Genomic DNA, 54937 nt, shown 5'->3' with positions numbered 1-54937 from the left:
TCAGCAAGCTTCACGATCAGCTCTTTCATGTCGTAAGGCGTGTTGGCATTGTCGGGTATCAGCGTATCAAGGCTTTCCTCGATCCGTCCCACATCGTCGAAAAACGGGCGCACAGGCGGCTTTTCGCGATTGTTGAGCGGCAGGAAATCGACCAAGCGGCGCACTTCGGTCAGGGCCTCGATGTCGTTTTCAAAGGCGCCATCCGCGACCGACGATTTGCGCGTGTGGGTAGAGGCGCCGCCCAGTTCCTCGGCGCTCACCACTTCGTTGGTCACGGTTTTCACCACGTCAGGGCCGGTGACAAACATGTAGGAGGTGTCTTTGACCATGAAAATAAAGTCGGTCATCGCAGGGCTATAGACCGCGCCGCCCGCACAGGGCCCCATGATGACGGAAATCTGCGGCACGACGCCGCTTGCCATCACATTGCGCTGGAACACTTCGGCATAGCCTGCAAGCGAGGCAACGCCCTCCTGGATGCGCGCACCGCCCGAGTCGTTCAGCCCGATCACCGGCGCACCGTTTTGCATCGCCATGTCCATGATCTTGCAAATCTTTTTCGCGTGGGTTTCGGACAGGGAACCGCCGAACACGGTGAAATCCTGGCTGAACACATACACCATGCGCCCGTTGATCGTGCCCCAGCCCGTGACCACGCCATCGCCTGCGGGGCGGGATTTTTCCATACCGAAATCCGTGCAGCGATGGGCCACGAACATGTCGAATTCTTCGAAACTGTCGTCATCCAGCAGCAGGTCGATCCGCTCGCGCGCGGTCAGCTTGCCCTTGGCGTGCTGCGCGTCGATGCGCTTTTGCCCGCCCCCGAGACGAGCCTCATCGCGGCGCGCCAAAAGTTCTGCATTGATGTCTTTCACGCTCGATCCCCTCAGTGCTTGCGTCGGTGCTTGGGATCAACTTATCTGCACTGCAGAAAAACACACAGAAGTTTCTAGTGTATTTGCAAATCAGTTACTTCAATGCAATTGCAAACTGAATAATTGAATATTATCCCAGACAACGCGCTGAAAAATAACAGATATACGCAGCGCACGCCGACAGTCCGGTGCCCGCCTCACCTCCCGATGCCGCGCGGGCCCAAAAAATAGGCCGTCCGCCATGCCCCCTTCTTTCGTCGCGGCCTCCCCCGTGCTCCACACACCCAAGCCAGAATTCGTCGCCGCTCGACACAGAGGCAAGGCTTGCCCGACGCGCCTGCGCAGGCTATGCCAGTCAAACTTATATGCCCCTGTCACAGATCGAACCCCGTGAGCTTCACCCCACACGCCCCTGCGCGCTATCTGAACCGCCAGACTGCCCCACATCTCAGCACATTGGTGCTGATGATGGGCCTACAGGCGATGGCGATGAATATTTTCCTGCCCGCCCTGCCCCAGATGGCCGAGTATTTCGGCACGAGCTATGCGGTGATGCAGCTCGCCGTGCCAATGTTCATGGGGGTGAATGCGGTGATGCAGCTGTTTATCGGCCCGACCAGCGACCGCTACGGGCGCCGTCCGCTGGTTCTGTGGGGGCTGGCGATTTTCATGTTCTTCACCGTTGCCGCGATCTACGCGCCTTCGGTGGAGTTTTTCCTGTTCTGTCGCGCGGGGCAAGCCACGATCGTGACCTCTCTGGTGCTCAGCCGCGCCATCGTGCGCGACATCACCCAAGGCCCGCGTGCCGCAGAAATGCTGGCCTATGTGACGATGGCCATGGCGCTGATCCCGATGGTCAGCCCGACCGTGGGCGGCCTTTTGGGCGCGGCTTTCGGGTGGCAGGCGATTTTCTGGGCGCTGCTGGGCTGCGCGGCAGTGGTGTCCGTCCTCGCGTGGTGCGACCTTGGCGAAACCGCGCCGCGCACGGGCGGCTCGATCCTTGCCCATTTCGCAAACTACCCTGTCTTGTTGAAATCGCAGCGGTTTTGGGGATATGCCCTGTGCTCGGGCTTTGCCTCGGGCGGGTATTTCGCCTTCTTGGGGGGCGCGCCCTTTGTCGGCGGCACGCTGCTTGACCTCGACCAAGGCGCGCTTGGCATCCACCTTGGGGCACCCGCCATCGGCTATGTCATCGGCAATTACATGTCAGGCCGCCTATCGGCGCGCGTCGGCATCAACCGCATGATCCTGATCGGCGGCATCGTGTCAATTTCCGGCCTGATCGCGGCTTTGGGGATCTTTTTGCTGCACATCGAAACACCGCTGTGGTTCTTCGGGCTGCTGATCCCCCTTGGCCTTGGCAACGGGATGCAGATCCCCAACTCAACCGTCGGCGCGCTTTCTGTGCGTCCTGAAATGGCAGGCACGGCATCGGGATTGAGCGGCGCGATCATGATCGCGGCTGGCGCGGTTTTGGCCGGGCTGGCAGGCTCGATGCTGTCGATCGAAAGCGGTGCATTTCCGCTGCTTTACATCATGATCATCGTTCAGGGCTCTGGCATCCTCTGCGTGTTCTGGGTGATGCGCCGCGAGAAAGTCCTCGGACTGCGCTGACACCGACAGCGCCGCGCAACGACTTTGCTTTGGCGATTTCAATTTGGCGGCTTGCTCTGATGGCTTGCTCTGGCAACTTTGCAAATGTAGCGTAGGCAGAACGCAAAACTGCAAACGAGCGCCCCGATGGCCCAACAAAAACTCTACGCTGGCGCAAAACTGCGCGAGACCCGCACACGACTGGGCCTGACCCAGCGCGCCTTTGCCGCCAAGCTGGGGGTATCCTTGCCCTATCTCAACCAGATGGAAAACAACAACCGCCCCGTCTCGACAGGGGTGGTCCTGGCACTGGCGCAGGAATTCGGCTTTGATGTCACAGAGTTAAACACCGGCGACGCCGAACGGATGGTGTCGGACATGCGCGAAGCGCTGGCGGACCCCGTTTTTCCGGACGCCGCGCCGCCCGTGGCCGACCTGCGCCTTGCCGCCTCGAACGCACCCGCCCTCGCACGCGCCTTTCTTGAACTGCACCGCGCCTACAAACAGACCTCCGAGCGCCTTGCCTCCCTCGACGAAGCGCTCGGCGGCCAGGACATGCCCACCCGCGCCTCACCTTGGGAAGAGGTGCGCGATTTCTTCCATTATTGCGACAATTACATCGACGCGGTGGATCGCGCCGCAGAACAGTTTGCCGAACCCAACGGCACGCCGCGCGATGTTCTCGAGGCCGCGCATGCCGCGCTTGCGCAGCGCGGCATTGCCCTGACCACGACAACACAGGCGTTGCGACACTACGATGCCAAAGCCCGCGAATTGCAAATTTCCAGCCGCGCCACCAGCGCCACGCAGCGCTTTCAATTGCTCCATCAGGTCGCTCTTTTGACCCAAGCTCCCCTGCTGGAGGCCACGCTGGATCTGGGGCGCTTCCAGACCAGCGAGGCCCGCGATATTGCCCGCATCGGTCTGGCCAATTATTTCGCCGGTGCCGCCCTTTTGCCCTACAAGACCTTCCTTGCTGCCGCTCAAGACTGCCGCCACGATCTGGAACAGCTGGCCGAACGTTTTGGCGCGTCGATCGAACAGATCGCACACCGGCTGTCGACCCTGCAGCGCCCGACCGCGAAGGGCATTCCGTTCTTTTTCGTGCGCGTCGATCAGGCCGGAACCATCACCAAACGCCACTCGGCCACGCGGCTGCAATTTGCGCGCTTTGGCGGGGCCTGTCCGCTGTGGAACGTGCACCAGGCTTTCGAGACGCCGGGGCGTTTTCTGCGCCAGCTGGCCGAAACGCCTGACGGGGTCCGCTATCTGTCGGTCGCGCGCGATATTTCCAAATCCGGCGGGGCCTTTCATGCGCCGGTGCGCCGCTATGCCATCGCTTTGGGGTGCGATGTGCAACATGCCGCCGATCTGGTCTATGCCGATGACCTTGATGTCACCAAGCCATCAGCCTTTGAACCCATCGGAATTTCCTGTCGGATTTGCGAACGCCGTGACTGCCATCAGCGCTCCGTACCGCCGCTCGAAAGCCGGTTGACGATTGATGCAAATGCGCGCGGGGTGCTTCCCTACAGTATCAACTGAGGCCTAGCCTTTGGCACGCCGCCATCCGGCGGCAACCGCCTGCGCCTCCGAACAAAACCAATGTTCGCCGCGCGACAGGGTGATGGTTGTGCCCTCATACCAGCGCGTTCCGGGCATGTGGTAAAGCTTGCCGTTGGCCGAAATATTGCCCTTGATGGCGCAGTCCTGGGGCGGGGTCTGCGCCACAACGGGCGTTTTCTGCTCGGCGCGATACTGCGCGGGCGCGGCATTGTCCCCCTGCCAGATGCCACGCTGCGCTGCGCGGGCCTGTGCCTCGGCGCCGAGGTAATCGGCGGAATATTTTGCATAGGCCCGCGCTGCGCCACGCGTCACCATCATCGCATTCACATCGTTATTTCCGACGAAACAGCGCGCCACTACCCGCCCGTAGCGATCCACATCGGTCTCGGAACATCGCACACGGTTGGGGGTCAGATCGGCAAGTTGGTCGCGCGACCACGCGCCACAGGCCCAAGTCACGCCTCCGGCATCCTTGCACGTTTGCGACAATTCCGGTGCATCCACCCCATGCAGGCGCACCCGCGTGCCGCCCACATCCAGCGTGTCACCATCCACGACCCGCACAGCGCCCCGCAGGACGCGCCCCGCCTGGGCTTCGGCCGCCGTCATCACGCCGCTGACAGACGCAACAAGCACCCCGACAGCCAGCATAACCGGCGCAACATATGGTATTTTTCCCAACCTCACGCCGCCATAAGTGGCCGTTTCGCGTGATAAACGCAAGCTGCTCCGCAAGAAGTCGGTAAATTTCCGCTCTCCCCCTGACAGGCGGAGCCCGCCCGCGCAGAGCCCGAAATTGCGCCGTTCTCGCGCGGCCTTACAGGTCACTCCCCATCGCGTATTGGGCGAAAAAGTCCACCCTTTGGCGTTAACCAACCTGCAGAATGACAACATTTTTGCAAAATGCAAATTTGGAATGCCTAGAGTTTGGTTTGCTCGGGACTTGGCGTGCGACCGCGTTTCAAACGGGCCTCGCGCAGGGTGATAAAGCTCACCGACCCAAGGATCAGCGCGCCGCCCAGCAAAACGAACGGGTCAAGCGCTTCGCCAAACAACACCACACCAAACAGCATTGCCCAAACGAGTTGCAAAAACGTCACCGGCTGCACCACAGCCATGGGTGCCACGGCAAAAGCGCGGGTCATGCAATAATGGGCGATGGTCGCAAAAAACGCCGTCGCAAACAGCAAGCCGATTTGGGGCAGGCTTGGGGTGACCCAATGCGCCAGTGCCAGCGGTGCCAGACAGATCGGCACAATCAGCGACATCATCGCCACGACAACCGACGCGGGCACCTCTTTGGACAGACGGTTGGCGGTCAGATAGCCGATGGCAAAAAAGATCGCGGTAAAGATCATCGCCACATGGCCCGCGTCGATTTCCCGAAAACCGGGGCGCAAAATCACCAAGCCGCCCAGAAAAGCGACAAAAAGCGCGCTGGCGCGGTACAGCCCCAATTTCTCACCGAAAAACAGCGCCGCCCCCAAGGTGACATAGACCGGATTCATGAAGTTCATCGCCGTGACATCGCCCAGCGGGATGCGCGTCATCGAAAAAAACCAAAAGCACACGCCAATCGCATGCGCCACTGCGCGCAGCACAAACAGGCCCGTCAGCCGGCGCGTGAAACGGACCGCGCGGATGGCCGGAATGGCGGGGATCAGGAACACCAGCCCCAAAACAAAGCGCAAGAATGCTGATTCAAATGGCGGCAACCCTTCACCGACAAATTTGACCAGGACGTTTACAGTGACCAGACAAAATCCGGTCGCAAGCATCCAAAGAATGCCCGCAACAGGGCGTGAAGCAGAAGGGGAAACGCGCGTCGTCATAGCCGCGACTTGAGACCTTGCAACGCGTCTTGGCAAGCGTAAAGGAGCGCAGGGGCGAGGTTGCGCGTCATGCCAACAGCAGGTTCACGCACCGCGCAACAGGCCAAAGGCGATGGCGGCCATCGTGATGCCGATCACCACGTCCAGCACCTGCCAGGCGCGGGGCTTGCGAAACACGGGGCGCAAGAACTGCGCGCCAAAACCAAGCGCAAAGAAAAAGACGAAAGACGCACAGATAGCGCCAAGCCCGAACAGCGCCGCATGCGGGGCAAATCCGGTCGCAAGCGAGCCGACCAGCACCAGCGTGTCGAGGTAGACATGCGGATTGCCCCAGGTCAGCGCAAGGCAGGTCGCCACCGTGCGCCACAGCGGTTTTGCACCTGATTGTGCAGGGTCCAAATGCCCGCTCGCCCGCCAAGCGGCGCGAAAATGCAGCGCCGCATAGACCAACAAAAACGCAGCTCCCCCGTAGCGCATAAGCGGCAGAAAGGCCGGAAATGCCTGCGCGATCTGGGTGATCCCCGCCACGCCCAGCGCGATCAAAAGCGCATCCGACAGGGCGCAGGTCAACACCACAGCAAGGCGATGATGCCCCAACAGCCCTTGGCGCAACACAAAGGCATTCTGCGCCCCGATGGCCAGGATCAGGGACAGGCCGGTCAGAAAACCGGAGAGGGTAGCGCTCAGGGCAAGGGGCATAGGGTCTCCGATCACTTTTGTAAGGCGGTTTAGCCTCTGCGCGCCCGGCGATGCAATCCCTTGCGCCGATGTCGGTGTGGCGCGCATACACGCGATCTTAAGGATGCGCCATTAGGCTGGCCAAAGTTCCAAAAGGACGAACCGCATGGCCGCCTATAACCTGAACTTCTTTTCGCTCAGCGATATCAGTACGAATGACCCCGACGGGTTTTCGGACAATGGCGGCTATCAAATGGACATTGGTACCTCAACAGTCACCGTCGCGCCCGCAAGTCAGTCCTCGGTCATCGATATCAACGACACGAATGACGCATTTTTTGACGACGATGTGGGGGCGCAACAGACGCTTAACAGCGATCAAACCCTGAATGGCACCTTTTACAGCGCTGGAACCATCATCCAGTCCGAATATGAATTGATCGTTCAGGACAGCCTTGGCAATACCTACACGCTTCAGTTCATTTCGCTGACCGCCGACGCCTATAATATCGAAGGGTTCGCCATCCAAGGCCCCGTGCCCCCCTTTGGCGAGGCGCTGACGGTTGTCGGGCGCCAAGACATGACATCGGGCACCTATAGCTACGCCAGCGCCTCGCCCAATTGCTTTGCCGCACACACCCGCATTGCCACACCGCACGGGGAGGTTGCCGCAGGCAGGCTCAAGCCCGGAGATTGGGTCGTTCTGGCGCAGGGCGGGACAGCGCGGATCGACATGATCCTGACCACGCCCCTGCCCCCCGATGCCCCTGCGCGCCAACGCCCTGTCCGCATCGCTGCGGGCGCGCTTGACGGGCAAGTGCCCCGCCATGACCTGTTGCTCTCTCCCCAACATCGCCTGCTTTTGCGTACAAGCGCCGGAGAGGTCCTTGCCCCCGCCCGCGCCCTGTCGGGCCAAAACGGTATCGGCACGCGCAAATCCGGCGCGCGCCTGATCTATGTTCACCTGGTTTTACGCGCGCATTCGCTGCTGCTTGCCGAAGGTGTGCCTTGCGAAAGTTTCTGGCCCGGACCCCATGCCATGTCGACCCTGCCCGGCATCCTTGCGCTGCGTATCCGCAAACTGATGGGCCCGTCCCCCGCCCCTGTCCGCCCGATCCTGACTGTCGCGGAGGCGCGCCGCGAATTAACCCGCCTGGATCTGCGACTGGGCACCGAGCAGGCGTTTTAGCCCGCCAAATACGCAGGCCTCAATCAACCCGGTTGATTCCACAGGATTTATTCGACGGCCGCATAAAAAGACCCGTCCCCCGAAAGGCGACGGGCCGAAATTGCGAAAACGGGCCTGCAGGCGCGACAGGCCTGACAAAGCGACCTTAAAGCTGCGCGGCAACATCCTCGGGCACATCAAAATTGGCCGTCACGTTTTGCACGTCATCGTCATCTTCGAGCGTCTCGATCAGGCGCATCAGCTTTTGCGCGGTTTCCAGATCCACCTCGGTGCGATTTTGCGGCTTCCAGATCAGCTTGGCCTCTTTGGCCTCGCCAAGCTCCTTTTCCAGAGCGTCAGACACTTCGGACAAGGCGGTATCCGCGCAGTAGATCCAATGGCCGTCGTCTTCGGTTTCGACATCATCGGCACCGGCTTCGATCGCCGCCATCATGACCGTATCCGCATCCCCGACCCCGGCGTCATAGGTGATTTCACCCACGCGATCGAACATGAAGGACACAGAGCCGGTCGTGCCCAGATTGCCGCCGGATTTGGCAAAATAGGACCGCACGTTGGAGGCGGTGCGGTTGACGTTATCGGTCATGGTTTCCACGATCACCGCGATACCGTTGGGGCCATAGCCCTCATAGCGGATTTCGTCGTAATTCTCCGCATCGCCACCGATGGCCTTTTTGATCGCGCGATCGATCACATCCTTGGGGCAGGACACGGATTTGGCGGCCTTGACCGCCAGACGCAGACGCGGGTTCTTTTCAGGGTCAGGATCGCCCATCTTCGCCGCAACTGTGATCTCTTTTGCGAGCTTGGAAAACATCTTGGAGCGAACAGCATCCTGGCGACCTTTGCGGTGCTGGATGTTCGCCCATTTGGAATGGCCTGCCATGTGCCTTCTCCGGTCGTTACAGGATTGATTAGGCGCCTCTATAGTGCAGGCGGGCGTCCCTGTGCAAGGGTCGCCCGCCCCGATGCCCTAGAGCGTCAAAGGCCACAGGAAGGGAATAACCGCCGAGCACAGCAGGCCCATGGTCAGGTTCAGCGGAATGCCGACCTTCATGTAATCGGTGAACTTATAGCCCCCCGGCCCGTAGACCATCGTGTTGGTCTGATAGCCGATCGGCGTCGCAAACGAGGCCGAGGCCGCCACCATCACCGCCACGACAAGCCCGCGCGGATCAAGCCCGAGATGGTGCGCAAGGCCAATCGCGATCGGCGTCACCACAACCGCCACCGCGTTGTTGGACACAAGTTCGGTGAGAATGGAGGTCAGCAGGTAGATCGACCAGACGATGAAGAACACCGGCATCTGTTCCAGCGCGGGGGCCACGGCGGTCACGATCAACTGCACCGCCCCCGAGGTTTCCAGCGCCGCCCCCACGGCAAGCATCGAAAAGATCAGCGCCAGCAGGCGTCCTTCGACAAAGCCAAAGGCCTCATCCGCCTCGATGCAGCGGGTCACAAGCACCAGCGCCACCGCGACTACAGACAGCAGGAAGATCGGGGCAACACCGAGGCCCGCCAGCACCACAATGCCGATCACAGCCGCAAGGGCGATGGGCGCATGACGGCGGTTGTAGGCGCGTTCGGTCGGTTTGGACACATCGCCCATGTCCATATCGAGCGCCAGCTTCTGGATGTCTTCGGGCGAGCCTTCGATCAAAAGCGTATCACCGACACGCACCACAAGGTCCTGGATTTTCTGCCCGATGTTCTGGTTGCGCCGGTGAACGGCGAGCACGTAAATGCCGTAGCGACGCCGCAGGCGCAGCCCCCCCAACGCGCGACCGACCATTTTACAGCCCGGGGTGATCAGCACTTCGACCGTGGAGGTTTCCACCGCCGACACCTGATCGACGCGCTTGAGTTCCTTGTTGCGCTGCAGCGACAAAAGCTCGGTCATCTGGGTGCGCAGGATCACCCGATCCCCCACCTGCAATTCCACGCCCTCGAGGTTGTGGCGCAGGGATTGATCGCCGCGCACCACATCGACCAGCCGCACGCCTTCGCGTTTGAACAACTGCACGCTGAGGACTTCGCGCCCGATAAGGTTGCTATCGGGGGGCACGATGGCTTCGGTAAAGAACTTGCGCCGTGACGAGCCCGACAGCATCGTCGCCATCGACACGCGCTCGGGCAAAAGGTGACGCCCGACGAAATAGAGGTAGATCATCCCCCACGCACAGACCAGAAGGCCCAGCGGGGTGACTTCGAAAATCGTAAAGGGTTCAAGGCCCTGACTGCGTGCCACCCCATCCACAAGAAGGTTGGTCGAGGTGCCGATCAGCGTCACCGTCCCACCCATGATCGCCGCATAGCTCAGCGGGATCAGCATTTTGGACGCGGCAATATTGAGCCGCTGCGACAGTTGGATAAACACGGGGATCATCACGACGACGACCGGCGTGTTGGCCACGAACGCCGAGAGCAACAACACAATCGCCATCAACAAGGCAATGGCAAGTGCGGGTCGGCCATCGGCATAGCGGCCCGCCTGGCGCGTGAACCATTCCAGCCCGCCCGTGCGCACCAATGCCCCCATGACGATGAACATCGCGCCAATCGTCCAGGGCGCGGGGTTGGACAGCACATCCAGCGCCTTGTCATAGGGCAGAATGCCCAGCACCAGCATGAGGGTCGCGCCGGTGATCGCGACCACTTCCGTGGGGTAAACCTCGCGCACAAACAGAACGAACATGAAGCCGACAACGACCAGCGCGATGATGGCCTGTGTCAGCGGATCAAAGGAAAACAACGTCATGATAAGGGGTAATCCCGCGAAGAGTTTCGCATTATAATTGACCTGAGTCAGAGACTTGGACAAGGGCCAAGCGTGGGGGCAGCGCCTGCCTGGCACAAACAAGACGCAATCGCCGCCTTTCGCGTCACTCGGGCGTACTTTGTTCCAAACGACCGCCAAAGCGGATCATTTTGACCCGCAAGGCAAGCCCCGTGCGGTCATCTGTTTCGACGTAGAGCCCGGACAGGGTCGCCTCTCCGTCCGCCGGCTGGAAACGGGTCTTGCCCATGCCGGTGACAAAGCGGCGCAAAGGTTCGGCCTTATCCATGCCGATCACTGAATTATAGTCACCGCACATGCCCGCATCAGACTGAAAGGCGGTTCCGGCGGGCAGGATCTGCGCATCTGCGGTGCAGACATGGGTGTGCGTGCCGACGACCACGCTGGCGCGCCCGTCGCAGAAATGGCCGATGCCCATTTTTTCGGAGGTCGCCTCGCAGTGAACGTCAACCAGCAGCGCCTGCACCGACCCGCCCAATGTATGGGTGCGCATCACCGTGTCGAGTTCGGAAAACGGGTCATCAAAGGGGCGCTTCATGAACACTTGGCCCAGCACCTGCGCCACGGCGATCTTGCGCCCGCGCGCATCCGAAAACACGCGCACGCCCCGCCCCGGAGCCGATTTGGCAAAGTTGAGCGGGCGCACGATCCGGCTTTCGCCCTCGATGAATTGCATCATGTCGCGCTGATCAAACGCATGATCGCCCAGCGTCAGACAATCGGCCCCCGCCGCCAGCAATTCCTTGGCGTGATCGCCCGAAAGCCCCATGCCATTGGTCGCGTTTTCGCCATTCACCACAACGAAATCCAGCCGCCAGTCTTTGCGCAATTGCGGCAGGTGTTTGATGATCGCGTCGCGTCCGGACCGGCCGACGACATCTCCGAGGAACATGATTTTCATAGGATAATTCTTAAGCGCCGAGCGGAAATTTAGCAAGCAATGCCTGTGCTTGGCGCGGCGTCAAAACAGGCGCGCGCCCGCTTGCGTGACCACCGCATCCAGGCGCTGATCGGTGCCTTCGGTGGCAAAGCTGTCAACCTCTTGCACCCCGTAGGCCAGCCCGACCGCGAAAACCGCCCCCTGAGCACGCAAGCGTGCCAGCGTGCGATCATAAAATCCGCCGCCATAGCCCAGACGATGCCCCGCCCGTGAAAAGGCAACCAGCGGGACGATGACGACTTGCGGCGTGATCGGCTGCGCGTGAATGGGAATCATCGCGCCGAACTGGCCGGTTTCCATCGGGGTTTTATGGTCCCACCGGTGGAAATTCAGTGGCAGGTTTTCCCCCTCGATCACCGGCACCGCGACAGGCCCATGCGGCACCAAAGCCGCCATCGCCGCCAGCGGATCAATTTCCGAGCGGATCGGCATATAGCCTGCAATCGCCTTGCCCTGATGGGGGGCCAAAAGCTCCAAAAGATGCCCGCAGGCCGCTTTCGTCGCCGCCTGTGCCGCCGCGCTATCGTGAAAATCGCGTCGTGCCTTGAGAATATCGCGCCGCACGCTTTGTTTTTGTGCCATCAATGTCATGTCAGGACCCTGTCACAACAGCACGATTCCAGCCAATCCCAAAAATGCGAAAAATCCGACGATATCCGTCACGGTGGTCACGAAAGCCCCCGAGGCAAGCGCCGGATCGACGCCGATCTTTTCCAACACCACCGGCACGCCGATCCCCGCAAGCCCTGCAACCACAAGGTTGATGACCATAGCGGTCGCGATGACAAATCCGAGCGCGGGTGAGCCGAACCACACGATGCCCACCGTCCCCATGATCGCCGCGAACACAAGGCCGTTGGCCAGCCCGACCATCACCTCGCGCCGGATCACCCGCCAGACGTTGTTGCCGGTCAAATCGCGCGTCGCGATCGAACGCACCGCCACCGTCAGCGCCTGCGTGCCCGCATTGCCGCCCATGGACGCGACGATGGGCATCAAGACCGCCAGCGCAACCATCGCCGAAATCGTGTCTTCGAACTGTGCGATGACCATCGAGGCCATGATCGCCGTCACAAGGTTGACCGCGAGCCATGGCAGGCGCTGTTTGACGGTATCAAGCACGCGGTCGGCCAGCGAACCGTCGCCAACCCCCGCCAGGCGCATGATGTCTTCCTCATGTTCCTCATCCAGCACCCGGATGGCGTCATCGATTGTGATCACACCGACAAGCCGTTCGGCCTCATCGACAACGGGCGCCGAAATCAGGTGGTACTGGTTGAAGGCATAGGCCACATCGCCTTCTTCCTCGGTCACCTCGAAGGTACGAAACCCCTCTTCGGCGATCTCGATCAACGGGCGCGAGCGCGGCGCCCCGAGCATCTTGCCCAGCGTCACCTGAGCAACGGGTTTCATGCGCGGATCGACGAGGATGATGTGGTAGAAATCTTCCGGCAGGTCCTCTTGCGAGCGCATGTAGTCGATCGCCTGCCCCACCGTCCAATGCTGCGGCCCCATCACCACTTCGCGCTGCATCAAACGACCGGCGGAATATTCGGGGTAGCTGAGCGACTGGACGACCGCGACCCGATCGCTCAGCGTCAGCGCGTCCAGAATGGCGTCTTGTTGCGGCTCGTCGAGGGTCTCGATCAGATCGACCACATCGTCGGAATCAAGTTCGCGCACAGCATCCTGCAGAACCTGCGGCGACAAAAGCGGGATGACTTCCTCGCGGATGCTTTCGTCAAGTTCCGACAGGATTTCCCCGTCGAATTCGCCGCCATACAATTCGATCAGGCGGCGGCGGTCGTAGGAATTGATCTGTTCCAGAAGGTCGGCGATATCCGCCGCGTGCAGCGGTTCCATCTGCTCGCGCAGCGCCTCGGCGTCCTGCGTTTCCACCGTATACATGATCGCGGCAATTTTGCGCGGATTCAGCGCGTAGCTGTCATCCTCCTGATCGTCATGCGCGACGTGGTCGATCCGTTCTTCTTCGCTCATACCCTGCCTCTCGAAACTGACGTGGCGCTGTTTTGCCAACCTTAGTTGAGGACCCGCACAAGCAACAGGGGGCTGTAACGCAATTCTCGCTGCGGCTGCATTGTTGATTTACCTCGCTGCGCGCTTTGCCTACTCCTGTTCAAAGAGAGATGGCAGGAGCGCGACATGAGTGGCACGAAATTGATCCTCGGACAGGTGCTTGATCTGGTGGCCGACCCCTTCAAGGCGCCTCTGGGCGAGGCCCATGTGCTGCACGAAGCGCTGGTGGTGGCGCAGGGCAAGATCGCCGCCCTTGGCACCAAAGCGAACCTGCGCGCCGCCTATCCCGAGGCCGAGATCCTAGACCACGGGCACGCCCTCATCCTCCCCGGCTTTGTCGATGCCCATGTCCATTTCCCCCAGACAGGCATAATCGCAAGCTGGGGAAAGCGGTTGATCGACTGGCTCAACAGCTACACGTTTCCCGAAGAGATGCGCTTTGGCGATCCTGCCTATGGCGCTGAAATTGCAGCGCTGTACCTCGATCTTGTGCTGTGTCACGGCACCACCAGCGTCACAAGTTTCTGCACCATTCACCCGGCCTCCGTCGACGCGCTGTTCACGGCAGCCCAGGAACGCGGCATGGCCGTGGTCGCGGGCAAAACCTGCATGGACCGCGACACGGCCCCGCCGGGGCTGCGCGACACGGCCCAATCGGCCTATGACGACAGCCGCGCGCTGATCGAACGCTGGCATGGCAAAGGCCGCGCGACCTACGCCATCACGCCGCGCTTTTCGCCCACCTCCACGCCCGATCAATTGGCCGCCCTGGGCGCGCTATGGGCCGAGCACCCGAGTTGCCTCATGCAGACACACCTGAGCGAGCAAACCGATGAAATCGCTTGGGTGCGCGGGCTTTACCCGCAGGCGCGCGACTATCTTGATACCTATGAGGCGCATGGGTTGCTGGGCGCAGGCGGGCTTTATGGCCACGCGATCCATCTGGTAGCGCGCGAAATCGACCGGCTGGCCGAAGTGGATGCGAGCGTGATCCATTGCCCGACCTCCAACACATTTATCGGTTCGGGCCTTTTCGATATGGCGGGCCTTCAGGCGCGGGGCCTGCGCATCGGACTGGCCACGGATACCGGCGGCGGCTCGTCCTTTTCGATGCTGCGCACAATGGCGGCGGCCTATGAAATCGGCCAGTTGCGCCACGCGCCACTGCACGCCGCGCAGCTTTTGTGGCTTGCCACCGCAGGATCGGCCCAAGCCCAGCACCAAAGCGGCGACATCGGCACGCTTGCGGTTGGATCGGTGGCGGATCTTTGCGTGCTCGACCTTGCCTCGACCCCCGCCATCGCCCAGCGCGCCCAGCGCGCGAACGACATTTGGGAAGCGGTGTTTCCAACGCTCATGATGGGCGACGACCGCGCCCTGATCGAAACCTATGTGGGCGGTGTCGCGCGCCTTAGCGCTGCGCGCGCACGGCTCGCGCGGCCCCGTTCCAGCCCCCGATCCGCTCCCCTGTCCTAACAGGGCGCCGCAAAGACCATCACCCAATACCCGCCGTCGGTTTTCGCAGCCCCAACAGCCTGCCCGCGCGGGTCGAGAATATTCGTGCGGTGCCCCGCAGAGGCCATCCAAGAGGCGGTCACCGCCGCCACGCTGGGCTGGCCTTGTGCAATATTTTCAGCAGCGTAGCAGGCCGAATACCCCGCCGCTGCGATCCGTTTGACATGGGTGCTGCCCGAGGGTGATTTATGCGCAAAATAGCTGTTGGCCTGCATGTCTTGCGCGTGGCGCACCGCGGCTGTCGTCAGCGCGGGATCCGCGACCAAAGGGGCAATGCCGCGGGCGCTGCGCTCGGCGTTTATGGCGCGGACCATCGCAGCACCCTCGCTGCTCAGCGCCTCTTGTGCTGTGGGGGTCGTGCTGGCGCGCACTGTCGGCTGCGCCGGAATAACGATGGGAATACAGGCCGATAGGGCCAAAGCCACCCCGAAAACCAAACCCGAACGGGTGAGACCGGAAATGTTAAGCGCCATGGGATGCCTCCTTTTTCAAACCAGATGAGCCTTTGTAAATGTCAGCCCTGCTCTGCAAGACTGCGCGCCAAGCGACGCTGGTCTTCCAGCACAAGCGGCAAATCCACCGTCGCAAGCCAGCCGTTCTTGACAATATGATTGCCCTCGACAAACAGATCACGCACCGAGGTCGGCCCCGCCAAAAGCAGCGCAGCGGGATCCCAGCTTCCGGCGCTTTCGATATCGCTCACGTCCCAGATCGCCAAATCCGCGCGTTTGCCCACAGCGATCTGACCGATATCGGTGCGCCCCAAAACCTGCGCGCCCCCGCGGGTGGCAATTTCCAGAGCCTCGCGGGCGCTCATTTTATCCGCCCCGAAGGCCACACGTTGCAACAACATGGCCATCCGCGCTTCGGCCATCAGATTTCCGGCATCATTGGAGGCCGAGCCATCCACCCCGAGGCCCACAGATACCCCCGCATCGCGCATCTTGCGAACCGGCGCGATACCCGACCCGAGGCGGCAGTTGGAACAGGGGCAATGCGCCACACCGGTGCCGGTTTTGGCAAAAAGCTCGATCTCGCTGACATCCAGTTTGACACAATGCGCGTGCCACACATCGGGACCAACCCAGCCAAGGCTTTCGGCGTATTGCCCCGGGCGACAACCGAATTTTTCCAGAGAATAGGCGATATCCTCGTCGTTTTCCGCCAGATGGGTGTGCATCATCACCCCCTTGTCGCGCGCCAGAAGCGCCGCGTCGCGCATCAATTCGCGGCTGACGGAAAACGGCGAACAGGGCGCGGCGGCGACGCGCACCATCGCGCCCTCGCTGGCATCGTGGAAGCGGTCGATCACGCGAATCGTGTCGGCAAGGATGGCCTCTTCGCGTTCCACCAGACGATCCGGCGGCAAGCCGCCAGCGCTTTCCCCGATCGACATCGCGCCGCGCGTCGCGTGCAACCGCACCCCGATTTCACCCGCCGCATGAATGGTGTCATCCAGCGTTGACCCGTTGGGAAAAAGGTACAGGTGGTCAGAGGTGGTCGTGCAGCCCGAAAGCGCGAGTTCCGCAAGCCCCGTGAGCGCCGACACCCGCATATGTTCGGGCGTAAAGCGCGCCCAGATCGGGTAGAGCCGCTGCAACCAGCCAAAAAGCAGCGCATCCTGTGCGCCCGGCACCGCGCGCGTCAGGGTTTGGTACAGATGGTGGTGCGTGTTCACCAGGCCCGGCGTCACCACGCAGCCGCGCGCGTCGATGATCTGCGCGTTATCATCATAAAGCTGCGCTCCGACTGCCTCGATCCGGCCGTCACGGATCAACACATCGGCGCCGTGCAATTCGCGCCGTGCGTCGTCCATTGTGATCACAGTCTGCGCGCCGCGCACCAAATAGCAGCGTTTCATCGGGTTCTCCGTCAAATGCGTCCCGCGAAAACCGACCGCGGGATCAGAAGGTCGACAACACAGCAAGCGCCTGCGCATGAAGGGCCTTGTTTGCACAGGCCAGAACGCGCCCGCCATCATGGGCAGGATTTCCTTGCCAATCCGTTACGATTCCCCCCGCCGCTTCGATCACCGCAATCGGGGCCAGAATATCGTAGCTTTGCAGCCCCGCCTCGATCACCAAATCCACCTGCCCCGCCGCGACAAGCGCATAGGCGTAGCAATCCATCCCGAAACGGGTGAGTTTGACGCGTTGCGACACCGCCTCGAAACCGGCCCGCTCCTGCGCCGTGCCAACCTCGGGAAAGGTCGAAAACAGGAATGCCTCGGAGAGATCGCTGACCTGGCGCGTTTCAAGAGCCTGCGTGCCGCGCGGACCGGCCAGCGTCGCGCGGCCCAAACCGCCCTCGAAGCGCTCGCCGATATAGGGCTGATCAACGATGCCATAGATCGGCCCGGCCGCATCGCGCAGCCCGATCAAAACGCCCCATGTCGGTGTGCCCGAAATAAAGCCCCGCGTGCCATCCACCGGATCAAGCACCCACGTATAGCCCGATGTACCGGCTTCGAACCCTGCTTCTTCCCCCAAAATCGCATCCTCGGGGCGCATGTCGTGGATAAGCGCGCGCATCGCGGCCTCTGCCCCCTTGTCGGCTTGGGTGACGGGGTCGAAATCCGCGCGTTTGGACTCTGTGGCCAACCGGTCGGTGCGAAAATACTGCAAGGTGATGTCGCGCGCGATGTCAGCGGCAGCATGGGCCGTAGCAATCAGCGCGGCGCGGGTTTGCGGATCGGGCAGGTTGCTTGGCATGTCGGTCGCCCTTTTCAGCGCTGTCAGTTGCTTTGGGGGTAAAGAAGCCCGCCTAAAGCGTCAAGTCCGCAGCAAGGCGCCCCCCTGAAACGGCAATGCCCTGCGCGACACAGGCTCTACAAACGACAAAGGGGACAGCCTGCGCCATCCCCTTGATCACGTTGAACTGTGGTCGAGAAGCCTATGCAACGTCCGACAACACGCGGGCCAGTTCGAACAAACGGCGGCGCTGGTTTTCGGGAATCGAATAGTAGGAGCGCACCAATTCCAGCGCTTCTTTATCGGCAAGGATATCTGCGGGCGCGCTGTCGAGCTGCGCGGAAGGTTCGCGTGCGGCGTTTTCAACGCCTTCAAAAAAGAAGGCCACCTGAACACCGAGCGCCTCAGCAATATCCCAAAGACGCGACGCCGACACGCGATTCATGCCCGTTTCGTATTTCTGGATTTGCTGAAATTTAATGCCGACTTTTTCCGCAAGCTGCTGTTGCGTCATTCCGACCATCCAGCGACGATGCCGCACACGTTTTCCGACATGAACGTCTACAGGATGTTTCATTGGCGGCTCCTTATTAATTTCGAACACATTACCTTATGCGTGTGTAGCAGAAATCCCGAAAAAAGGTCAGTCCCTCAACCTGTCTTTTTGGACAGGACTCCTGACCCCTTTCGAAGGAGCCTGTTATCATTGAATAATTTGCCAAATTTTCCTGAAAATTGACCGCACAAAAAAATATCACCTTGCAGGATGCGCTAAACTTAGACGTGTTTCGCAAATAGCTTCGCAAAATGCGAATACAACCTGGCCGCGATTTACCCCGCAAAAACTGCCCGCTGCGGCGCCAAAATGCCGCAAAGCAGCATTTTGACCCGGTCCCAGCGACAATCCCAGAGTCAATCGTGGTCCCTGTCGAAATTTTGGGCGCGGCCTGCGTTTGCTATTTCAAATTCTGTCGTGACTGTCACCATAGGCACACCACAGCGGTACGGAGGCCCCATGACCCACTATGTAGAACGCGCAGGCTTGCAGGTCGCGCAAGAGCTCGCGACCCTCGTCGAAGAGCAGATCCTGATCGACATTACTCCAACCGCCTTTTGGGCGGGATATGCCGCGCTTCTCGCCGATCTTGCCCCCGTCAACGCCGCGCTCCTCGCGCAACGCGACCATTTGCAACGCCAGATCGACGATTGGCACATCGCCCATCGCAGCGCCCCCTTCGATGCACAGGCCTATCGCGCCTTTCTGGGCGAAATCGGCTATCTTGTGGCCGAGCCCGCGCCCTTCACCCTCGAAACCCGCAATGTCGATGCGGAAATCGCCCAGATCGCCGGACCGCAACTGGTGGTGCCGGTGATGAACGCGCGCTTTGCCCTGAACGCGGCGAATGCCCGCTGGGGGTCGCTCTATGATGCGCTTTATGGCACCGATGCCATCGCGGGCACGCCGCAGGGCAGCGGCTTTGACGCGGCGCGCGGTGCGAAAGTGATCGCCTGGGCGCGCGCGCATCTCGATGTGGTGGTGCCTCTTGCCCAAGGCTCCTGGGCCGATGTGCGCGCGATGGAAGCGGGCGAAACGCTGACGCTGACAACGCCCGCGGGGGCAACCCCGCTCAGAGACCCCGCGCAATTTGCCGGTTCGACCGCTGCGGGCCATGTGTTTTTGCGCGCCAACGGCCTGCTGATCGAAGTGGTCGTGGACCGCGACAGCCCCATTGGCAAAGCCGACCCCGCAGGCATCAGCGATCTGCGCCTCGAAAGTGCCCTGACCGCGATTCAGGACTGCGAAGATTCGGTGGCCGCCGTGGACGCCGCGGACAAATGCGTCGCCTATGCCAATTGGCTGGGCCTGATGCGCGGTGACCTGAGCGAACGGTTCGAGAAGGGCGGCAAGATGCTGACCCGCCGCCTCAACCCCGATGTCACCTTCACCGCCCCCGATGGCACAAGCGTCACCCACCCCGGGCGGGCGCTGTTGCTCGTGCGCAATGTCGGCCATCTCATGACGACCGATGCGGTGCTGATGGCGGGCAAGGAAACGCCCGAAGGCATGCTCGACGCCGCTGTGACCGTGGCCGCCGCCCTGCATGATCTGGCCAAACCTGCCAATAAAAACTCGCGCGCCGGGTCGATTTACGTCGTCAAACCCAAGATGCATGGCCCCGAGGAGGTTGCCTTTGCCAATACGCTTTATGCGCGGGTCGAAGCCCTGCTGGGCCTGCCCGAAAACACCGTGAAACTGGGCGTGATGGATGAGGAACGGCGCACCTCAGCCAACCTTGCGGCCTGTATCGAGGCGGTCAAAACCCGCTGCGTCTTTATCAACACGGGCTTTCTGGATCGCACGGGCGATGAAATCCACACCTCGATGCAGGCCGGTGCCGTCATTCCCAAGGGTGAAATGGCAACATCCGACTGGTTGCCCGCGTATGAGGCGGGCAATGTCGACACGGGGCTTGCTGTTGGCATGCAGGGCCGCGGGCAGATCGGTAAAGGCATGTGGGCCAAACCCGACATGATGGCCGAAATGCTCGAGGTGAAAATCGGCCACCCCCAAGCGGGGGCAAACACCGCCTGGGTTCCCTCGCCCACCGCGGCCACGCTGCATGCCACGCATTACCACAGGATTGATGTCGCCGCCGTCCAGGACGGGTTGAAAACGCGCGCCAAAGCCAGCCGCGCGGCGTTGCTGACCCCGCCCCTGCTTTTGGGCCGCAACCTGTCGCCCGAGGAGATCACGCGCGAGCTGGACAATGCCTGCCAGTCCATTTTGGGCTATGTCGTGCGCTGGGTCGATCAGGGCGTGGGATGTTCGAAAGTGCCTGATATCAACGATGTCGGACTGATGGAGGACCGCGCCACCCTGCGCATTTCCTCCCAGTACCTCGCCAACTGGTTGACCCATGGCATCACGACCCGGGACGCGGTCGAAGCCGCTTTCCGCCGTATGGCCCCCAAAGTGGACGCCCAGAACGCCGCCGATCCGGCCTATGTGGCCATGGCCCCCGCCTTTGACGGGATTGCCTTTCAGGCGGCGCAGGCTCTGGTCTTTGAGGGGGTGTCGCAGCCTTCGGGCTACACCGAACCGCTACTGCACGCCGCCCGCCGCCGCGTCAAAGCGACATAGAGCCACAAAGGGGCGGCTTGGCACCAAGCGTCAAACCGCCCCGCTCAGGCCTGTTCCAGTTGCCGCGCAAGCCGCGCCTGATCAAGCTGCATCACCAGCGCCGCGCCGCGCAAAAACTCCAGCCAATCCGCGCCGCGCAGGGTTTGCACCTCGATCAAAACCGCTGCCATGGCCTCATAGCCCAACATCTGCAGCGCCCCCGCGATGCGATGGGCCTCACGGCGCAGCGCCTCTTGCTCGGACTCCGCTGCGCCAGAGAGACCCGCGCGCGCCACGGCTTCTGCCCGCAGGGCAAGCGCCGCCAAGCCCGCGCTGGTGTCGCGCAACAAAGCGGTGGTCTGCGCCTTGGGCTGGCCGTGATCTTGCGGCAGATCCACCACATCGCGGTCCTGCGCGCACTGCGCGAGCCGACGGTGCAACACCGCGCGCGTGAAGGGTTTTGCCACCAGCCCGTCCATACCGGCAGCGGCGGTTTCAAAGCGCAGCTCGTCGCTTGCATGGGCCGTCACCGCGACGATCAAGGCGCCGCGCGACACCCCGCCAAGGCGCAGACAGCGCGCCGCTGCAATGCCCCCCAAACCCGCCATGCTGACATCCATCAAAATCACGTCGAAGGCCTGATCATAGGCGGCGCGAATGGCCGCCAGACCATCGTCGGCCTCCACCACCGCGCCTTGGGCGAACATGGCGCCGACCAACTGGCGGTTCACCGGATTATCGTCCACAACCAGAACCTTGCCCGCAAATTCAGACGGGTCTGGCGCGATATCGTCCTGCGCAAAGGGCAACGTGAGGGTGAAACAGCTGCCCTGGCCGAGCGTACTTTCGAGCGTCATCGCGCCGCCCATATCCTCGGCGGCGCGGCGCGCGATGCTAAGCCCCAGCCCCGTTCCGCCCAAAGCATTGCCAGAGCCCTCAACCGGCAGGGTCACGAAATCGTCGAAGATCCGGCGCTGGTCGGCCGGGGCAATCCCTGCGCCCTCGTCGCGCACCGCGATCTGCAACGCGCCCTCCCCCTTGCCCGCCACGCGGCGCGCCACAACCGCGATTGCCCCATCGCGCGTGAATTTGATCGCATTCGAGATCAGGTTTGACAGCGCCTTTTGATAGGCATCAGGGCGCGACACCATGACCGCAGGCGCGTCCCAATCAAGCGTCAGCCGGTTGCCGCCCTGACTGGCCAAGGGCGCAAGCTGCGCCACCAGCCGCTCTGTGGCGGCACGCGCGTCAAACCGCTCGGACGGCAGCGAAACGCGCAAGGCGGCCGGCATCGCCTGAGCGCGGGTGATATCAAGCACACTCTCGATCTGCGCCAGCGCCTGTTTCGCACTGGAGCGCGCCAGCCCCAACAGGGGCTGCGCCCCCGCCCCCAAAGCGGTCTGCCCCGTTTGAGGCGCATCCTCGAGCAGGTCGAGCGCAGCGATCACCCCATGCATCGGCGTGCGCATCTCATGGCTCATCACCGCCAGAAACCGGCTTTTGGCATTGGCGTCCGAGCGGGCCTGCACAAGGGCGGCCTTGATTTTGCGCCGCGCTTCGAATTCGGGGGAAATGTCGCGCACAAAGCAGATCACGATGTCGCGCCCCTGCGTGTCTTGATCCCGGGTCAGGGAAATTTCCACGGGAAACACGCGGCCGCGCGCGTCGAGGGCGCGTGTCGGAAGACGGCGGATGTCACCGCTCTGCGACAGGCCAGTCGATCGGCCTCTGGAGGTTTTTTTTGCGGCCGGCTCAAGCGCCAAAGCCGCGCGAAATGCCTTGCGCCGCGCCGGTGGCACCAGATGTTTCTCGACCGGACGCCCCAAAATCGCCCGCGGCGAATAGCCAAACATGGCCTGCGCGGCGGCGTTATATTCGATCACCCGCATCCGGTTATCGAGCACGACAACCCCGTCCGGACTGGCAGCAATGGTCTTGGCAAGGTTGGAGGCCAGACGTTGGGTGCGCGCATTGCGATCCCGGTTCTGACGCAGCAACACCAGCATCACCAAAGCCGCCGCCGTCGTCACCGCCATCAAGAACAGGCTCACGCCAAGATAGGTCTGCAACGATCGCTTGAGCGAGCGGCGCTGGCTGATCGTCCCGTCCACAAAGCCGTGCAACCCGTCCAGCACCAGCCCGCGCACATCCGCGCGCCCAAGATCCGCGCGCGCACTCAGCTCGTCGAGCATTTGCGCATCCGCCACAGATGGATCGTCGAGAAGATCCACAAAATCGGCGCGCAGTTGCAGAACGTTTTGCAGCCGCGCCGTGGTTTGCGCCGGATCGGAGAGGTTCATCGCCGGCCCCGTCACGGCGGAGACGCGGCTGTAGAAAATGTTGAAGGCCAAATCGAGCGATTGACGGTCCGCCAGCGCAAGGCCCTGCGCGCGATCTTCCTGCGGCGCAGTCGCGTTCAGCGCGAGCTGCGCGCGGGCAATCGCAAGGCGAAAGCTTTGGAAATCAACGTCGAGCTGCACGAAGCTCCAGGTCATATTGTCCGTATCGGCCACCGAAAGTTCGCGCGCGCGCTGATCCAACTGGATCGCCAACCCCAAGGAAAGCGCCGCCGCAAGGCCCAGAGCCAGCGAGGCCAGAATGGTCAATCGCACCACCGACATCCAGCGACGGTTCCAACGGCGGCGCCAGCGGCGGGCGGGCACCCTCATGTGGGCGCGCGGGCAGGACTCACGCGGATGCCGACGAGTTGCCAGATGCTCATCGAATAGGCCCCGCCCTCGCGGTACAATTCTTCGCTATCATAGGGGAACACCACCCACAGCGGCCCAAGGTCACGCACCGAAAACGGCGCGCCGTTGCGCAGCAGGGCAATGATGGGAAACTTGGCCGACAACAGGTCGTGGTCAACCGTCACCTGATAGTCGTTGATCGCCCTCATGTCGATCTGCGCGCCCTGCGGCACCTCGCCCAAGAGCGACAGGGTGTCAGCCAGGGTTGGCCCCGTGAAGGACTCGCGCCCCTCGGTCCAGATCGTGGTGGTCGAGAATGTGGTTTGCGGCAGCGCCAGCAAATCCGCCCGCGTCAGCGACAGGTTTTTTGCGCCCTCTCCCGCCAGTTCGAGCGTCAACAGGATCTCCTCGGAGGGCGCCGGCGCGACCGCCTGCAAGCGCGGATTTTGCGGCCCGAGGGGGGAATGCGCTTGGGCATGGGCGCTCTTGGCAAGAAAAAGGCCCATCGCCACACCACATAGCGCCGCGATCCTGAGCCCCGCCCAGACCTGCCCCCGCATTTGGTTAAGCTCTTTAGGCCAAAGGTTTTTCCACGCCATACTTTGCCACCCTCTACGTCCACCTGCCAAACCGTGACATGTTTTCGCCTGTTTTGCGCGCAAAATCCAGACATGTTCGCATTGCCCAGAACATGGCGATAGTATCTACAGCAAGAACCACTCCCCGTCCTTAGGCCACCGGACTTACGACCTTCATGCCCGACTCCACCACGCCCCTTTCGATCCTGCTTGCGGATGACCACCAGATGGTCTGCGATGCCCTCAAACGCGTCTTGAGTGAGGATCACGGGTTTCAGGTCGACATCGCACATGACCTCGAGGGCACCTTGCGCGGCCTTGCGACGGGCGCCTACGACGTGGTCTTGCTGGACCTGTCAATGCCGGGAATGGACGGGCTCGCAGGGCTGCGCCGGGTCGTTTTTGCGGCCCCCGACAGCCATGTGGTGCTCTTCTCCGGCAATGCCGATGACCGCACCGTCTGGGCAGCAATCGATGCGGGGGCCAAAGGCTACATCCCCAAATCCCTGAGTTCCCAGAGCCTTGCCAGCACCCTGCAACTGGTGGCCTCCGGCCAGCAGTTCGTCCCCCTGTCCGTGTCGCGCAGCGCGGCATTGCGCACTGAAAACACACCGCTGTCAGCGCAGGAAATCCATATCCTGACCTCGGTGGCCAACGGGAAAACCAACCGGGAAATCGCGTTGGATCTGGAGTTGGCCGAGATCACGATCAAGGTCAAAATGCGCGCGATTTGCACACGTTTGGGGGCAAAGAACCGCACCCATGCGGCGATGCTCGCAAAGCTCGACAACCTGCTTTAACCGCGTATCCCCCGCATTCATCCCCTGAAAAACCTTGCCCTTTCGCGATTACCTGTCTATTTTAGTAAGGAATAATCAGGGCCGCGAAAGGACCGAGATGAGCGATCTTCTACACGACACCACACCCGCCCCGCGCATCGAGCGCCACCGTCACGAATTGGTGCGCCGCGCGGCAACCGTCACCGCACTTGAGCGCATAACCCCCAACATGCTGCGCGTCACCTTGAGCGGCGCGGAGCTTGCCGGGTTTGTGTCCAGCGCGCCGGACGACCACATCAAAATCTTTGTGCCCGATGGCACAGGCGATGAGGCCAAACGCGACTACACACCGCGCAGCTTCGACGAAGCATCGGGCACGCTGGTCATCGATTTCGCGCTGCATGACGCGGGCCCTGCAACGCAATGGGCGCTGGAGGCCAAAGTCGGCGACACGCTGCGTATCGGCGGGCCGCGCGGCTCGCAGGTGATCACGGGCGACATCGACCATTGGGTCTTGCTGGGCGATGAAACCGCCCTGCCCGCGATTGGCCGCCGGATCGAGGAAGCTGCCAAAGGCACGCGGATCACCGCCGTGATCGGCGTCACGGGCCCGCAGGAGGAACAGCAGTTCGACAGCGCCGCAGATGTCAGCGTCCTCTATGTCCACCGCGCCGATCCCGCCGATCCTGCGCCCATGGTCGCCGCGCTTGCGCAAGTGGCCTTGCCGCCCAGAACCTTTGTCTGGATTGCGGCCGAAAGCACCGTGGCGCGCGCCCTGCGCAGCCATTTGCTTGACGCACGCGGCCACGCTTTGCCCTGGCTCAAGGCCTCCGGCTATTGGGTCAAAGGCGAGGCCGACGCCTCCGACAAAGGGCTCTAGCCCCCGTTTCAGGGTACAAAAAGCCCCCCGCGCAGACCGCACGGGGGGCTTTTTCATGTCTCACGCCTCGAAGTCGCGCGTTACCCGAACATCGTGTCGGGAATAAAGGTCGCGATGGGCGGGAAGATGATGATCAGCAACAAGCCGACAATCATCGCCAGCAGAAACGGCAACACACCTTTGAACACGGTTGCCATCGGCACGTCCTGGGCCACGCCTTTGACGACAAAGACGTTCAACCCGACGGGCGGGGTAATCATGCCCATTTCGATCACGATCACCGCCACCACCCCGAACCAGATCGGGTCAAACCCGAGCTGCTGGATCACGGGGAAAACAATCGGGATCGTCACAACCAACATCGACAGACCGTCAAGGAACATGCCCAGAACGACATAGGCCAGGATGATCACCAGCAAGGTGCCATACGCCCCCAAACCCCAGCCCACCAGCGCATTGCCCAGCGTTTCGGGAATGTGGGTCACCGCCAGAAACGGGTTCAGGATATTCGCGCCGATCACGACCATATACAGCATGGCCGAGGTCTTAAGCGTTTCCAGCACCGCGCCACGAAACCCGGCAAAGTTGATTGCACGGGTGCCAAAGGCAAGCAAAACGACCAAACCGGCGCCGATGGCTGAGGCCTCGACAGGGGTAAAGACCCCCGCGTAGATACCGCCGATCGACAGGGCGATAATGGCCAGAAGTGGCGCAGCGCGCCCGAGCACTTTAAAGCGCTGGCTCAGCGGCACATAATCGCCGCGCGGCCCTGCCTTGGGGTCGATGTAGCTGATCAAGACGATGGTGCTGATGAACAGGGTCATCAACAACAGCCCCGGCAAAATACCGGCCATGAACAGACGGCCCACGGATTCTTCGGTGAGGATCGCATAGAGCACGAAGCCCGTCGAGGGCGGGATCAAAAAGCCCAAAGTGCCGCCAGCGGCAATCGCGCCCGTGGACAGGCTGTCGCCATAGCCCAGACGTTTCATTTCCGGCAGCGCAACTTTGCCGATGGTCACAGCCGTGGCCACCGAGGAGCCGGACACGGCGGAAAACACCGCGCATCCAAGGACGGAGGCCGAGGCAAGCCCGCCGCGAAACCGCCCCACCCAGGCAAAGGCCGCATCATACAGGCCGCGCGAAAACCCCGCCGCCGACGAGATATTGCCCAACAGAATGAACATCGGCACAACGATCAGCGAATAATTCGACACCGCCGAATAGCTTTCGGTGAGCACGACAGCGCTGGCCGCGCGCGATCCTTCGAGAATCCAGAGGCCGAAATAGCCCACGATCATCATCGCAAAGGCCACAGGGGTGCGGAAAATCATTAGCGCAAACAGGCCAAAGACCCCCAGAACGCCTACGAGAAGTGGTGTCATGTCCGAACCTTTCCCGTCAAGATGAGCACGAGCTGGACCAGAAGAACCACGACGCAAAGCGCCATACCGGCGGCAATAAAGGCGTAGAAGGGCCAAATCACGATGCCAAGCATATTGGTGGTGTCACTGTATTCAAACGCGTCGAGCGCTTTGAAAAACGCGCGTTGCGACAACACCCCGAGCACGAAAGACGACAGGAGGCGCGACACGACATCGCCCACAAACCGCCCCGTCGCGCCGATGGCGTTGTCCAGAACATCGACGCCGACATGCGCGCCCTGACCGGTGCAATAGGGCAGTGCCAACATGACGACAACGACCGAGGTCAGCTGCACAACTTCGTTCACACCCAGAATTGGATGACCGAACATATAGCGGGAAAAGACAGCGACGAAGATGAGCACGAGCATACCCACCAGCGCCACGCCAGCCACCGCCGCGAGGGCGAGTTGGGCCCGGTCGAACACGAACGACCAGGCCCCTTTTTGCTGCTGCGTTTGCACGATCAGTCGGCCGAGAACGCTTCGATGACTGCTTCGGCGTCGCCACCAGCCAGTGCTACGATATTGTCGTTTTCAGCTTCCGACAGAACGTCAAAGGCCGCCGCTTCGGCCTCGGTCAGCTCGATGACCTCTTTTCCTTCGGTGGCCGCAAAGCCCGCAATGCCTTCTGCCGCGACACGAACCTGCATCGCTTCGCCGTTGTCGGAGGCCGTGCGGCCCGCGGCATCGATGGCAGCTTTCTGTGCGTCGGTGAGATCCTCGTAGGCGTCGTTGTTCATCAGGATGAAGAACGGCGAGATCGTCGTTTTCATACCCATGGTGACGTAGTTTGCGACTTCGCCCAGTTTGAACGCGTTGATGCCGGTGCCGTCGATCATCGCGCCGTCAATCACCCCGGTTTGCAGCGAGTTGTAGATTTCCGAAACGGGCATCGACACGGGCGATGCGCCCCAGGCTTCGACAATCAAGCCGGTGTTGCGCGAGGGAACGCGGATTTTCATGCCGGCCAGATCGTCGGGGCTACGCACCGCCTTGTCGCGGGTGAACAGGATGTTTTCGGCCGAGGCCCACAGCGCGACCAGATGGGTGCGGCGGTATTCGGGCATCAACAAATCGATGTTGTTCCAGATTTCGGTGGTGCCTTTGCCTTCTTCGACCACGCCGGGCAACTCGGTGAGCAGCGTCAGCGGAAAGTTGGACGCGGTATACCCCGGAAGCGAAATCGCGAGTTCGGCCACACCATCAACGACACGGCTGTATTGTTCGACCGGGCCTGCGCCAAGTTCGCCGCCGTTGTAGAGCTTCACGCTCACTTCGCCCGCAGTGCCCTCGGCCACAGCGTCCGCAAACGGCTGGAAGGTGGTTTCGACATAGGGGTGCCCCGGCGGCATGAAGCTTGCGAACTTCAATTCCTCCGCGGATGCGCTTGCAACAGCAAGCGTCGATGTCACGGCCGATGCGACCGTCAAAGTCGTGATAAGTTTACGAACAAACATAGTATCCTCCCTCTCCTAAGGCGGGGCTCATGCCCCGTATATTTGCGTTGCAAAGAGTTCGCCGATCCGCCCCGCGCGCACCAATAGAAACGGGGCGCGAAAACATAACCTCATGCTATAAAAGCCACGCTTTCCGGCGAGTCCCCGTGCAAATCGCGCTTTGCAATGGCACGCACGGCGTCGATCAGCACTTTTTGCGCCGGAGTCGGCGTCCAGCCCGCACGGGTGGTGATTCCAATCGGGCGCGCAGAATTTTCCACAGCCAGGGGCAGCACTTGCACAAGGCCCTGCGCGATCTCGGTGCGGGCCTGAAGACGCGACACGCAGGCCAGATGCTTGCGGTCCAGAATCGTCTCGCGCATCAGGATCAGCGAGCCGGTTTCGATCACGGCGCGCGGCGGCGCGATTGCGGCGCGCGTGAACATCGCCTCGAACTGGTCGCGCGTCGGTGTCCCCTTGCGCGACACCAAAAACGGATAGTCTTGCAGGGCGGAAATCTGACAGGGCGGCTTTTGCGTCAGCGGATGCCCCGCCCCCGCCAGCAAGACCAGATCGTCAAAAAACACCACTTCCTGTTCGATGTCCTCGATGGGGGCGGGAAAACGCAAAGCCCCGATCAAAAAGTCGATTTCGCCGCGCCGCAATGCCCCGAGCAATTCGTCATAGGGACCGTCAAGCACCCGCACCGACAGAAGCGGCCGGATGTCACGGAACGCGGCCAGCGCGCGGGGCAGAACATAAGAGCGCGCCAGCGGCATGGAGCCGACGACGATCTCCCCCACCTCGCGCCCCAGCAGGTCGCCAAGCTCCGCATCTGCTTGATCGAATTCGACAAACGCCAGCCGTGCAGAACGGGCCAGCGCCGCGCACTGACGCGTTGGCGCGATGCCAGAGGGGCTGCGTTGAAACAGCGCACGCCCTGCTTCGCGCTCAAGCTGGGTGATCGCGCGGTGCACCGTGGGCTGCGCGATCCCGAGCTTGCGCGCGGCAAGCGAAAAGTTCTGGACCTCGCAGGCCGCGATCAGGGCCTGAAGCTGCGCGCGCGTCGCTGTCAGTGGCAGGCGCGGCGAAATTTCGACCAGCGCCGCGTCGAGCATGGCGATAGCGCGCGCGACACGACGTTGCAAATACTGCCCCGCTTCGGTCAGAAAAATACCCTGCGGCGTGCGCAGCAAAAGCGGCATATCCGCCTGTGCTTCGAGTTTGGCAATCGCCTGGGTAACCGCGGGTTGTGAAACGAAACACTGCGCCGCCGCCTGCGTGATCGAGCCGGTTTCAGCAACGGCCAGAAAGGCGCGCATGTGTCGGATATTGGACGCGATCACGGCGGGCTCCTCGGCAGGTTGGCGAAACCGATTGGGTAAAACGGACAATATCGGGCGGGCGTACTGCTATCCGATACAGCGCACAATCTAACCTGATTTTCGCGCCCCGCCAAGCCTGTGGCGCGTGTTTTTCACAAGGTTGCGTGACGTCATAATAGCCTGTTCTTATTTCGCCGCCGGTTTTCTAAGTTGCCACCCCCCCCGCGCAAATGCGATGCCCAAGCAGATTTCCGAGGAGGACACCATGTCGGACACCAAAAAAACTGCCCTGATCATCTCTGCTCACGCTGCCGATTTCGTATGGCGTTGCGGGGGTGCCATCGCCCTGCACGCCTCGCTGGGGTATAATGTCACCGTGGCTTGCCTGTCGTTTGGCGAGCGCGGCGAAAGCGCCAAACTGTGGAAACAGGAAGGCATGACCATGGACCGCGTCAAGGATGCGCGTCGCAAGGAAGCCGAAAGCGCCGCAGAAGCTCTTGGCGTGCATGACCTGATCTGTCTGGATCGCGGCGACTACCCGCTGGATCTGGGCCCTGAGACCCGCAGCCAAGTGGTTGATATCCTGCGCAAAGTGCAGCCGTCTTTCATGATGTCGCACTCCAAATGGGACCCCTATAACACCGACCACATGTACACCACGCAGTTTGCGCTTGAGTGCCGCATGGTCGCCCAGGCCTGGGGTCACAACCCCGGCGAGAAAGTGCTCGGCGCGCCGCAGCTCTACCTCTTTGAGCCGCATCAGACCGAACAAATGGGCTGGAAGCCCGACACCTTCCTCGACATCACCCCCGTTTGGGATAAAAAACGCGCCGCCATCGAATGCATGCAGGGCCAGGAGCACCTGTGGGATTTCTACACCCGCGTTGCGCAAAACCGCGCCAACCACTTCAAACGCAACTCCGGCGGTCAGTCGGGCGGTCGCGATTGCAAATACGCCGAAGGGTTTGAGTCCATCTTCCCGCGCACGGTTGACGAACTCTAAGGCCCGTCCAAACGCACTAAAAACTCAGGCAGGGCGCCCGGCGCGCCCCGCCTTTTGCGGCCAGCTTCAGGCGCCTGTGGTCCGGTTGACTGCGCGGACCTCCAACCTTTCCCTGACATTTTGGAGGCGACACCATGTCCCACCCCACAAACCCGTCCTTTGACATCGCCCATCTTGGCCATGTCGAGATGCTCACCGACAAATTCGACGAGAGCCTCGATTTTTTTACCCGCGTGTATGGCCTTACCTGCTCGGGGCAGGATGAGAATTCCGCCTATCTGCGCGCATGGGACGATTACGAATTCTGTACGCTGAAACTGACCCGCTCAAAAACCACGGGCGTGGGCCACATCGGCTATCGCGCGGCCTCTGCGCAGGCGCTCGAGCGGCGCGTCAAGATCATTCAAGACAGCGATTTCAAGGTCATCGGTTGGGTCGAGGGCGACTTGAGTCACGGGCGCGCTTTCCGCTTCGAAGACCCCTTTGGCCATGTTTTCGAAATCTATTACGACACGGTGAAATACGCCCATGGCGATCATGACAAGCCCGCGCTGAAAAACAATGCCTCGCGGTTCCATCACACCGGCTGTGCGCCGCGGCGTCTGGATCACCTCAACCTGCTGTCCTCGGATGTCACGGAATTCAAACGGTTTATGGAAACCTGCCTGGGCAGCCGCGTGACGGAAATGATCCAGCTCGACAACGGGCGCATCGGCGGTTGCTGGTTCACCGTGAACAACAAGACCTACGATCTGGCCTGCACCGAAGAGCACGGCGATGCGCAGGCGCGTCTGCACCATGTGACCTACGCCACCGATCAACGCGAGGACATCCTGCGTGCGGCGGATATTTTCCTTGAGAACGGCGTTCATATCGAAACCGGCCCGCATAAGCATGCGATCCAGAACACATTCTTTTTGTATGTCTGGGAACCCGCGGGAAACCGTGTGGAACTGGCCAACGCCGGTGCGCGCCTGATCCTTGCACCCGATTGGGAGCCGATCGTCTGGACCGAAGCCGACCGCAAAAAGGGTCAGGCATGGGGCCTCAAAACCATCGAGACCTTCCACACCCATGGCACACCGCCCCTCAAGGGCTAGGCCGCGCTTGCGCAAACAATGGGGGCCGCAGGCAAGGGCTTGCGACCCCCATTTACCTGTCACGCGCGCGGCCACCTGCAAAGGGGCGAAATCGCAGCCCCGCAAGAGCCTGCACGCGCTGCTTTAGCGGTCGTGCAGGCCTTTTCCGTCCAGAATACGGTGAAAATGCTTGTCGATGCGCGCCTCTCGGGTCGCCGCCTGCTTGGCCTGCGAGATGTGCAAAACATAGCCACGCCTGCGCCCGGGCGTCAGGGCGGCAAAGGCCTGGGCAAACTGCAAATCGGCGTCACAGCGCGCGGCCAGCTCCTCGGGGAGTGGCAGGTCGTCTTTGTCCAGCACGACTTTCGCCCCCGCCCGTTCAAGGGCAATCGCCTCTGCAAGCGTGGCGCGGATCTGTGCGTCTTGACGGGTAATCTGCGCGAGATCCCTGAATTTAAACAAGCGGATCACCCGCGAATTTTCGCCCGCAGCGACCAGAAGATTATCGGGGTTGCTCAACAGAACCCCTTTGAAAAACGACAAGCCGCAGGCGTCTTTGAGCCGCCAGATCGTCGCGACATTGCCCCCCGCCAGCGTGTAAACGGGTCCGCGCCATTTGAAGGTCTCGACCAACTCCGTGGCCTGCAAGATCCCCCGTAGGGCCGCGATTTCCGCCGCCCAAGGGGCGGATGCGGCGAAATACCCCGCGAGTTTGTCATCCCTGTCTTGCATCTCTCCCCCCCGCCGCAGCGTCAAACGCGCGCGCAGTTTGAGCCGCTTTTGGCCTGCGCGCAATCGCCTTGATACCCCCTCAAGCGCTTTGGGGCGCAGGGGTCGCGGCACCCGCAGTGACCACGTGGCGCAGTCATGGGGCAGTCATGGGGCAGTCATAGCCGTTCATGGGGTTGCTCCCCCTGCGATTGCCCCTGTAGACAGCCCCAATCGCGTCGCTCCTGCGCCCGTAACCTAGCCTGTAACGTTGCCAGCCCAGTTTGACTGCCCAATTTGACCGCCCAAGAGGTGCCCCAGATGACCATTACCCACCTCGTGACCCATTCCGGCGGCTTTCATGCCGACGAACTGCTGTCCAGCGTGATCCTCACCCGCCTCTTTCCCGAGGCCACACTCCTGCGCAGCCGGGATACCGCATGGATCACCCCCGCGCAGGACAAGATCATCTATGATGTCGGCGGGGCCTTCGATGCACAGGCCCAGATTTTCGACCACCACCAGCGCCCGAATCCTCTGCGCGAGGATGGCCAGCCCTTCAGTTCGTTCGGGCTGATCTGGGCGCATTACGGGCGCGACTACCTGAGCGCGCTGAACGTCCCACAGGCCGATATCGACGCCATCCACGGCTCGTTTGATCGCGGGTTCGTTTTGCCGATCGATCTGGTGGACAACGGGGCGGTGAACCCGTCCGAAGCCGGTCCCCTATTTGCCAGCCTGACATTGCCCGCGCTGCTCGAAAGCCTCAAACCCGTCTTTGATGCCGGTGGCGCGGCGGCCGAGGATCGCGCCTTTCAGGACGCGTTGGCCGTGGCGCGCGCTTTTGTCGAGGCCGCGATTGCGCGCAAAGCCGCCAAATACCGCGCGCAATCCATGGTGATGGCCGCGATTGAGGCCGCCGGCAGCGGGCGGGTGCTGGAGTTGCCGATGGGCATGCCCTTTCGGGCAGGCATTGATGCCGCTGGCGCGGACCATCTGCTGTTCGTGATCACGCCGCGCGGCGACGAGTGGTCGCTGACCGGCATCCGGATCGAGCCGGATGCCTTCGCCCAACGCGCCGATCTGCCGGCCGCATGGGCCGGTTTGAACGGCGCCGAGCTTGAGGCCGCCAGCGGTGTCAGCGGCGCTAAATTCTGCCACAACGGCCGCTTTATTGCCGTTGCAAACAGCCGCGATGCCATCGTGAAAATGGCCGCGCTCGCCGTCGCGCAAGCCGAGGCACAAGAACGCGCGGCCCCCGAGGCGCCCCGCGCCCCCGACGCATAACTGTCGCGCCCCAGTGCGGCCCCTGCCCCCCTGCCTGCGGCTTGCGAAGCGTTTCGCGAGCCGCTAAGACAGGCACAGGGTCCCGTAGCTCAACTGGATAGAGCACCTGACTTCTAATCAGGATGTTGGGGGTTCGAGTCCTCCCGGGATCGCCATTTTCCTTGGCGCCAATGCACCATAAGCTTGCACGAAATGGCGTTTTTCCATGCACACCCCCTGTCAAGGGGTAGTTCAAGCCCACGCAAACAGCCCTACTTCGAGGTATCCTGGCTATTCACGCTAAGAGCTCGCTTAGCCGTCGTTCGTGTTACGGGCAGAGAATGGCCGCTTCGAGCCCGTCTTGCAGATTTCTGCGCTGCAACGGTATTCTGGGTTTGGAGCTGCGGGAGGCGACCATTGACGCATGACCTAGAAATCAGGAAAGCAACGTCAGAAGATGAATCCGGTGTTCGTTTGTGTGCTGAGGATGCCTATGAACAGTATGTTGCAGCCATCGGCAAGAAACCGGCACCCATGGTAGCAGATTTTGGTTCACTCATTGCATCTGGCTCAGTCTACATCGCTGTGGAAGCGGATGCAGAACTGAACGGGTTTATCGTATTTTATCAAGAAGATGACTACTTCATGTTGGAGAACGTTGCAGTACATGCGAACGCGACAGGAAAGGGTGTCGGAAAGCGCTTGATTACCTTTTGCGAGCAGCAGGCAAAGCAGTCTGGTGTAAAGAGGGTCAAGCTCTACACAAACGAAAAGATGTCAGAAAACCTGTCGATCTATCCGCATCTTGGATATCGAGAAATTGACCGTAGAACGGAAGACGGGTTCAACCGCGTATTCTTTGAAAAATCGCTGTAGGCAACGGCAGGTTTGTCCGCACAGCTGCCCTTCTCGAGGGCCATAACCAATGTCTTCAATATCCGATCTGTGCGTGCTTATGTGTTCAGTGTGCATGGTTATGCCCTTGCTGAATGTCGCAACATCATCAAGTGAATGTTTTAAAAAGATTTGTAGTGGCCTCAGCAACATCCGAAGCTGTCCTGTGTGCAAGCTTCTGATGCATCGGCAGGGGGATCATTTTCATCGAACCTTTTCAGGCCCGCGAATGGGCCACGAGCGCATTTGCATGTCCGTGACCAAGCCCATGTTCGGATTTGAGCCAAGCAACCGTCTCCATGTGTTTTTCTTCGGGTCTGGCGGAGATGAGATCGAGCCAATGCTGAACCGGCTTGCCGTAAGTCTTCTCGATGGCAGGAAAATAGGAGGCCGGGCCTTTTACCTTGTCGTTCATGAAATGGGTCCTCGAATGATGGTGTCATCACTTTTGCGATATCCGGGCACAGGCGCAAGGCGCCAATTGCCTTCCTAAACCAAACTGAGTGACCGTATTTTCACATGATCCGGCATGGGTCCAAAATCTGGGTCCAAAATCTGGTCCCGAAATCTGACATGGGTCGCAACTGCGCGGCATTTCACGAGGCAATTCACCAGGGATTTCACAGGGACATGAGCCTGCGCGACCTGCGCCTCTCATGCCCCTGCGTCCCCGATGTGCAGCCAATCGCCGCCGCGTTACATAAAGACAGGCGCGTCGATCGGCGGCATGTCAAAGCTGGGGTTAAACACGATCGTATCCTCGATTTCGGCTTGCGTGAACGCGCCGAGCAGGGTGACGCTTGTGCCCCCTGCAAGATCAAGGGTGGCAAAGGTGTCCGACACCGTCAGCGTATATTCGTCTGGCACTTCCGAAAGGTTCACCAGCGCAAGCACGTCATTCGCGACATCGAAGTCGGTGATAACGTCATTGCCTTCATCCCTGTCGCTGAAAAACATAAACGTATCGATGCCAAGGCCACCGGTCATCGTGTCATTGCCAAGACCCCCGTTCAACAGATCGTCGCCGTGGAACCCGTTCAAAAGATCATCGCCCGCTTCGCCCGACAAATCGTCGTTTCCGATGCCGGCAAAAATGCGGTCATTGCCGTCATACCCCAGCAGGGTGTCGTCGCCCTGGTTGCCGATCAGCAAATCATCGCCGGTCCAGCCATCGATGTAATCGTCGCCCGAGCCACCGTAGACGGTATCGCGGCCACCGCCCGCAAAGATATTGTCATGTCCGGCACCACCGTGAATTTCGTCCTGGGCAAACCAATCATCGCCATCGGCCTCGTCTTCATAAGTGTCATTGCCATCGCCAAGCTCGGCGTAATCCTGACCGCCGCCGCCAATGACCCTGTCATCGCCATCGCCCGCATAAATCGTATCCGCGCCGACACCGGCCCAAATGACATCATCGCCACCGCCAGCGAACACCGTATCTTTGCCCGCTCCGACACCGATGACGTTGTCATTGTCATCGGCTACGACAACGTCGTCTTGGGTCATTGTGGCACCAAGAACGGCAAACAGATCAAGGGCGTCGCCTTCCAGCCAGCTGGTCGTCGCAACAGGCGTCGCGTTGTAGTCGGCCTCGAAGGTGAGCGGGTCAAAGCCTTCATCGTCAAGCGGCAGCGGATCGCCCGCAATCTGGAACAAAATCCCGAAATCTTCGTAGACGCCGTCCACCTCGTCGAACACCGACTGGAAGGGCATATCGAGCACGGTCGTCGTATAGCTAAGCCCGTCTTTTTCCCAGTTAAGCGTGGTCAGCCAGGGATTGGCATATTCGTCGGGATCGAACATGATCCATTCGCCAAAAATGCTGAGAACAATGGGAAGACCGCCCGAGGCTGTGGACAATTCCACCTCTTCGCCATCAGCTTCGGTTGACAGCACCGTATAGGTCAACGCGCTGACCTGCATCGACATGACAAGATCAACGGGCGCAACTGCGAAACTTTGCGTCTCGCTTTCTGTCACAGGATCATAGGTCCACGCGTAGACAGGTGCTTCAAAGGAATAGGTGGTCATAACGGGTCTCACATACTGGAAAAGATGCCTGATCCTAAAATATGGTTAACCTCAAGGCAAGGTTTTGCACCCTGCTGCGCGATCTGCGGCGCGCATGAAAAAGCCCGCCACGGGGGCGGGCTTTTGAGCGGTGGTGCGACAGAGCTTTTAGTTCTCGTCGTCGTCGTCACTTGCATCGGGCAAGTTGAAGAAAGTGTTGGCATCGGGCACCGATTTGTCGTCCTCGTCCTCCTCCGTGGTGTTGGACAAGGAGAAGGTTTCGAGACCTGCAATTGCCGCGGGCATGCGCGGCTCGTCTTCGGCGCCGAGGCTCTGCTCGGTCGAGAGCAGCTTGCGCCGCTCGTCATCCGTCATCGCCGCGCCATCGGCGGCCTTTTTCGCCGCGGCCTTTTGCACGGCGGCATCCAGTTCGGACTGTTTGCACAGGCCCAGAGCAACCGGATCAATCGGCTGGATATTGGCGATATTCCAATGGGTCCGCTCGCGGATCGCCTGAATGGTGGGCTTGGTGGTGCCGACCAGTTTCGACACCACCGCATCCGACAGCTCGGGGTGGAATTTCACCAGCCACAAGATCGACGCGGGCCGGTCCTGACGTTTGGACAGCGGCGTATAGCGCGGACCACGGCGTTTTTCCTCGCCCACGGCAGCGGCGTTGAATTTCAACTTCAGCTTATGGATCGGGCTGGCTTCGGCCTTCTTGATCTCGGCCTCGTCAAGCTGGTTGTTGGCGACGGGATCAAAGCCCTTCACCCCCGCAGCCACATCGCCATCGGCAATGCCCTGCACTTCCAGCTCGTGCAAACCGCAGAAATCCGCGATCTGCTTGAAGCTGAGGGTCGTGTTGTCGACCAGCCAGACGGCGGTCGCTTTTGCCATAATCGGTTTAGCCATGCCGGCCTCCTTGAACGCTTCCGGCACGCAAACGCCGGATAAATTTTTCCCGTCGCCTGAAAAGGCTTTCCCGCTGGGGGATGGTTCTCATTGTCGGGGAACTTGCAGGGCTTATACTGCGCGCAAGCAAAAGAGGGAAGAGAAAATGCGTAAAGCGATCGTTACCGCCATGATGGCAGGCCTTTTGGGCCTCTCGGCACCGGCATCAGCACAGGCGGCGGGCGATACGGCGGGGGCGTTTGACTACTATGTGCTGGCCCTGTCATGGTCGCCCACCTGGTGCGCGCTCGAGGGCGATGCGCGCAACTCGCCGCAATGCGACCGCCCCTTGGGCTGGGTGCTGCACGGCCTGTGGCCGCAATACGAGCGCGGCTATCCCGCCGACTGCACCAGCGCCGCGCGCGACCCCTCCAAACGCGAAACAGCCGCCATGTCCGACATCATGGGCACCACCGGCGCGGCGTGGTATCAGTGGAAAAAGCACGGGCGCTGCAGCGGACTGGAAGGGCGCGATTTTCTGGCCCTCTCGCGCCTTGCCTATGACAGCATCACCCGCCCCGCGGTGTTTCGCAGCCTGCCCGACGACATCAAACTGCCCGCCAGCGTGGTCGAGGCGGCGTTCTTGAAAGACAACCCGGGGTTGGAGCGCAACCAGATCACCGTCACCTGCAAGGACCGCCGGATCCAAGAAGTCCGCATCTGCCTGACACGCGATCTCGAGCCGCGAAAATGCGGGGCAGATGTGATCTACGACTGTACGCTCGAGGACGCGTTGATGGCGGATATTGATTGATCCGCGCCTAGAGGCAAGTCAGGAATACCGCTATTTGACGTAGGGGCAAGGAGTGGCAACATGATCACCTCAGTCACTTTTTAACGAGGAATAAATGACCACCCCTGCCAGTTTTCCGATTTCCGATCTAGAACAGGAAGCCCGTACAGCCGGCTTCGACGAGGCCGCAATTTCCGCGCTCGTCGCCAAAATGGGCGCTGAGCGGATCCCCAAGAATTGCACTGTCTACACCGGCGGCCCTTGCACCGGCGACGACCATCACGGCTCGCACCGCGTCGGGACGATCAAATGGGTTGTCTGTGTGGATTCAGATGGCAATACCTACGAAGGCGAGCCCATCTGCGTCTTCTAAGCCCCCAATCTCCGTAAAACACGCACATCCCGTCATCCGCCGCAACAGCGGGTGACGGGTCCGGCAGTCGGGCGATGGGCGCTACGCGACCTCAAGCACGATTTTGCCGATGTGGTGCGAAGCCTCAAGCCGCTGATGCGCCTGCACCGCGCCTGCCAGCGGAAAGCTGCTGTCCACCACGGGCCCGACCTGCCCGGCGGCGATCAGCGGCCAGACCTTGCTCACCAGCGCGTCGGCAATGGCGGATTTCACCGCATCCGTGCGCGGTCGCAGGGTCGATCCCGTGATCGTCAAGCGGCGCGCCATAACGGCCGCAAAGTTGATCTCCGCCTTGGGACCTTGCAGGAAGGCGATATTCACCAATCGCCCGTCCTCGGCCAGACTCTTGAGATTGCGCGCAATGTAATCGCCGCCGACCATATCAAGAATCAGGTTCGCGCCACCTTCGGCCTGCATCACCTTCACAAAATCCGTGTCGTGATAGTTGATCGCCCGCTCGGCCCCGAGATTTTCACAGGCCTTGCATTTCTCCGCGCTGCCTGCCGTGGCAAAGACCCGCGCGCCGAAAGCCCGCGCCAGCTGGATCGCCGTCGTTCCAATGCCCGAAGACCCGCCGTGTACCAGAAAAACCTCCCCCGATTTCAATGCCCCGCGCTCGAAAACATTGGTCCAGACGGTAAAATAGGTCTCCGGCAGGCAGGCCGCCTGCTTCAAACTCATGCCTGCGGGCACGGGCATCGCGTGCCCCGCATTGCAGGCGACATATTCGGCATAGCCCCCACCGGGCGTCAACGCGCAGACCTGATCGCCCACAACCCAGTCGCGCACCCCCGCCCCCACGGCGGCAACCGTACCCGACACTTCCAAACCCGGCAGGTCCGAAGCCCCTGCGGGCGGCGCATAGAGCCCCGCGCGTTGCAGCGCATCAGGGCGGTTGACCCCGGCAAAGGCCACTTTGATGACGATCTCGTCATCCCCCGCCAAAGGCGTCGCGCGCTCTGTCAAATGCAGCACTTGCGGCCCGCCCGCTGCGGTGATTTCAACGGCTTTCATGCGATCGGGCAGGCTCATTGCACAGCTCCTTTTTGCGCAACACCCGCACGCGCCGCCTGCGTGCCCGGCACGTCGCAGCGGCGCACCCCTGCGGGCGCTTTGATTTTCGAGAGAAAGAAATTCGGCACCATCAGCGCGGCAGAGGCCAGCCGGTTGCCCTTCATCTGCGCTTTGACCTTTTCGACCTGCATCACATCAGCGATGCGACGCTCCAGAAAGGCCTGCGTATCCACGAACTCGGCACTATCATCGCCCAGCCAGAACAAAACCGTCGCGCCAAAAACACCCGAAAGCGTCGCCCGCTTGGTGTACCAGTTCACGTCATCCGAACTGTCGCCCACCGCGGTCCAGATCACATCCGAGGTTTCCCACAAAAGCCGCGCCCCCTCAGGCGCAAGATGCGGCAAGGAAAACAACGTCATGCCACGGCGCACGACTTCGCGCTCGACCGCCTGAAGGCGCAGCCAAACAGCCAAAGTAACCTTGTCGCGAAATGTCATCTCTGCGGTGTCGGCCGCGGCGTAGGCCGCAACCAGCGCACGATCCCCGCGCTTGTGATAAGCCACAGCCAGATCGGTCGCGCCGCGCGGGCAGGCCACGGCGGCCAAATCCGGCGAAACCCCCGAATCGCTTACGCTCGCCGCAAAGGTTTCAGGCCCCCAGCCATCGAAAACCACCAGCGGCAAGGCCGCATCGAGCAGTTTTTCACGGGTCGGGTCAGGATAAGGCAGGTTTTGCATCGGATCGCTCCTCTCGCGGTTGCTCTCATGCTAGACAAACTAGAGCCGCTTTGCTATACGGCCACTTCCTGCAATTTTGCAAATCTAACTTAGGAAGGTGGTGACACCACATGCAGGTAAGCGTTCGCGATAACAACGTCGATCAAGCACTCCGTGCCCTGAAGAAAAAACTTCAGCGCGAGGGCGTTTTCCGTGAAATGAAGCTCAAGCAACATTTCGAAAAACCCTCGATCAAAAAAGCGCGCGAGAAGGCCGAAGCCGTCCGCCGTGCTCGCAAGCTGGCTCGTAAAAAAGCACAGCGCGAAGGTATGCTCTGATTTTGACGAGCGAATGGATCTGCTGACCTGAGGCGCAAGCCCGCAGTTGGAAAGATCATTCAAGAAACCCCCGCAAGCGCAAGCTGCGGGGGTTTTGCTTTTTATAGGGCTTTCAGGGGCGCTGCCCCTCGCCGCTGCGCGGCTCACCCCGGGATATTTACGGACAAAAAAGCACCTCCGGGCGCCCTGCTACCCCAACGGCTTTTTTGTCTTTAAATATCCCCGCCGGAGGCTCCCTCACAAACCCAGCGCGCGCAGGTCATCGGGGGTAAAGAGTTTCGCTCTGCTCAAAAAGCGGAGCGCTCGCCCGCTGTCGAGCGAGAACATGCCACCCCTGCCCTTCGTGACATCCAACACCAGCTGTGAGTGTTTCCAGACCTCGAATTGCGGGGCGGAAATATAGACTTCTGCCCCCTCCACATCACCCAGCAAGATATCCTGTGTGCCGAGTTTGAACTCGCCCACCGCGTAGCACATGGGCGCCGAGCCGTCGCAACAGCCTCCCGATTGGTGGAACATCACCGGCCCGTGGTCCGCGCGGATGGCGGCCAGCAAATCGAGGGCGGCGGGCGTGGCAGTCACGCGGTCGGGTTTCATCGGGAGCCTCCTGAGGGTGCGCAAAAGGGCCGACCGAAATGGCCGGCCCTTTGGGGGTAGAATAGGGAGCGCAGGGCTGGGAGAGGCCCTGCGCTGGGAGCTCGGGGTCAGAAGAACCCGAGTTTGTTGGGATTGTAGCTTACCAGCATGTTCTTGGTCTGCTGGTAGTGGTCGAGCATCATCTTATGGGTTTCGCGACCGATGCCGGACTGTTTGTAGCCACCAAAGGCTGCATGGGCGGGATAGGCGTGGTAGTTGTTGATCCACACGCGCCCCGCCTGGATGCCACGACCGAAGCGAAAGCAGGTGTTGGCATCACGCGACCAGACGCCCGCGCCGAGACCGAACATCGTGTCATTGGCGATTTCCATCGCGTCCGCTTCGTCTTTGAAGGTGGTCACCGACACAACGGGGCCAAAAATTTCCTCCTGGAACACACGCATTTTGTTGTGCCCTTTGAGGATCGTCGGCTGGATGTAGTAGCCGCTGTCCAACTCACCGCCGAGTTTCGCCGCAGCGCCCCCCGTCAGCACTTCGGCGCCTTCCTGGCGACCGATATCCATGTAGGACAGGATCTTGTCGCGCTGTTCTTGCGAAGCTTGCGCGCCCATCATGACGCCCTGCGCCCGGGGGTCGCCCATGACGATGGCTTCGGTCCGCTTGATCGCGCGTTCCATGAATTCGTCATAGATGTCTTCCTGGATCAGCGCGCGCGACGGGCAGGTACAGACCTCGCCCTGGTTCAGCGCGAACATGACAAAGCCCTCAACCGCCTTGTCGAAATAGGCGTCATCTTCGCGGCAGACATCCTTGAAGAAGATATTGGGGGATTTACCGCCCAGTTCCAGCGTCACCGGAATGAGATTTTCGGTGGCGTATTGCATGATCAAACGACCGGTCGAGGTTTCCCCCGTAAAGGCGATCTTGGCAATGCGCGGGCTTTGCGCCAGCGGCTTGCCCGCCTCAAGGCCAAAGCCGTTCACCACGTTCAACACGCCCGCGGGCAGGATATCGGCGATGAGTTCGGCAAAGACCATGACCGCGGCGGGGGTTTGCTCGGCGGGTTTGAGCACCACGCAGTTGCCAGCCGCGAGCGCCGGCGCAAGTTTCCAGCAGGCCATGAGCAGCGGGAAGTTCCACGGAATGATCTGGCCGACAACGCCCAGCGGTTCGTGGAAATGGTAGGCCACGGTGTCTGCATCGATTTCCGACATGGTGCCCTCTTGGGCGCGCAGGCAGCCTGCGTAGTAGCGGAAATGGTCAACGGCCAGCGGCAGGTCAGCCGCCATCGTTTCGCGGATCGCCTTGCCGTTGTCCCATGTTTCGCAGGTGGCGAGCAGGTCAAGGTTGGCTTCCATCACATCCGCGATTTTGAGCAGCATGTTGGAGCGCTCTGTGGGCGAGGTGCGGCCCCAGGCGTCTTTGGCTTTATGCGCCGCGTCCAGCGCCAGTTCGATATCGGCAGCATCCGAGCGCGCGATATCGTTGATTTTCATGCCGGTGATCGGCGTGGTATTTTCGAAATACCGGCCATTCACAGGGGCGACGAACTGGCCGCCGATAAAGTTGTCGTAGCGGGTTTTGAACGGAGACGCGAATTTCGCGCTCGTCTCGGACATGACGTTCATGGGGTTCCTCCTCGAAAGTGACCAATGCCTCCCAGCACCGGCTCTGTCGTTAAGGTGGCGCGTCTCGCCCCTGCCCGTCACCCCCTCGCCGTCATGCCGCAGCGCCGCAATGTCTCAGGGGTGAGACAGGTCGGACACCCCGCCCGCCCCCCTAGGACGAAGGGCGCAGGACCTTGGTCGCAGGGGCATCGGTTTCGGCCATGCCGAGGCGCGCCATCCGCCGGTAGAGCGTTGCGCGACCGATTCCCAGGTCGCGGGCCGCCGCCGAGACATTGCCCCCCGCCCGCGCGATGGCCCGCTTCAACGCCGCCCTCTCGGCGCGGTCCAGCGCGCTTTCCGTGGTGTCGCGCCCCAAGATATCCGAGGCCGGACGCGGGGTGATGTGCTGATGCGCGCCCAGATCATAGGCCCGGCGCGCCGCGCGGGTCGCGCCGATGACCAGATCATCCGCATCCACCGCCAACAGCATCGCCCCCTCTGTGCGCTCTTCGGGGGCCACGATGATGCGCGCATGGGGAAAGGCGGCGCGAAAAGCATCCATTTCGATCTGGCGTGCGGTTTGGGCCACGACATTGGCAATCAGCCGCGACCATGCTTCGGTTTGATCGGCCCGCGAGCTCGAGACATCGAGCGCGCCGATCAACTGCCCGTCCGGCCCCCAAATCGGCGCATCCATGCAGGACATTGCAATATTGCGCGTGAAGAAATGTTCATCGCGGTGGATTGTGACCTGCCGCCCTTCCGCGATGCAGGTGCCGATACCGTTGGTGCCCTGCGCCGCCTCGGACCAGTTTGCGCCAGACCACAGGCCCCACCGCTCGAAGGTATCCGCATCGCCATCGCCCGAGCGCTGGTCCAAAATGAGCCCCGTGTGATCGGTGAGCAGCACACAGCAGCCCGAATTCCCCACCATCTGGAACAGCGTATCAAGCTTGGGAGCGGCCACTTCCATGAACCGGCCCAAGCGGTCGCGCCGTGCCGCCACCTCGCGCAATTCAATGCGTTCGGGTGCGGCGCGCTGCTCGGGGTCGAGCCCGTGTTTGATCACCGAGCGGCGCCAGGATGCCGCAAGGCGCGATGCGGCAGAGGCGTTTTCCACCGCTTTGAGCACCGTTTGCGCATGGTTCCGCTCGGGGTTTCGCTCAGGATGTCGCACGGGGTTCCGCGCGGGGTTCGGGGTGTGGTTGGCGATGGTCATCTGTCGCTCCTCCCAAAGCTCTGATGTCTTGCGCGAGCCTAGCATACAGCGCCTGCGCCCACGCCTACGACCAAAGTCGCACCGTCAGATCGGCAAGGCGGTGGTCTTGAACACGGTGCGCAGCGCGAAAGAGGACTGCATCGTCTGCACCCCCGGCAAGGTCGCCAGCGAGCGGCGGTGGATCTGGGCAAAATCTTCGGTATCGCGGACCACGACTTTCAACAGGTAATCGGCCTTGCCCGCCATCAGATGGCATTCCAGAATTTCGGGCACGCGCGCGACGGCACGCTCGAAGGCATCAAGCACCTCATCGGCCTGCCCCGACAGCGTGATTTCCACAAAGACCGTCGAGGGGCGGTCAATCTTGCGCGGGTCAAGCAGGGCCACGTAGTCGCGGATCACCCCTTCCGCTTCCAGGCGCTGCACGCGCCGATGACAGGCCGAACTCGACAGATGCGCACTTTCGGCCAAATCGGCGTTTGAAATCTTGCCGCGCCGTTGCAGGATCGTCAAAATCCGTCGATCCGTATCGTCCAACTGCGTCATAGCCGCCATCCTTCCCGTCAAAGCCTATCCTGACGCAATACTTGCCCAGCGCCACAAAATCCACAAGCGCGCGACGGAAACCCCCGCCCGCCGCGTATCTCTCTTGTGTCCTCCCAAGGGCCTTGCTGGTTGCAGGCCCAATTGGAAAGGCCCGCCGCGCATCCCTCGGGCTGCGGGCGGGCCTCTTTTTTGTCAAAATCCGCGTCGAGATCAGGCGCTTTTCTTCAAGCTGTCGCGAATTTCGATCAAGATATCCAACTCGGACGGGCCGGCAGGCACCTCGGGAACGATTTCTTCGGGCTTTTCTGCCGCCGCTTTCAGTTTGTTCACGCCGCGCACCAGCATGAACACCACAAAAGCGATGATCAGAAAGTTGATCACAGCCATGATGAACGAGCCATAGGCAAAGATCGCGGCACCGGCATCGCGCGCATCGGCCAGCGACGTGCCGGCAGCGACATCCCCCGACAACACGGCGTATTTGTTGGAAAAATCGATGCCACCAGTGATAAGACCGATGATCGGGTTGATCAGATCGCCCACCAGCGAGGTGACGATGGCGGTGAAAGCGGCACCAACGATGATCCCGACGGCCATATCCATGACATTGCCGCGGGCGATAAACGCTTTGAATTCATTAAACATCAGCAGTTCCTTCGAGAAAGTGGGGAGGTCTTTGCACTCCTGCACATGAGTTAACACATTTTTACGACATTGCACGCGCTGCCTGACGCCCCACATACTATCCACACCCGTTTTGAAAGAACCAAAGGAACCTGTGCAATGGCCACCGTCAGCACCCACCCGATCAACGCCAAATGGCCCGCCTCAGCCCCCGATCTGTTGCAGCTTTACAGCTTTCCCACCCCCAACGGTGTGAAAGTGTCTATCGCGCTTGAGGAAATGGGCATCCCCTATGAGGCCCATCTGGTCGGCCTGTCGGACGCCGAGGTCAAAAGCCCCGAATTCCTGTCCCTCAACCCCAACAACAAAATTCCCGCCATCATCGACCCCGATGGACCGGAAGGCGCCTTTGTCGAGCTTTTCGAAAGTGGCGCGATCCTGATCTATCTGGCGGAGAAATCCGGTAAGCTGCTGCCAAAAGATCCCGTCAAACGCATCCAGACGATCCAATGGGTGATGTTCCAGATGGGCGGGCTTGGTCCGATGCTGGGCCAGCTCGGGTTTTTCTACAAATTCGCCGGTGCCAGCATGGAAGACCCCACCGCACGCGACCGCTACATCGGTGAGGCCAAACGCCTGCTCAACGTACTCGAACAGCGCCTTGAGGGCCGCGACTGGATCATGGACGCGTTTACCATTGCCGATATCGCGATTGCGCCGTGGTTGAATGCGCTGGATTTCTACGGGGCCAAAGAGGTGACGGGCTACAACGATCTCAAAAACGTCCCCGCCTATGTCGCCCGTTTTTACAACCGCCCGGCGGTGCAAAAAGGCAAAGATATCCCCCCGCGCCCCTGAGGCCTCTCGCTTGCGCAAAACACCGTAAACCAAAAGGGGCACCCGTGAGGGCGCCCCTTTTTTCAATGCTCCTGACACAGCCCCTTAGCCGCGCAGCGTGCCGCCGGTGGCTTTGGTCACTTTTTCGACGATCTTGGCCGACACCGCTTCGATGTCTTTTTCCTTCAACGTCTCTGTTGTGGGTTGCAAACGCACTGTAAGGGCGAGCGATTTCTGACCCGCGCCCAAGCTGCCGCCGATGAATTCGTCAAAGACGCGCACGTCGCTGATCAGGGCCTTATCGGCCCCGATGGCGGCATTCACCAGCTTTTGCGCTTCGACCTCTGCGCCCACGACAAAGGCAAAATCACGCTCGACCGCTTGCAGGTCCGAGAGCACCAGGGGCGTGCGCGCAGGGCTTGCGGTGCGCGGGAACGGCGGCTCCTCAAGGAAGACGGTAAAGGCCACAGCGGGGCCTTTCACGTCCATTTCCTTGAGCACTTTGGGATGTACTTCCCCAAATTGGGCGAGGATTTTCTTTGGCCCCAGACCCATTTTCCCCGACCGCCCCGGATGGAACCAAGCCGGTGTATCGCGCAAGATCTGAACCTTGGCGGGCGCGCCGATGGCCGCAAGAACCGCCTCGACGTCGGCTTTGGCGTCAAAGGCATCGACCGCACGGCGCGCGCCGTGGACATCTTTGGGGCCGGTGTGGCCCACCAAAAGTCCGGCCACTTGCAGATGCTGCTCCCCCGGCTCGCCGCCGTGAAACGCCGGACCGACCTCGAACAGGGCGAGGTCGCCAAAGCCGCGTGCCTGGTTGCGTGCCGCCGCCTGCAACAGCCCCGCCAACAGATCAGGCCGCATATGCGACATTTCCGACGAAATCGGGTTCTCAAGTTTCACCGCATCGCTGCCGCCGCCAAACAGCACCGCCGAGGTCGCATCGATGAAGGAATAGGTGACGCATTCGTTGTAGCCCAAGGCCGCCGCCGCGTGACGCGCCATGCTTTCGCGCACCTGCATCGGCGTCTGGATCGGCTTGGCCACACCGGCAGGGCGCGACAGGGGACGCGGCTCCAGCTTGGTGAGCGAGGCCATGCGCGCGACCTCTTCGACCAGATCGGCCTCGCCCAGAACATCGGGACGCCACGACGGCACATGGGCCATGTCGCCCTCCAGGCGAAAGCCCAAAGCGGTGAGGGTGTCGCGCTGGCGCTCTGCCGGAATCTCCATGCCGACAAGGCTTTGCACACGATCCGTGTCGAGCTTGTAGGCGCGGCTGACATCGGGCACAGCCCCCGCGACCACCACATCCGACGGCTCGCCGCCGCACAGTTCGATCACCATGCGGGTGGCATCCTCAAGCGCGGCCATATTATAGGCCGGATCAATGCCGCGCTCGTTGCGATAGCGCGCATCGGAATTGATTTTCAGCGCCCGACCGGCGCGCGCGATGTCGAGCGTGTTCCACACGGCCGCCTCGATGAACACATCATGCGTCGTCTCGCGACAGCCGGTGTCCAGCCCGCCCATGATTCCGCCCACGCTTTCCACCGTGCCATTGGCGCAAATCACCAGCGCGCCCTCGGGCATGGCGTAGTCTTTCTCGTCGAGCCCCGTGAAGGCCTCGCCGCCCTTGGCGCGCGTCACAGTCAGACCTCCCGCCACTTTGGCCGCGTCAAACACGTGCAACGGGCGGTTCATGTCGTAGGTGAAAAAGTTGGTGATATCGACCAGCGCCGAAATCGGGCGCAGGCCGATCGCCTTGAGCCGCTGTTGCAGCCATTCGGGGCTTGGGCCGTTGGACACGCCGCGCAGCACGCGACCGGCAAAGACCAGGCAGCCGTCCTTGGCGCTGTCGTCGATGGTCACCGACACGGGGCACGGATAGGCACCGGCCATGGTTTCCATCGGACGTTTGCGCAAGCGTCCAAGGCCGCGCGCCGCCAGATCGCGCGCAATGCCGTAGACGCCAAGCGCATCGGGGCGGTTGGGGGTGATGGCGATCTCGATCACCGGATCAACCTTGGCGGGGTCGTTTTCGGCCAGCCAGTCGGCAAAGCTTTGACCGACCTCGCCCTCGGGCAGCTCGATGATACCGTTGTGCTCGTCCGACAGTTCCAATTCGCGCTCGGAGGCCATCATGCCAAAGCTTTCAACCCCGCGGATTTTGCCCACGGAAATGGTGATGTCGAGCCCGGGAATATAGGTGCCGGGCTTGGCCAGAACCACCGTGATACCCGCGCGCGCATTGGGGGCACCGCAGACGATCTGCGTCTCGCCCGCGCTGGCCTGCACCGTGCACACACGCAGCTTGTCGGCATCGGGATGCGGCTGGGCGTCGATCACCTTGGCCACCTCGAAAGCGGCCAGCTTGGCGGCGGGGTTTTCGACCCCCTCCACCTCAAGCCCGAGATCGGTCAGCGCATAGAGGATATCGTCAAGACTTGCCTCGGTTTCCAGATGCTCTTTGAGCCACGATAGGGTGAATTTCATATCTTTACCTCCAATGGCACCGCCTCAGCGGTCTGCCAGATCCTCGACAAGCTCGAACCGTTCGAACACCAGCATCATGTCGGGTTCAAAATGGCCGTTGCGTTTGAAATAGCTGGTATAGGTGGCGGTCCAATCGGCAAGGGATTTGGACCCTTCGGAAATCGCCATGGCCGCCGTCACCTCGTTGAATTTCACCATGGTGACTTCGGTGGTGCGCACGACAAGCGCAGGGGTGCCGTCCCAATTGGCCACGATATCGCAGCGCCCCACCTTGGGCAGCGCGTCCTCGTCGCCGTCGAAGTCCTGCCAGTCGCCAAAATTCGCGCGCTTGGTCTTGCGCCGCGCAAGATCGGTCAGACGGGCGGACATTTTGGCACTATCCCCGAACACAAAAGTGCCCGCACCGGGGTAGGTCGTTTGCAGGTCTTCCATGTCAGGGTCGTTGGTCATGTTCCGTTTCCGATCTTGAACCCTAGGGTTCAGACTGCCTTGAATTTTGGCTTGAGGTTGTAGCCGATCTTCGGGTCGTTCGCGCCTGTCTCGATGATCAGCTCGACTTCCTTACGGTTCAACTCTTCGTTGGTTGCTGTCGTCGAGGACCAGATCACTTGTTTGCGCACGGTGAAATTATCACGCTCGGCTTGCGAAAAGTCTTTCAAGAATTGCGACGACTTTGCCGAACCGAAATAGTTCGCGGAGTCGGTGCGGTCCTGCCCAACGTAGATTTTGCCGTTGGGATAGGTGATCTTGTAGATGACCTTCCGCAAATCCATTAACCGTGAATCCCCGCCGCCAAGGTCGGCACGCCCAACGGGTTGAACCCGTAGTGGCGCAGCCAGCGCAGGTCGGAATCAAAGAAGGCGCGCAGGTCGGGGATGCCGTATTTCAGCATGGCAAGCCGGTCGATGCCCATGCCAAAGGCAAAGCCTTGATATTCGTTCGGGTCGATCCCGCCCGCTTTGAGAACATTGGGATGCACCATGCCCGAGCCGAGCACTTCGAGCCAGTCGTCGCCCTCGCCCACTTTGACGGTGCCGTTTTGCCACGAACATTGGATGTCCACCTCGGCGGAAGGCTCGGTAAAGGGGAAATGCGAGGCGCGAAAGCGGGTTTTGACCTTCGTGCCGAAAAACGCGGTGTAGAATTCTTCGAGCACCCATTTGAGGTTGGCCATCGACACGTCGCGGCCCAGGCACAGCCCCTCGACCTGATGGAACATCGGCGTGTGGGTCTGGTCGTAGTCGCAGCGATACACACGGCCCGGCGCGATGATGCGGATGGGCGCGCCCTGTTCCTGCATGGCGCGGATCTGCACGGGGCTGGTGTGGGTGCGCAGCACATGGGGCGGACGCTCGTCGCCCGCGTCGCGGTGCATGTAGAACGTATCATGTTCCTGACGCGCGGGGTGGCTGTCGGGAATGTTGAGCGCGTCGAAATTATACCAGTCGGATTCCACCTGCGGCCCTTCGGCCACGGCGAACCCAAGGTCGGCGAAAATCGCATAGATTTCTTCGGAGACGCGCGAAATCGGGTGGATGCTGCCGCTGCGCTGCGGGCGCGTGGGCAAGGAAACATCGAGCCATTCGTCCTTGAGGCGCGCATCAAGGGCGGCATCCTCAAGAGCGGCCTTTTTGGCCGCCAGCGCCGCATTGATCTCGTCCTTGAGGGCGTTGAGCTTGGGACCCATGATCTGGCGTTCTTCGGGCGTCATCTTGCCCAACTCGCGCATTTTCAGCGCCACTTCGCCCTTTTTGCCGACGGCTTGCAGACGGATGTCCTCCAGCGTCGCCTCATCGGCAGAGCCGGAAATCGCGCTTAGGTATTTGTCTCTCAGATCGTCCATGGGTGTCGCCCCTCGAAAAAATGTCTCAAGCGGGGTATCCCCCGAAAGTAAAAAACGCAAGAAGCCGCGAGACCCGTAAAGGTCCGCGGCTTCGAGATTGTTCAAACCGTATCGGTTTGCTTACGCGAGCGCAGCCTTCGCCTTTTCGACGATGGCGGTAAACGCTTCGGGCTCGTGCACAGCAAGATCGGCGAGAACCTTACGGTCCACTTCGATGCCAGCCAGCGACAGGCCGTTGATGAAACGCGAATATGTCAGCGCTTCGTCGTGCGAACGGACAGCCGCGTTGATGCGCTGGATCCACAGAGCGCGGAAGTTGCGCTTGCGGTTCTTGCGGTCACGGGTTGCGTATTGGTTTGCCTTGTCGACAGCTTGGGTCGCTGTGCGGAAAGTCCGCGAACGGGCGCCGTAGTAACCTTTGGCGGCCTTCAGGATTTTCTTGTGACGGGCGTGTGTGACGGTACCACCTTTAGTGCGAGACATGGGTGTTCCTCCTTAGCGGTCGTAGGGCATGTAGGATTTCACGATCTTCGCATCCTGTGCGGAGAGCGTGGTCGTCCCACGTGCGTCACGAATGAATTTCGTGGTGCGTTTGATCATGCCGTGGCGTTTGCCGGCTTGACCTGCTTTGACTTTGCCGGAGGCCGTCATTTTGAAGCGCTTTTTGGCGCTCGATTTGGTCTTCATCTTGGGCATTTCCATCTCCTTCTTTGGAATGGTTTTTTACACACGACTCGGCATGCCACTTCGCCGGACGCGTACCATGAGCGGCTGCGTATAGAGGGGGACGGGAAAGCTGTCTAGGGCTGAATCGCCTCTGGTGCAGATTTCACCCAAGGTCGCGCTGCGACGGGCCGCACTACAGGATGTAGTGACCGATCACCCGCGCAAAAGCCTGCGGGATCTGTTCGATCGTGTAACCGCCGGGCTTGCCGGTCAGCGCCAGCACCAAAAGCCCCCCACCCGCAAGCAACAGGATCGCGGCAGCGCGGGGCGCGCGGTTTTCGGAAATCGCGCCGATGATGGCCGGCAGGGAGAGCACCAACAAAATGAGCCCGATCACAAGATAGACGTCAAATTGCATCGCGGTGCTCTCCCGAATGTTAACTCAAGTTAACGTTTTATTCGGGATCGCCGTTGAAAATCAAGCGCTCGTCACAAGGCGCAACGCGCAGGATATTGGTCGAACCGGGCTGGTTGAACGGAATCCCCGCCGTCACCACGATCTGGTCCTTCTCGGTGGCAAACCCGTTGGCCCGCGCCGCACGCGCCGCGTTCACAACGGCCATCTTGAAGCGTTCGACTTCGCCGGTGATGACGCAGTGGATGCCCCAGGACAGGCAGAGCCTGCGCGCGGTTTCCTTGCGCGAGGTCATCGCGATGATCGGCACATGCGGGCGCTCGCGCGCGATCAGCGTCGCGGTGGTGCCGCTTTCGGAATAGCAGACCACCGCCTTGATGTCGGCGGTTTCAGCGATCTCGCGGGCCGCCGCGACAATCGCATCGGCAACCGTATCCTTGCGACCGGCGCGCGAGGCGTCCATCACGGGGATATAGGTTTCGTCGCCCTCGACCGACATGGCCACGTTGTTCATCGTGGTCACGGCCTCGACGGGATACTGACCTGCCGCCGATTCTGCCGACAGCATGACCGCATCGGCGCCCTCGAACACGGCGGTTGCCACGTCGGACACCTCGGCGCGGGTCGGCATGGGGCTTTCGATCATCGACTCAAGCATCTGGGTCGCCACGATCACAGGTTTCGCCGCGGCGCGGGTTTTGCGCGTCAGGCGTTTCTGGATCGGCGGCACGGAGTGCACGGGGCATTCCACACCAAGATCACCGCGCGCAATCATGATACCGTCAGACACCGCGAGAATTTCATCGAAGGCCTTCACAGCCGCAGGTTTTTCGATCTTCGACAACACCGCCGCGCGGCCTTTGACCAATTCCTTGGCCTCGATCACATCGGCAGCGCGCTGCACAAACGACAGCGCGATCCAGTCGACACCGAGTTCGGCAACGAATTCCAGATCCTTGCGGTCTTTTTCCGACAAAGCCGCCAGCGGCAGCACCACGTCGGGCACGTTCACGCCCTTGCGGTTGGAAATCGTGCCGGGCACGGTCACGGTGCATTTCGCGTGGGTTTTGTCACATTCCTCGACGCGCAGCGCGATTTTACCATCGTTCACCAGCAGGCTGGAGCCGACTTCGAGCGCGTCGAAAATTTCGGGGTGCGGCAGGCGCACGCGGTCCTTGGTGCCCTCGGTCTCGTCGAGATCGAAGGTAAAGCTTTGACCGAGTTCAAGCTCTTCCGACCCGTTGGCAAAGGTGCCGACGCGCAATTTCGGACCTTGAAGGTCGGCGAGAATGGCGATGGGGCGGCCAAGATCGGTTTCGATCTTGCGGATAATCTCGTGGCGCTTGGCAATTTCCGAGTGTTCACCGTGGCTCATGTTCAAGCGGAACACGTCAGCACCGGCCTCAGATAGCTTGCGGATCATATCGTAATCATTGGAAGCCGGGCCGAGCGTGGCCACGATCTTCACATTCCGAAGGCGTCTCATAGTGCCTCGTTTCCTTTCGGTTTTTGTTCAATGTGTCGGTGGGCCAGTTCCTTCTATGACGCAAAAGGCATGCCCATACAACTGGCCCTTTGGGGATCGGCAACATATGTTCTGTGTGACAGCGAAAGATGACTTCCCAATGAACACAATTGCGCCCTTCCAAGTGTCCGGCGGCGACCGCCCTGCCCGCTGGCTGATATCGTGCGACCATGCCACCAACCGGGTGCCGCCCTGCGTGGGCGCGGGATCGCTGGGGCTGAGCGCGGCTGACATGGCACGCCACATCGCCTTTGACATCGGCGCTGCGGGGCTGACACGGGCCTTGGCCGAGGCGCTGGACGCCCCTGCGGTCCTGTCGGATTTTTCGCGCCTTGTGATCGACCCCAACCGCGGCGAGGACGACCCGACGCTGGTGATGAAGCTTTACGATGGCACCGTCATCCCCGCCAACCGCTACGCCGACGCGGCGGAGGTCGAGCGCCGTCTTGCCGCCTTCTATCGCCCCTACCACGCCGCCTTTGGCGCACTTGCAGCGCGCCGCGCGGACACGGTGATCTGCGCTGTGCATTCTTTCACGCCGCAATTTTCAGGCCGCCCGCGCCGCCCGTGGCAATTTGGTGTGCTCATGGAACGCGACCGCAGGTTGGGCGAGGCCCTGCTGGCCGAAATGCGCAGCAGTGCCGCGCTGGCAGAGTGGATCAGCGCCGAACACGGCGAGCCGCTGGCGGTGGGGGAAAACCAACCCTACGGCCTCTTGCCCCGCGATGCGCTGGATCAACACGGGCAGGATCACGGCCGCCCGCATCTTTTGCTCGAAATCCGCTCCGATCTGATCGAGACGCCCGGCGCCCAGCAGCTTTGGGCCACACGCCTTGCCCCCCTGTTAACCCGCGCGCTTGCCCGCGCCCAAGTTTAGGACATCGACATGACCAAAATTGACGCTCAAACCCAGCTGGAACTGGAAGCCGCCGCCTTTCGCACCCTGCGCGCGCATCTGATGGACAAACGCCCTGATGTGCAGAACATCGACATGATGAATCTGGCCGGATTTTGCCGCAACTGCCTGAGCCGCTGGTATCAGGAAGCGGCAAATGAGCGCGGCATCGAGATGAGCAAAGACCAAGGGCGGGAGGCGTTCTACGGCATGCCCTTCGAGACGTGGCGCGCCCAGAACCAGACCGAGGCAAGCCCACAGGCACAAGCCGCCTTCGGTGTTTCCTTTGCGCAGAATGTGACGGGGAAATCGCAAGATTAAACGCCTGACGTGGACATTTCCTGTGCAAACCCGCATTGCGCGAGAGATATTCTTGCCCTCTTCCTTGGATTCATGTTTCGTAAATCTTGGTAAATAATTTTTTAGGTTTTTTATTATGCTTGCATTTTTCCTGCTTCCCGCACTGTTAGGCATCGCCTTCCTGCCCTCCTTGTTTGACGGTGCAGATGACGATGACGACCGCGACACGGATGATGGTGGCACGCCAGCGACCGAGACCGAGACCGAGACCGAGACCGAGACCG

Annotated in this window: 56 protein-coding genes and 1 tRNA gene (2 of these 57 only partly in view); 19 read left to right on the top strand and 38 right to left on the bottom strand. The window is 61.2% G+C overall.

Annotation, left to right across the window (positions count from 1 at the left end; genetic code table 11):
* Positions 1 to 875, bottom strand: the 5' portion of a protein-coding gene (locus tag AQS8620_RS10400; RefSeq protein ID WP_085836826.1) for an acyl-CoA carboxylase subunit beta. The gene continues 658 nt to the left of window position 1, outside the view; only the first 875 of its 1533 coding nucleotides appear in the window; it begins with the start codon at positions 873 to 875; its stop codon lies off the left edge, out of view.
* Positions 876 to 1265: 390 nt separating this feature from the next.
* On the opposite strand from AQS8620_RS10400, the gene AQS8620_RS10395 reads away from it, so the two are divergent.
* A complete protein-coding gene (locus tag AQS8620_RS10395; protein WP_234990448.1) occupies positions 1266 to 2489 on the top strand; it encodes a multidrug effflux MFS transporter in 1224 nt (407 codons plus the stop codon).
* 126 nt (positions 2490 to 2615) lie between these two features.
* Positions 2616 to 4013: a helix-turn-helix domain-containing protein gene (locus AQS8620_RS10390; RefSeq protein WP_085836824.1), complete on the top strand. Its 1398-nt coding sequence runs from the start codon at positions 2616 to 2618 to the stop codon at positions 4011 to 4013.
* Positions 4014 to 4016: 3 nt separating this feature from the next.
* On the opposite strand, the gene AQS8620_RS10385 is transcribed toward AQS8620_RS10390, so the two are convergent.
* The 3 genes from AQS8620_RS10385 to AQS8620_RS10375 all read right to left on the bottom strand — a co-directional run bounded on the left by AQS8620_RS10385 (position 4017) and on the right by AQS8620_RS10375 (position 6565).
* Positions 4017 to 4685: a thermonuclease family protein gene (locus tag AQS8620_RS10385; protein WP_085836823.1), complete on the bottom strand. Its 669-nt coding sequence runs from the start codon at positions 4683 to 4685 to the stop codon at positions 4017 to 4019.
* Between the two features lie 269 nt (positions 4686 to 4954).
* The gene (locus AQS8620_RS10380) at positions 4955 to 5866 is read right to left on the bottom strand and encodes a DMT family transporter (RefSeq protein ID WP_085836822.1); all 912 of its coding nucleotides are present in this window, start codon (positions 5864 to 5866) and stop codon (positions 4955 to 4957) included.
* Between the two features lie 84 nt (positions 5867 to 5950).
* A complete protein-coding gene (locus AQS8620_RS10375; protein ID WP_200809616.1) occupies positions 5951 to 6565 on the bottom strand; it encodes a LysE/ArgO family amino acid transporter in 615 nt (204 codons plus the stop codon).
* Between the two features lie 145 nt (positions 6566 to 6710).
* On the opposite strand from AQS8620_RS10375, the gene AQS8620_RS10370 reads away from it, so the two are divergent.
* Positions 6711 to 7733, top strand: a complete 1023-nt coding sequence (locus AQS8620_RS10370) for a Hint domain-containing protein (RefSeq protein ID WP_085836821.1) — start codon at positions 6711 to 6713, stop codon at positions 7731 to 7733.
* A gap of 145 nt (positions 7734 to 7878) precedes the next feature.
* Here the strand turns inward: AQS8620_RS10370 and AQS8620_RS10365 are convergent, their stop codons facing one another.
* The 5 genes from AQS8620_RS10365 to mgtE form a co-directional block, all read right to left on the bottom strand.
* Positions 7879 to 8619 carry a YebC/PmpR family DNA-binding transcriptional regulator gene (locus AQS8620_RS10365; RefSeq protein WP_085836820.1) on the bottom strand — a complete coding sequence of 247 codons (741 nt, stop codon included), beginning with the start codon at positions 8617 to 8619 and terminating at the stop codon, positions 7879 to 7881.
* 87 nt (positions 8620 to 8706) lie between these two features.
* The gene (locus AQS8620_RS10360; RefSeq protein WP_085836819.1) at positions 8707 to 10491 is read right to left on the bottom strand and encodes an SLC13 family permease; all 1785 of its coding nucleotides are present in this window, start codon (positions 10489 to 10491) and stop codon (positions 8707 to 8709) included.
* Positions 10492 to 10615: 124 nt separating this feature from the next.
* Positions 10616 to 11431 (bottom strand): TIGR00282 family metallophosphoesterase, encoded by an 816-nt coding sequence (locus AQS8620_RS10355; RefSeq protein ID WP_085836818.1) that lies wholly within the window; start codon positions 11429 to 11431, stop codon positions 10616 to 10618.
* 60 nt (positions 11432 to 11491) lie between these two features.
* Positions 11492 to 12061, bottom strand: coding sequence for a 5-formyltetrahydrofolate cyclo-ligase (locus AQS8620_RS10350; protein ID WP_085836817.1), 570 nt, complete (start codon positions 12059 to 12061; stop codon positions 11492 to 11494).
* 12 nt (positions 12062 to 12073) lie between these two features.
* Positions 12074 to 13468 (bottom strand): magnesium transporter, encoded by a 1395-nt coding sequence (mgtE, locus tag AQS8620_RS10345; RefSeq protein ID WP_085836816.1) that lies wholly within the window; start codon positions 13466 to 13468, stop codon positions 12074 to 12076.
* A gap of 165 nt (positions 13469 to 13633) precedes the next feature.
* Between mgtE and guaD the strand changes: the two genes are divergently transcribed.
* Positions 13634 to 14983: a guanine deaminase gene (gene guaD, locus AQS8620_RS10340; RefSeq protein WP_085836815.1), complete on the top strand. Its 1350-nt coding sequence runs from the start codon at positions 13634 to 13636 to the stop codon at positions 14981 to 14983.
* Here the strand turns inward: guaD and AQS8620_RS10335 are convergent.
* The 4 genes from AQS8620_RS10335 to AQS8620_RS10320 all read right to left on the bottom strand — a co-directional run bounded on the left by AQS8620_RS10335 (position 14980) and on the right by AQS8620_RS10320 (position 18289).
* Positions 14980 to 15495, bottom strand: a complete 516-nt coding sequence (locus AQS8620_RS10335) for a CAP domain-containing protein (protein ID WP_085836814.1) — start codon at positions 15493 to 15495, stop codon at positions 14980 to 14982. The genes guaD and AQS8620_RS10335 overlap by 4 nt on opposite strands.
* Before the next feature lie 41 nt (positions 15496 to 15536).
* Positions 15537 to 16883 carry an 8-oxoguanine deaminase gene (locus tag AQS8620_RS10330; RefSeq protein ID WP_085836813.1) on the bottom strand — a complete coding sequence of 449 codons (1347 nt, stop codon included), beginning with the start codon at positions 16881 to 16883 and terminating at the stop codon, positions 15537 to 15539.
* A gap of 43 nt (positions 16884 to 16926) precedes the next feature.
* Entirely contained in the window at positions 16927 to 17733 is an 807-nt protein-coding gene (gene hisN / locus AQS8620_RS10325; RefSeq protein WP_085836811.1) for a histidinol-phosphatase, read from the bottom strand.
* Positions 17734 to 17914: 181 nt separating this feature from the next.
* A complete protein-coding gene (locus tag AQS8620_RS10320; RefSeq protein ID WP_085836809.1) occupies positions 17915 to 18289 on the bottom strand; it encodes a helix-turn-helix domain-containing protein in 375 nt (124 codons plus the stop codon).
* 438 nt (positions 18290 to 18727) lie between these two features.
* Here AQS8620_RS10320 and AQS8620_RS10315 point away from each other — a divergent pair, with 438 nt between their 5' ends.
* The gene (locus AQS8620_RS10315) at positions 18728 to 20854 is read left to right on the top strand and encodes a malate synthase G (RefSeq protein ID WP_085836807.1); all 2127 of its coding nucleotides are present in this window, start codon (positions 18728 to 18730) and stop codon (positions 20852 to 20854) included.
* Positions 20855 to 20898: 44 nt separating this feature from the next.
* On the opposite strand, the gene AQS8620_RS10310 is transcribed toward AQS8620_RS10315, so the two are convergent.
* Positions 20899 to 23445, bottom strand: coding sequence for a hybrid sensor histidine kinase/response regulator (locus AQS8620_RS10310; RefSeq protein WP_159453231.1), 2547 nt, complete (start codon positions 23443 to 23445; stop codon positions 20899 to 20901).
* Between the two features lie 53 nt (positions 23446 to 23498).
* Positions 23499 to 24083 (bottom strand): putative pterin-binding protein, encoded by a 585-nt coding sequence (locus AQS8620_RS10305; RefSeq protein WP_085836802.1) that lies wholly within the window; start codon positions 24081 to 24083, stop codon positions 23499 to 23501.
* A gap of 194 nt (positions 24084 to 24277) precedes the next feature.
* On the opposite strand from AQS8620_RS10305, the gene AQS8620_RS10300 reads away from it, so the two are divergent.
* Together AQS8620_RS10300 and AQS8620_RS10295 are read left to right on the top strand one after the other, a co-directional pair.
* Complete coding sequence (locus AQS8620_RS10300; protein ID WP_085836800.1) at positions 24278 to 24901, top strand: response regulator transcription factor; 624 nt, start codon at positions 24278 to 24280, stop codon at positions 24899 to 24901.
* A gap of 97 nt (positions 24902 to 24998) precedes the next feature.
* Positions 24999 to 25760, top strand: coding sequence for a siderophore-interacting protein (locus AQS8620_RS10295; RefSeq protein ID WP_085836798.1), 762 nt, complete (start codon positions 24999 to 25001; stop codon positions 25758 to 25760).
* A gap of 80 nt (positions 25761 to 25840) precedes the next feature.
* On the opposite strand, the gene AQS8620_RS10290 is transcribed toward AQS8620_RS10295, so the two are convergent.
* The 4 genes from AQS8620_RS10290 to AQS8620_RS10275 form a co-directional block, all read right to left on the bottom strand.
* Positions 25841 to 27145 (bottom strand): TRAP transporter large permease, encoded by a 1305-nt coding sequence (locus AQS8620_RS10290; protein WP_085836796.1) that lies wholly within the window; start codon positions 27143 to 27145, stop codon positions 25841 to 25843.
* Positions 27142 to 27612, bottom strand: coding sequence for a TRAP transporter small permease (locus AQS8620_RS10285; RefSeq protein ID WP_234990447.1), 471 nt, complete (start codon positions 27610 to 27612; stop codon positions 27142 to 27144). The genes AQS8620_RS10290 and AQS8620_RS10285 overlap by 4 nt, the downstream gene beginning before the upstream one ends.
* Positions 27613 to 27650: 38 nt before the next feature.
* The gene (locus tag AQS8620_RS10280; protein ID WP_085836794.1) at positions 27651 to 28643 is read right to left on the bottom strand and encodes a TRAP transporter substrate-binding protein; all 993 of its coding nucleotides are present in this window, start codon (positions 28641 to 28643) and stop codon (positions 27651 to 27653) included.
* Between the two features lie 110 nt (positions 28644 to 28753).
* Complete coding sequence (locus AQS8620_RS10275) at positions 28754 to 29968, bottom strand: LysR family transcriptional regulator (protein WP_200809615.1); 1215 nt, start codon at positions 29966 to 29968, stop codon at positions 28754 to 28756.
* A 244-nt stretch (positions 29969 to 30212) separates the two neighbouring features.
* Here AQS8620_RS10275 and AQS8620_RS10270 point away from each other — a divergent pair, with 244 nt between their 5' ends.
* A complete protein-coding gene (locus tag AQS8620_RS10270) occupies positions 30213 to 30950 on the top strand; it encodes a PIG-L deacetylase family protein (protein WP_085836900.1) in 738 nt (245 codons plus the stop codon).
* Positions 30951 to 31084: 134 nt separating this feature from the next.
* Positions 31085 to 32050 carry a VOC family protein gene (locus AQS8620_RS10265; protein WP_085836790.1) on the top strand — a complete coding sequence of 322 codons (966 nt, stop codon included), beginning with the start codon at positions 31085 to 31087 and terminating at the stop codon, positions 32048 to 32050.
* Between the two features lie 123 nt (positions 32051 to 32173).
* Here AQS8620_RS10265 and AQS8620_RS10260 read toward each other — a convergent pair whose 3' ends face one another.
* A complete protein-coding gene (locus tag AQS8620_RS10260; protein ID WP_085836788.1) occupies positions 32174 to 32761 on the bottom strand; it encodes a YdeI/OmpD-associated family protein in 588 nt (195 codons plus the stop codon).
* A 297-nt stretch (positions 32762 to 33058) separates the two neighbouring features.
* Here AQS8620_RS10260 and AQS8620_RS10255 point away from each other — a divergent pair, with 297 nt between their 5' ends.
* The 3 genes from AQS8620_RS10255 (at position 33059) to AQS8620_RS10245 (ending at position 34879) form a co-directional block, all read left to right on the top strand.
* Positions 33059 to 34024, top strand: coding sequence for an MYG1 family protein (locus tag AQS8620_RS10255; RefSeq protein WP_085836786.1), 966 nt, complete (start codon positions 33059 to 33061; stop codon positions 34022 to 34024).
* Positions 34025 to 34102: 78 nt separating this feature from the next.
* Positions 34103 to 34179: transfer RNA gene (locus tag AQS8620_RS10250), tRNA-Arg, on the top strand.
* A gap of 241 nt (positions 34180 to 34420) precedes the next feature.
* A complete protein-coding gene (locus AQS8620_RS10245) occupies positions 34421 to 34879 on the top strand; it encodes a GNAT family N-acetyltransferase (protein WP_085836785.1) in 459 nt (152 codons plus the stop codon).
* A 235-nt stretch (positions 34880 to 35114) separates the two neighbouring features.
* Here the strand turns inward: AQS8620_RS10245 and AQS8620_RS10240 are convergent, their stop codons facing one another.
* From AQS8620_RS10240 to AQS8620_RS10230, 3 genes are all read right to left on the bottom strand, one after another.
* Positions 35115 to 35312: a DUF4287 domain-containing protein gene (locus AQS8620_RS10240; RefSeq protein ID WP_085836783.1), complete on the bottom strand. Its 198-nt coding sequence runs from the start codon at positions 35310 to 35312 to the stop codon at positions 35115 to 35117.
* 281 nt (positions 35313 to 35593) lie between these two features.
* Positions 35594 to 36931, bottom strand: coding sequence for a calcium-binding protein (locus AQS8620_RS10235; protein ID WP_085836782.1), 1338 nt, complete (start codon positions 36929 to 36931; stop codon positions 35594 to 35596).
* A gap of 147 nt (positions 36932 to 37078) precedes the next feature.
* Complete coding sequence (locus tag AQS8620_RS10230) at positions 37079 to 37825, bottom strand: DUF1013 domain-containing protein (RefSeq protein WP_085836899.1); 747 nt, start codon at positions 37823 to 37825, stop codon at positions 37079 to 37081.
* Between the two features lie 145 nt (positions 37826 to 37970).
* Between AQS8620_RS10230 and AQS8620_RS10225 the strand changes: the two genes are divergently transcribed.
* Complete coding sequence (locus tag AQS8620_RS10225; RefSeq protein ID WP_085836780.1) at positions 37971 to 38618, top strand: ribonuclease T2 family protein; 648 nt, start codon at positions 37971 to 37973, stop codon at positions 38616 to 38618.
* Positions 38619 to 38712: 94 nt separating this feature from the next.
* Positions 38713 to 38970 (top strand): hypothetical protein, encoded by a 258-nt coding sequence (locus AQS8620_RS10220; RefSeq protein ID WP_085836778.1) that lies wholly within the window; start codon positions 38713 to 38715, stop codon positions 38968 to 38970.
* An 81-nt stretch (positions 38971 to 39051) separates the two neighbouring features.
* Here the strand turns inward: AQS8620_RS10220 and AQS8620_RS10215 are convergent, their stop codons facing one another.
* Together AQS8620_RS10215 and AQS8620_RS10210 are read right to left on the bottom strand one after the other, a co-directional pair.
* Entirely contained in the window at positions 39052 to 40041 is a 990-nt protein-coding gene (locus AQS8620_RS10215; RefSeq protein WP_370737891.1) for an NAD(P)H-quinone oxidoreductase, read from the bottom strand.
* Positions 40038 to 40763, bottom strand: a complete 726-nt coding sequence (locus AQS8620_RS10210) for a COQ9 family protein (protein WP_085836777.1) — start codon at positions 40761 to 40763, stop codon at positions 40038 to 40040. Before AQS8620_RS10210 ends, AQS8620_RS10215 begins: the two co-directional genes overlap by 4 nt.
* 110 nt (positions 40764 to 40873) lie before the next feature.
* On the opposite strand from AQS8620_RS10210, the gene rpsU reads away from it, so the two are divergent.
* Positions 40874 to 41080 (top strand): 30S ribosomal protein S21, encoded by a 207-nt coding sequence (gene rpsU / locus AQS8620_RS10205; protein WP_085836776.1) that lies wholly within the window; start codon positions 40874 to 40876, stop codon positions 41078 to 41080.
* 237 nt (positions 41081 to 41317) lie between these two features.
* Here rpsU and AQS8620_RS10200 read toward each other — a convergent pair whose 3' ends face one another.
* The 5 genes from AQS8620_RS10200 to mscL all read right to left on the bottom strand — a co-directional run bounded on the left by AQS8620_RS10200 (position 41318) and on the right by mscL (position 45694).
* The gene (locus AQS8620_RS10200) at positions 41318 to 41677 is read right to left on the bottom strand and encodes a DUF779 domain-containing protein (RefSeq protein WP_085836775.1); all 360 of its coding nucleotides are present in this window, start codon (positions 41675 to 41677) and stop codon (positions 41318 to 41320) included.
* 107 nt (positions 41678 to 41784) lie between these two features.
* On the bottom strand, positions 41785 to 43305 hold the full coding sequence (gene adh / locus AQS8620_RS10195) for an aldehyde dehydrogenase (protein ID WP_085836774.1): 1521 nt from the start codon (positions 43303 to 43305) through the stop codon (positions 41785 to 41787).
* Positions 43306 to 43456: 151 nt separating this feature from the next.
* Positions 43457 to 44503 (bottom strand): GAF domain-containing protein, encoded by a 1047-nt coding sequence (locus AQS8620_RS10190; protein WP_200809614.1) that lies wholly within the window; start codon positions 44501 to 44503, stop codon positions 43457 to 43459.
* Positions 44504 to 44587: 84 nt separating this feature from the next.
* On the bottom strand, positions 44588 to 45049 hold the full coding sequence (locus AQS8620_RS10185) for an Lrp/AsnC family transcriptional regulator (protein ID WP_085836772.1): 462 nt from the start codon (positions 45047 to 45049) through the stop codon (positions 44588 to 44590).
* Between the two features lie 210 nt (positions 45050 to 45259).
* Positions 45260 to 45694 carry a large conductance mechanosensitive channel protein MscL gene (gene mscL / locus AQS8620_RS10180; protein WP_085836771.1) on the bottom strand — a complete coding sequence of 145 codons (435 nt, stop codon included), beginning with the start codon at positions 45692 to 45694 and terminating at the stop codon, positions 45260 to 45262.
* Positions 45695 to 45832: 138 nt separating this feature from the next.
* Here mscL and AQS8620_RS10175 point away from each other — a divergent pair, with 138 nt between their 5' ends.
* Positions 45833 to 46531: a glutathione S-transferase family protein gene (locus AQS8620_RS10175; RefSeq protein ID WP_085836770.1), complete on the top strand. Its 699-nt coding sequence runs from the start codon at positions 45833 to 45835 to the stop codon at positions 46529 to 46531.
* Positions 46532 to 46615: 84 nt separating this feature from the next.
* Here AQS8620_RS10175 and pheT read toward each other — a convergent pair whose 3' ends face one another.
* The 8 genes from pheT to pyk form a co-directional block, all read right to left on the bottom strand.
* The gene (gene pheT, locus AQS8620_RS10170; protein WP_085836768.1) at positions 46616 to 49009 is read right to left on the bottom strand and encodes a phenylalanine--tRNA ligase subunit beta; all 2394 of its coding nucleotides are present in this window, start codon (positions 49007 to 49009) and stop codon (positions 46616 to 46618) included.
* A gap of 24 nt (positions 49010 to 49033) precedes the next feature.
* Positions 49034 to 49459: an ASCH domain-containing protein gene (locus AQS8620_RS10165; RefSeq protein ID WP_085836767.1), complete on the bottom strand. Its 426-nt coding sequence runs from the start codon at positions 49457 to 49459 to the stop codon at positions 49034 to 49036.
* A 29-nt stretch (positions 49460 to 49488) separates the two neighbouring features.
* The gene (locus tag AQS8620_RS10160; protein WP_085836766.1) at positions 49489 to 49782 is read right to left on the bottom strand and encodes a GIY-YIG nuclease family protein; all 294 of its coding nucleotides are present in this window, start codon (positions 49780 to 49782) and stop codon (positions 49489 to 49491) included.
* Positions 49782 to 50852, bottom strand: a complete 1071-nt coding sequence (gene pheS / locus AQS8620_RS10155) for a phenylalanine--tRNA ligase subunit alpha (protein ID WP_085836765.1) — start codon at positions 50850 to 50852, stop codon at positions 49782 to 49784. The genes AQS8620_RS10160 and pheS overlap by 1 nt, the downstream gene beginning before the upstream one ends.
* Positions 50853 to 50972: 120 nt before the next feature.
* Entirely contained in the window at positions 50973 to 51335 is a 363-nt protein-coding gene (gene rplT / locus AQS8620_RS10150) for a 50S ribosomal protein L20 (RefSeq protein WP_085836763.1), read from the bottom strand.
* Between the two features lie 12 nt (positions 51336 to 51347).
* Positions 51348 to 51548 (bottom strand): 50S ribosomal protein L35, encoded by a 201-nt coding sequence (gene rpmI, locus AQS8620_RS10145; protein ID WP_085836896.1) that lies wholly within the window; start codon positions 51546 to 51548, stop codon positions 51348 to 51350.
* A gap of 163 nt (positions 51549 to 51711) precedes the next feature.
* Entirely contained in the window at positions 51712 to 51936 is a 225-nt protein-coding gene (locus AQS8620_RS10140; RefSeq protein WP_085836762.1) for a hypothetical protein, read from the bottom strand.
* Between the two features lie 37 nt (positions 51937 to 51973).
* Positions 51974 to 53419 (bottom strand): pyruvate kinase, encoded by a 1446-nt coding sequence (pyk, locus tag AQS8620_RS10135; protein WP_085836760.1) that lies wholly within the window; start codon positions 53417 to 53419, stop codon positions 51974 to 51976.
* A 139-nt stretch (positions 53420 to 53558) separates the two neighbouring features.
* Here pyk and AQS8620_RS10130 point away from each other — a divergent pair, with 139 nt between their 5' ends.
* The 3 genes from AQS8620_RS10130 to AQS8620_RS10120 all read left to right on the top strand — a co-directional run.
* Entirely contained in the window at positions 53559 to 54335 is a 777-nt protein-coding gene (locus tag AQS8620_RS10130; protein ID WP_085836895.1) for an N-formylglutamate amidohydrolase, read from the top strand.
* Positions 54336 to 54344: 9 nt separating this feature from the next.
* A complete protein-coding gene (locus AQS8620_RS10125) occupies positions 54345 to 54674 on the top strand; it encodes a DUF1244 domain-containing protein (RefSeq protein ID WP_200809613.1) in 330 nt (109 codons plus the stop codon).
* Positions 54675 to 54789: 115 nt separating this feature from the next.
* Positions 54790 to 54937: the start of a calcium-binding protein gene (locus tag AQS8620_RS10120; RefSeq protein WP_085836759.1), read on the top strand. The gene runs 1589 nt beyond the window's last position; the window shows 148 of its 1737 coding nt (coding positions 1–148); its start codon is at positions 54790 to 54792; its stop codon lies beyond the right edge, outside the window.

It is taken from the genome of Aquimixticola soesokkakensis, assembly GCF_900172375.1.
GTDB classification, from domain to species: domain Bacteria; phylum Pseudomonadota; class Alphaproteobacteria; order Rhodobacterales; family Rhodobacteraceae; genus Aquimixticola; species Aquimixticola soesokkakensis.
The sequence above is the reverse complement of the archived record's forward strand: the minus strand, read 5'-3'. Positions and strand labels throughout refer to the sequence as shown.

Bases quoted from the DNA above. Each gene is read 5' to 3' on its own strand.
- AQS8620_RS10335 (WP_085836814.1), bottom strand. From the start codon at position 15,495: ATGGCGCTTAACATTTCCGGTCTCACCCGTTCGGGTTTGGTTTTCGGG.
- AQS8620_RS10350 (WP_085836817.1), bottom strand. From the start codon at position 12,061: ATGACATTGATGGCACAAAAACAAAGCGTGCGGCGCGATATTCTCAAG.
- AQS8620_RS10255 (WP_085836786.1), top strand. From the start codon at position 33,059: ATGACCATTACCCACCTCGTGACCCATTCCGGCGGCTTTCATGCCGAC.
- AQS8620_RS10390 (WP_085836824.1), top strand. From the start codon at position 2,616: ATGGCCCAACAAAAACTCTACGCTGGCGCAAAACTGCGCGAGACCCGC.
- guaD (WP_085836815.1), top strand. From the start codon at position 13,634: ATGAGTGGCACGAAATTGATCCTCGGACAGGTGCTTGATCTGGTGGCC.
- pyk (WP_085836760.1), bottom strand. From the start codon at position 53,419: ATGAGACGCCTTCGGAATGTGAAGATCGTGGCCACGCTCGGCCCGGCT.
- pheS (WP_085836765.1), bottom strand. From the start codon at position 50,852: ATGGACGATCTGAGAGACAAATACCTAAGCGCGATTTCCGGCTCTGCC.
- AQS8620_RS10240 (WP_085836783.1), bottom strand. From the start codon at position 35,312: ATGAACGACAAGGTAAAAGGCCCGGCCTCCTATTTTCCTGCCATCGAG.
- AQS8620_RS10290 (WP_085836796.1), bottom strand. From the start codon at position 27,145: ATGACACCACTTCTCGTAGGCGTTCTGGGGGTCTTTGGCCTGTTTGCG.
- AQS8620_RS10230 (WP_085836899.1), bottom strand. From the start codon at position 37,825: ATGGCTAAACCGATTATGGCAAAAGCGACCGCCGTCTGGCTGGTCGAC.
- AQS8620_RS10175 (WP_085836770.1), top strand. From the start codon at position 45,833: ATGGCCACCGTCAGCACCCACCCGATCAACGCCAAATGGCCCGCCTCA.
- adh (WP_085836774.1), bottom strand. From the start codon at position 43,305: ATGAACGTCATGTCCGAGACGAGCGCGAAATTCGCGTCTCCGTTCAAA.
- AQS8620_RS10330 (WP_085836813.1), bottom strand. From the start codon at position 16,883: ATGAAACGCTGCTATTTGGTGCGCGGCGCGCAGACTGTGATCACAATG.
- AQS8620_RS10185 (WP_085836772.1), bottom strand. From the start codon at position 45,049: ATGACGCAGTTGGACGATACGGATCGACGGATTTTGACGATCCTGCAA.
- rpsU (WP_085836776.1), top strand. From the start codon at position 40,874: ATGCAGGTAAGCGTTCGCGATAACAACGTCGATCAAGCACTCCGTGCC.
- AQS8620_RS10355 (WP_085836818.1), bottom strand. From the start codon at position 11,431: ATGAAAATCATGTTCCTCGGAGATGTCGTCGGCCGGTCCGGACGCGAC.
- AQS8620_RS10125 (WP_200809613.1), top strand. From the start codon at position 54,345: ATGACCAAAATTGACGCTCAAACCCAGCTGGAACTGGAAGCCGCCGCC.
- AQS8620_RS10380 (WP_085836822.1), bottom strand. From the start codon at position 5,866: ATGACGACGCGCGTTTCCCCTTCTGCTTCACGCCCTGTTGCGGGCATT.
- AQS8620_RS10265 (WP_085836790.1), top strand. From the start codon at position 31,085: ATGTCCCACCCCACAAACCCGTCCTTTGACATCGCCCATCTTGGCCAT.
- AQS8620_RS10385 (WP_085836823.1), bottom strand. From the start codon at position 4,685: ATGCTGGCTGTCGGGGTGCTTGTTGCGTCTGTCAGCGGCGTGATGACG.
- AQS8620_RS10220 (WP_085836778.1), top strand. From the start codon at position 38,713: ATGACCACCCCTGCCAGTTTTCCGATTTCCGATCTAGAACAGGAAGCC.
- AQS8620_RS10295 (WP_085836798.1), top strand. From the start codon at position 24,999: ATGAGCGATCTTCTACACGACACCACACCCGCCCCGCGCATCGAGCGC.
- mgtE (WP_085836816.1), bottom strand. From the start codon at position 13,468: ATGAGCGAAGAAGAACGGATCGACCACGTCGCGCATGACGATCAGGAG.
- AQS8620_RS10370 (WP_085836821.1), top strand. From the start codon at position 6,711: ATGGCCGCCTATAACCTGAACTTCTTTTCGCTCAGCGATATCAGTACG.
- AQS8620_RS10305 (WP_085836802.1), bottom strand. From the start codon at position 24,083: ATGCGGGGGCAGGTCTGGGCGGGGCTCAGGATCGCGGCGCTATGTGGT.
- rplT (WP_085836763.1), bottom strand. From the start codon at position 51,335: ATGTCTCGCACTAAAGGTGGTACCGTCACACACGCCCGTCACAAGAAA.
- AQS8620_RS10160 (WP_085836766.1), bottom strand. From the start codon at position 49,782: ATGGATTTGCGGAAGGTCATCTACAAGATCACCTATCCCAACGGCAAA.
- AQS8620_RS10200 (WP_085836775.1), bottom strand. From the start codon at position 41,677: ATGAAACCCGACCGCGTGACTGCCACGCCCGCCGCCCTCGATTTGCTG.
- AQS8620_RS10260 (WP_085836788.1), bottom strand. From the start codon at position 32,761: ATGCAAGACAGGGATGACAAACTCGCGGGGTATTTCGCCGCATCCGCC.
- AQS8620_RS10225 (WP_085836780.1), top strand. From the start codon at position 37,971: ATGCGTAAAGCGATCGTTACCGCCATGATGGCAGGCCTTTTGGGCCTC.
- AQS8620_RS10215 (WP_370737891.1), bottom strand. From the start codon at position 40,041: ATGAGCCTGCCCGATCGCATGAAAGCCGTTGAAATCACCGCAGCGGGC.
- AQS8620_RS10300 (WP_085836800.1), top strand. From the start codon at position 24,278: ATGCCCGACTCCACCACGCCCCTTTCGATCCTGCTTGCGGATGACCAC.
- AQS8620_RS10235 (WP_085836782.1), bottom strand. From the start codon at position 36,931: ATGACCACCTATTCCTTTGAAGCACCTGTCTACGCGTGGACCTATGAT.
- AQS8620_RS10375 (WP_200809616.1), bottom strand. From the start codon at position 6,565: ATGCCCCTTGCCCTGAGCGCTACCCTCTCCGGTTTTCTGACCGGCCTG.
- AQS8620_RS10360 (WP_085836819.1), bottom strand. From the start codon at position 10,491: ATGACGTTGTTTTCCTTTGATCCGCTGACACAGGCCATCATCGCGCTG.
- AQS8620_RS10270 (WP_085836900.1), top strand. From the start codon at position 30,213: ATGTCGGACACCAAAAAAACTGCCCTGATCATCTCTGCTCACGCTGCC.
- AQS8620_RS10365 (WP_085836820.1), bottom strand. From the start codon at position 8,619: ATGGCAGGCCATTCCAAATGGGCGAACATCCAGCACCGCAAAGGTCGC.
- AQS8620_RS10130 (WP_085836895.1), top strand. From the start codon at position 53,559: ATGAACACAATTGCGCCCTTCCAAGTGTCCGGCGGCGACCGCCCTGCC.
- AQS8620_RS10190 (WP_200809614.1), bottom strand. From the start codon at position 44,503: ATGACCATCGCCAACCACACCCCGAACCCCGCGCGGAACCCCGTGCGA.
- hisN (WP_085836811.1), bottom strand. From the start codon at position 17,733: ATGCCAAGCAACCTGCCCGATCCGCAAACCCGCGCCGCGCTGATTGCT.
- AQS8620_RS10320 (WP_085836809.1), bottom strand. From the start codon at position 18,289: ATGAAACATCCTGTAGACGTTCATGTCGGAAAACGTGTGCGGCATCGT.
- mscL (WP_085836771.1), bottom strand. From the start codon at position 45,694: ATGTTTAATGAATTCAAAGCGTTTATCGCCCGCGGCAATGTCATGGAT.
- AQS8620_RS10165 (WP_085836767.1), bottom strand. From the start codon at position 49,459: ATGACCAACGACCCTGACATGGAAGACCTGCAAACGACCTACCCCGGT.
- rpmI (WP_085836896.1), bottom strand. From the start codon at position 51,548: ATGCCCAAGATGAAGACCAAATCGAGCGCCAAAAAGCGCTTCAAAATG.
- AQS8620_RS10140 (WP_085836762.1), bottom strand. From the start codon at position 51,936: ATGCAATTTGACGTCTATCTTGTGATCGGGCTCATTTTGTTGGTGCTC.
- pheT (WP_085836768.1), bottom strand. From the start codon at position 49,009: ATGAAATTCACCCTATCGTGGCTCAAAGAGCATCTGGAAACCGAGGCA.
- AQS8620_RS10210 (WP_085836777.1), bottom strand. From the start codon at position 40,763: ATGCAAAACCTGCCTTATCCTGACCCGACCCGTGAAAAACTGCTCGAT.
- AQS8620_RS10280 (WP_085836794.1), bottom strand. From the start codon at position 28,643: ATGTTTGTTCGTAAACTTATCACGACTTTGACGGTCGCATCGGCCGTG.
- AQS8620_RS10315 (WP_085836807.1), top strand. From the start codon at position 18,728: ATGACCCACTATGTAGAACGCGCAGGCTTGCAGGTCGCGCAAGAGCTC.